Origin of the sequence: Neptunomonas antarctica, from assembly GCF_001305295.1 — a bacterium.
Taxonomy (GTDB): domain Bacteria; phylum Pseudomonadota; class Gammaproteobacteria; order Pseudomonadales; family Balneatricaceae; genus Neptunomonas; species Neptunomonas antarctica.
The window spans coordinates 692,060-749,730 of the sequence record NZ_LJSI01000053.1; the positions used below are offsets into that span (position 1 = coordinate 692,060).

49 protein-coding genes and 5 tRNA genes (2 of these 54 running past the window's edge) are annotated in these 57,671 nt (G+C 44.8%); 37 read left to right on the forward strand and 17 right to left on the reverse strand.

Going from position 1 to position 57,671, the window contains the following annotated elements:
* From Nant_RS17945 to Nant_RS17970, 6 genes are all read left to right on the forward strand, one after another.
* A protein-coding gene (locus Nant_RS17945) for a glutamine synthetase family protein (protein WP_054342999.1) crosses the window boundary here: on the forward strand, positions 1-509 show its final stretch. 829 nt of this gene lie to the left of the window's left edge; only the last 509 of its 1,338 coding nucleotides appear in the window; its start codon lies off the left edge, out of view; it ends in the stop codon at positions 507-509.
* Between the two features lie 238 nt (positions 510-747).
* Positions 748-1,839, forward strand: a complete 1,092-nt coding sequence (locus Nant_RS17950) for a polyamine ABC transporter substrate-binding protein (RefSeq protein ID WP_054343000.1) — start codon at positions 748-750, stop codon at positions 1,837-1,839.
* 162 nt (positions 1,840-2,001) lie between these two features.
* Positions 2,002-3,171, forward strand: a complete 1,170-nt coding sequence (locus Nant_RS17955) for an ABC transporter ATP-binding protein (protein WP_082400362.1) — start codon at positions 2,002-2,004, stop codon at positions 3,169-3,171.
* Complete coding sequence (locus Nant_RS17960; protein WP_054343001.1) at positions 3,168-4,127, forward strand: ABC transporter permease subunit; 960 nt, start codon at positions 3,168-3,170, stop codon at positions 4,125-4,127. Before Nant_RS17955 ends, Nant_RS17960 begins: the two co-directional genes overlap by 4 nt.
* Positions 4,124-4,939, forward strand: coding sequence for an ABC transporter permease subunit (locus tag Nant_RS17965; RefSeq protein ID WP_054343002.1), 816 nt, complete (start codon positions 4,124-4,126; stop codon positions 4,937-4,939). The genes Nant_RS17960 and Nant_RS17965 overlap by 4 nt, the downstream gene beginning before the upstream one ends.
* 111 nt (positions 4,940-5,050) lie before the next feature.
* The gene (locus Nant_RS17970) at positions 5,051-5,785 is read left to right on the forward strand and encodes a glutamine amidotransferase-related protein (RefSeq protein WP_338011163.1); all 735 of its coding nucleotides are present in this window, start codon (positions 5,051-5,053) and stop codon (positions 5,783-5,785) included.
* A gap of 264 nt (positions 5,786-6,049) precedes the next feature.
* Here the strand turns inward: Nant_RS17970 and Nant_RS17975 are convergent, their stop codons facing one another.
* Complete coding sequence (locus tag Nant_RS17975; RefSeq protein WP_054343004.1) at positions 6,050-6,253, reverse strand: hypothetical protein; 204 nt, start codon at positions 6,251-6,253, stop codon at positions 6,050-6,052.
* Positions 6,254-6,700: 447 nt separating this feature from the next.
* On the reverse strand, positions 6,701-8,824 hold the full coding sequence (ovoA, locus tag Nant_RS17980) for a 5-histidylcysteine sulfoxide synthase (RefSeq protein WP_082400405.1): 2,124 nt from the start codon (positions 8,822-8,824) through the stop codon (positions 6,701-6,703).
* Between the two features lie 1,075 nt (positions 8,825-9,899).
* Here ovoA and Nant_RS17990 point away from each other — a divergent pair.
* The gene (locus Nant_RS17990; RefSeq protein WP_054343006.1) at positions 9,900-10,880 is read left to right on the forward strand and encodes a hypothetical protein; all 981 of its coding nucleotides are present in this window, start codon (positions 9,900-9,902) and stop codon (positions 10,878-10,880) included.
* A gap of 82 nt (positions 10,881-10,962) precedes the next feature.
* Here the strand turns inward: Nant_RS17990 and Nant_RS17995 are convergent, their stop codons facing one another.
* Positions 10,963-12,084: an extracellular solute-binding protein gene (locus Nant_RS17995; protein ID WP_054343007.1), complete on the reverse strand. Its 1,122-nt coding sequence runs from the start codon at positions 12,082-12,084 to the stop codon at positions 10,963-10,965.
* Positions 12,085-12,194: 110 nt separating this feature from the next.
* The gene (locus Nant_RS18000) at positions 12,195-13,538 is read right to left on the reverse strand and encodes a glutamine synthetase family protein (protein WP_054343008.1); all 1,344 of its coding nucleotides are present in this window, start codon (positions 13,536-13,538) and stop codon (positions 12,195-12,197) included.
* A 329-nt stretch (positions 13,539-13,867) separates the two neighbouring features.
* Between Nant_RS18000 and Nant_RS18005 the strand changes: the two genes are divergently transcribed.
* The 4 genes from Nant_RS18005 to Nant_RS18020 all read left to right on the forward strand — a co-directional run bounded on the left by Nant_RS18005 (position 13,868) and on the right by Nant_RS18020 (position 19,167).
* Positions 13,868-15,187 (forward strand): NAD(P)/FAD-dependent oxidoreductase, encoded by a 1,320-nt coding sequence (locus tag Nant_RS18005; protein WP_054343009.1) that lies wholly within the window; start codon positions 13,868-13,870, stop codon positions 15,185-15,187.
* Positions 15,188-15,230: 43 nt separating this feature from the next.
* On the forward strand, positions 15,231-15,920 hold the full coding sequence (locus tag Nant_RS18010) for a TetR/AcrR family transcriptional regulator (protein ID WP_238377187.1): 690 nt from the start codon (positions 15,231-15,233) through the stop codon (positions 15,918-15,920).
* A 374-nt stretch (positions 15,921-16,294) separates the two neighbouring features.
* A complete protein-coding gene (gene aptA / locus Nant_RS18015) occupies positions 16,295-17,641 on the forward strand; it encodes an omega-aminotransferase AptA (RefSeq protein ID WP_054343010.1) in 1,347 nt (448 codons plus the stop codon).
* 35 nt (positions 17,642-17,676) lie between these two features.
* Positions 17,677-19,167: a CoA-acylating methylmalonate-semialdehyde dehydrogenase gene (locus Nant_RS18020; RefSeq protein WP_054343011.1), complete on the forward strand. Its 1,491-nt coding sequence runs from the start codon at positions 17,677-17,679 to the stop codon at positions 19,165-19,167.
* Positions 19,168-19,460: 293 nt separating this feature from the next.
* Here Nant_RS18020 and Nant_RS18025 read toward each other — a convergent pair whose 3' ends face one another.
* From Nant_RS18025 to Nant_RS18035, 3 genes are all read right to left on the reverse strand, one after another.
* A complete protein-coding gene (locus Nant_RS18025; RefSeq protein WP_054343012.1) occupies positions 19,461-20,630 on the reverse strand; it encodes a hypothetical protein in 1,170 nt (389 codons plus the stop codon).
* Positions 20,631-20,638: 8 nt separating this feature from the next.
* Positions 20,639-22,192: an MBOAT family O-acyltransferase gene (locus tag Nant_RS18030; RefSeq protein ID WP_054343013.1), complete on the reverse strand. Its 1,554-nt coding sequence runs from the start codon at positions 22,190-22,192 to the stop codon at positions 20,639-20,641.
* A 139-nt stretch (positions 22,193-22,331) separates the two neighbouring features.
* Complete coding sequence (locus tag Nant_RS18035; protein ID WP_054343014.1) at positions 22,332-23,252, reverse strand: LysR family transcriptional regulator; 921 nt, start codon at positions 23,250-23,252, stop codon at positions 22,332-22,334.
* A gap of 393 nt (positions 23,253-23,645) precedes the next feature.
* Here Nant_RS18035 and Nant_RS18040 point away from each other — a divergent pair, with 393 nt between their 5' ends.
* Positions 23,646-24,137 carry a Crp/Fnr family transcriptional regulator gene (locus Nant_RS18040; protein WP_054343015.1) on the forward strand — a complete coding sequence of 164 codons (492 nt, stop codon included), beginning with the start codon at positions 23,646-23,648 and terminating at the stop codon, positions 24,135-24,137.
* Positions 24,138-24,246: 109 nt separating this feature from the next.
* On the opposite strand, the gene Nant_RS18045 is transcribed toward Nant_RS18040, so the two are convergent.
* From Nant_RS18045 to Nant_RS18060, 4 genes are all read right to left on the reverse strand, one after another.
* The gene (locus Nant_RS18045; protein ID WP_054343016.1) at positions 24,247-25,203 is read right to left on the reverse strand and encodes a DMT family transporter; all 957 of its coding nucleotides are present in this window, start codon (positions 25,201-25,203) and stop codon (positions 24,247-24,249) included.
* A gap of 153 nt (positions 25,204-25,356) precedes the next feature.
* Positions 25,357-26,865, reverse strand: a complete 1,509-nt coding sequence (locus tag Nant_RS18050; RefSeq protein ID WP_054343017.1) for a Na+/H+ antiporter NhaC family protein — start codon at positions 26,863-26,865, stop codon at positions 25,357-25,359.
* A 57-nt stretch (positions 26,866-26,922) separates the two neighbouring features.
* Positions 26,923-28,206: an NAD(P)/FAD-dependent oxidoreductase gene (locus tag Nant_RS18055; RefSeq protein ID WP_054343018.1), complete on the reverse strand. Its 1,284-nt coding sequence runs from the start codon at positions 28,204-28,206 to the stop codon at positions 26,923-26,925.
* Positions 28,207-28,422: 216 nt separating this feature from the next.
* A complete protein-coding gene (locus tag Nant_RS18060; RefSeq protein WP_054343019.1) occupies positions 28,423-29,361 on the reverse strand; it encodes a LysR family transcriptional regulator in 939 nt (312 codons plus the stop codon).
* A 257-nt stretch (positions 29,362-29,618) separates the two neighbouring features.
* Between Nant_RS18060 and Nant_RS18065 the strand changes: the two genes are divergently transcribed.
* The 4 genes from Nant_RS18065 (at position 29,619) to Nant_RS18080 (ending at position 33,003) form a co-directional block, all read left to right on the forward strand.
* Positions 29,619-30,638, forward strand: coding sequence for a TRAP transporter substrate-binding protein (locus tag Nant_RS18065; RefSeq protein ID WP_054343020.1), 1,020 nt, complete (start codon positions 29,619-29,621; stop codon positions 30,636-30,638).
* 66 nt (positions 30,639-30,704) lie between these two features.
* Positions 30,705-31,247, forward strand: coding sequence for a TRAP transporter small permease subunit (locus Nant_RS18070; RefSeq protein ID WP_054343294.1), 543 nt, complete (start codon positions 30,705-30,707; stop codon positions 31,245-31,247).
* Positions 31,237-32,559: a TRAP transporter large permease gene (locus Nant_RS18075; protein WP_054343021.1), complete on the forward strand. Its 1,323-nt coding sequence runs from the start codon at positions 31,237-31,239 to the stop codon at positions 32,557-32,559. The genes Nant_RS18070 and Nant_RS18075 overlap by 11 nt, the downstream gene beginning before the upstream one ends.
* 12 nt (positions 32,560-32,571) lie before the next feature.
* A complete protein-coding gene (locus Nant_RS18080) occupies positions 32,572-33,003 on the forward strand; it encodes a universal stress protein (protein WP_054343022.1) in 432 nt (143 codons plus the stop codon).
* Between the two features lie 28 nt (positions 33,004-33,031).
* Here Nant_RS18080 and Nant_RS18085 read toward each other — a convergent pair whose 3' ends face one another.
* A complete protein-coding gene (locus Nant_RS18085) occupies positions 33,032-33,973 on the reverse strand; it encodes a LysR family transcriptional regulator (RefSeq protein WP_054343023.1) in 942 nt (313 codons plus the stop codon).
* Positions 33,974-34,275: 302 nt separating this feature from the next.
* Here Nant_RS18085 and Nant_RS18090 point away from each other — a divergent pair, with 302 nt between their 5' ends.
* From Nant_RS18090 to Nant_RS18165, 16 genes are all read left to right on the forward strand, one after another.
* Positions 34,276-35,739: an NAD-dependent succinate-semialdehyde dehydrogenase gene (locus Nant_RS18090; protein WP_054343024.1), complete on the forward strand. Its 1,464-nt coding sequence runs from the start codon at positions 34,276-34,278 to the stop codon at positions 35,737-35,739.
* A 115-nt stretch (positions 35,740-35,854) separates the two neighbouring features.
* A complete protein-coding gene (locus Nant_RS18095) occupies positions 35,855-37,207 on the forward strand; it encodes an aminotransferase (protein ID WP_054343025.1) in 1,353 nt (450 codons plus the stop codon).
* Positions 37,208-37,501: 294 nt separating this feature from the next.
* Positions 37,502-37,978, forward strand: a complete 477-nt coding sequence (locus Nant_RS18100) for a CinA family protein (RefSeq protein ID WP_054343026.1) — start codon at positions 37,502-37,504, stop codon at positions 37,976-37,978.
* A gap of 102 nt (positions 37,979-38,080) precedes the next feature.
* Positions 38,081-39,121, forward strand: coding sequence for a recombinase RecA (recA, locus tag Nant_RS18105; protein WP_054343027.1), 1,041 nt, complete (start codon positions 38,081-38,083; stop codon positions 39,119-39,121).
* A gap of 99 nt (positions 39,122-39,220) precedes the next feature.
* Entirely contained in the window at positions 39,221-39,679 is a 459-nt protein-coding gene (locus Nant_RS18110) for a regulatory protein RecX (RefSeq protein WP_054343028.1), read from the forward strand.
* A gap of 166 nt (positions 39,680-39,845) precedes the next feature.
* Entirely contained in the window at positions 39,846-42,437 is a 2,592-nt protein-coding gene (alaS, locus tag Nant_RS18115) for an alanine--tRNA ligase (RefSeq protein ID WP_054343295.1), read from the forward strand.
* A gap of 40 nt (positions 42,438-42,477) precedes the next feature.
* The gene (locus Nant_RS18120; RefSeq protein ID WP_054343029.1) at positions 42,478-43,713 is read left to right on the forward strand and encodes an aspartate kinase; all 1,236 of its coding nucleotides are present in this window, start codon (positions 42,478-42,480) and stop codon (positions 43,711-43,713) included.
* A gap of 123 nt (positions 43,714-43,836) precedes the next feature.
* The gene (gene csrA / locus Nant_RS18125; protein WP_054343030.1) at positions 43,837-44,046 is read left to right on the forward strand and encodes a carbon storage regulator CsrA; all 210 of its coding nucleotides are present in this window, start codon (positions 43,837-43,839) and stop codon (positions 44,044-44,046) included.
* A gap of 62 nt (positions 44,047-44,108) precedes the next feature.
* A tRNA-Ser gene (locus tag Nant_RS18130) sits at positions 44,109-44,198 on the forward strand.
* Positions 44,199-44,203: 5 nt separating this feature from the next.
* Positions 44,204-44,280, forward strand: a tRNA-Arg gene (locus Nant_RS18135).
* A gap of 149 nt (positions 44,281-44,429) precedes the next feature.
* Positions 44,430-44,506: transfer RNA gene (locus Nant_RS18140), tRNA-Arg, on the forward strand.
* Between the two features lie 47 nt (positions 44,507-44,553).
* Positions 44,554-44,630, forward strand: a tRNA-Arg gene (locus Nant_RS18145).
* A gap of 87 nt (positions 44,631-44,717) precedes the next feature.
* Positions 44,718-46,175 (forward strand): tRNA uracil 4-sulfurtransferase ThiI, encoded by a 1,458-nt coding sequence (gene thiI, locus Nant_RS18150; RefSeq protein ID WP_054343031.1) that lies wholly within the window; start codon positions 44,718-44,720, stop codon positions 46,173-46,175.
* 256 nt (positions 46,176-46,431) lie between these two features.
* Positions 46,432-46,671: an OadG family protein gene (locus tag Nant_RS18155; protein ID WP_054343032.1), complete on the forward strand. Its 240-nt coding sequence runs from the start codon at positions 46,432-46,434 to the stop codon at positions 46,669-46,671.
* 57 nt (positions 46,672-46,728) lie between these two features.
* Entirely contained in the window at positions 46,729-48,507 is a 1,779-nt protein-coding gene (oadA, locus tag Nant_RS18160) for a sodium-extruding oxaloacetate decarboxylase subunit alpha (RefSeq protein ID WP_054343033.1), read from the forward strand.
* Between the two features lie 13 nt (positions 48,508-48,520).
* Positions 48,521-49,822, forward strand: coding sequence for a sodium ion-translocating decarboxylase subunit beta (locus Nant_RS18165; RefSeq protein ID WP_054343034.1), 1,302 nt, complete (start codon positions 48,521-48,523; stop codon positions 49,820-49,822).
* Between the two features lie 103 nt (positions 49,823-49,925).
* Here the strand turns inward: Nant_RS18165 and Nant_RS18170 are convergent, their stop codons facing one another.
* On the reverse strand, positions 49,926-50,849 hold the full coding sequence (locus Nant_RS18170) for a histone deacetylase family protein (protein WP_054343035.1): 924 nt from the start codon (positions 50,847-50,849) through the stop codon (positions 49,926-49,928).
* 293 nt (positions 50,850-51,142) lie between these two features.
* On the opposite strand from Nant_RS18170, the gene Nant_RS18175 reads away from it, so the two are divergent.
* Complete coding sequence (locus tag Nant_RS18175) at positions 51,143-52,744, forward strand: response regulator (RefSeq protein ID WP_054343036.1); 1,602 nt, start codon at positions 51,143-51,145, stop codon at positions 52,742-52,744.
* A 164-nt stretch (positions 52,745-52,908) separates the two neighbouring features.
* Here the strand turns inward: Nant_RS18175 and Nant_RS18180 are convergent.
* The 4 genes from Nant_RS18180 to flgA form a co-directional block, all read right to left on the reverse strand.
* Positions 52,909-52,985 (reverse strand) — tRNA-Arg (locus tag Nant_RS18180).
* Positions 52,986-53,182: 197 nt separating this feature from the next.
* Positions 53,183-53,677: a flagella synthesis protein FlgN gene (locus Nant_RS18185; RefSeq protein WP_054343037.1), complete on the reverse strand. Its 495-nt coding sequence runs from the start codon at positions 53,675-53,677 to the stop codon at positions 53,183-53,185.
* Positions 53,678-53,683: 6 nt separating this feature from the next.
* Complete coding sequence (gene flgM / locus Nant_RS18190; protein WP_054343038.1) at positions 53,684-53,995, reverse strand: flagellar biosynthesis anti-sigma factor FlgM; 312 nt, start codon at positions 53,993-53,995, stop codon at positions 53,684-53,686.
* Between the two features lie 125 nt (positions 53,996-54,120).
* Positions 54,121-54,825, reverse strand: a complete 705-nt coding sequence (flgA, locus tag Nant_RS18195; protein ID WP_054343039.1) for a flagellar basal body P-ring formation chaperone FlgA — start codon at positions 54,823-54,825, stop codon at positions 54,121-54,123.
* A 73-nt stretch (positions 54,826-54,898) separates the two neighbouring features.
* Here flgA and Nant_RS18200 point away from each other — a divergent pair, with 73 nt between their 5' ends.
* From Nant_RS18200 to flgC, 4 genes are all read left to right on the forward strand, one after another.
* Entirely contained in the window at positions 54,899-55,840 is a 942-nt protein-coding gene (locus tag Nant_RS18200; RefSeq protein WP_054343040.1) for a chemotaxis protein CheV, read from the forward strand.
* Positions 55,841-55,855: 15 nt separating this feature from the next.
* Complete coding sequence (locus tag Nant_RS18205) at positions 55,856-56,704, forward strand: CheR family methyltransferase (RefSeq protein WP_054343041.1); 849 nt, start codon at positions 55,856-55,858, stop codon at positions 56,702-56,704.
* A gap of 158 nt (positions 56,705-56,862) precedes the next feature.
* The gene (flgB, locus tag Nant_RS18210) at positions 56,863-57,282 is read left to right on the forward strand and encodes a flagellar basal body rod protein FlgB (RefSeq protein ID WP_054343042.1); all 420 of its coding nucleotides are present in this window, start codon (positions 56,863-56,865) and stop codon (positions 57,280-57,282) included.
* A gap of 2 nt (positions 57,283-57,284) precedes the next feature.
* Positions 57,285-57,671, forward strand: partial view of a flagellar basal body rod protein FlgC gene (flgC, locus tag Nant_RS18215; protein WP_054343043.1) — the 5' portion only. 48 nt of this gene lie beyond the right edge of the window; only the first 387 of its 435 coding nucleotides appear in the window; its start codon is at positions 57,285-57,287; its stop codon lies off the right edge, out of view.

Consider the following 57,671-nt stretch of genomic DNA (forward strand, 5'->3'; position numbering starts at 1 on the left):
TTCTTAAACATGCGGTTGCCGGTTTGATGCATACCATGGCCGATAGTATGTTGACCTTTGCGCCTCACATGAACTCTTATCGCCGCTTCATGGTCGGTGCGCATGCACCAACCTATGCCAGCTGGGGTTATGAGAACCGTACCGTGGCGATTCGTATACCTGAAAGCCCACCCGTAGCGCGCCGTATTGAACATCGTGTAGCGGGTGCTGATGCTAACCCTTATTTAGTATTGGCCTCTGTTTTGGCCGGTGCTCTTTATGGTATCGAAAACAAGCTAATGCCACCGGCACCAATTGAAGGTGATGCTAACGCTGAAAGTAACGATAAATTGGTATTACCTAATAAGTGGGATGAGTCCACTGAGGTTTTCAATAAGAGCGAAGTCCTTAAAGAATACTTAGGTGAAGAATTTATTCGTGTTTATACCGCTGCTAAGCGACAAGAACAGAGAAAACTGCATGAGCAGATCTCTGATATCGAATATGAAGCTTATCTGGGCTTATTGTAATTAATAGCGCTATTATTTTGGGCTGTTATTTGGGGTTATAGTTTTGTGCTAAATACCCCCCGGGGGGTATTTAGCCGCCATGCTTTACTGGCGTAAATTGAAGGGAGTGCTTTTATAGTGGTGGCAACTCCTCCGATAGCTGGATTGTCTGAAAAATATTAATAGGTAGCGTTGTGATTGCTGAATAAAATCCAGCTAACATAAAAATACAGGCGATGCCTGAAATGGAGAATGTTCAATGAGTCCTAAAAAACTAGGTTTAGTAGCCGCTCTGGCACTTACGCTTTCTACTGCTGTTGTTGCTGAAGAGAAAGTTCTTAATATCTATAACTGGTCCGATTATATCAATCCTGAAGCGATTGCTCAGTTTGAGCAGGAAACCGGTATTAAAGTTAATTATGACGTTTATGACTCAAATGAAGTATTAGAAGCAAAATTGATGTCTGGTAGTACCGGATATGATCTGGTGGTACCCACGGGCTCTTTTTTAGAACGTCATGTTAAAGCGGGTATCTATGCGGAAATTGATCGTTCGAAATTAACAAATTATGGCAATATCGACAGCGTCTTAGCGGAAAAAATATCGCGTCATGATGCAGACAATAAGCATAATGTTCCTTATGCATGGGGAACTATTGGCTTAGGTTATAACGAAGCCATGGTTAAAAAGCGTTTAGGCGACATGCCGCTTGATACGCTGGATCTGATATTCAAGCCAGAAGTGGCTGCCAAATTGGCAGATTGTGGTATCGGCTTGCTGGATTCTCCGGCCGAAGTCATGTCTATTGCGCTAAACTATTTAGGGCTTGACCCTAACTCCGAGAAAAAATCTGATCTTAAGAAAGCCACGGAGCTGATTAAATCAGCACGTTCTAGTTATAAATACTTCCATTCAGGCCAATATATCTCCGATTTAGCGAACGGTGAAGTGTGCGTAGCGTTGGGTTACAACGGTGATATTTTACAGGCTCAGAGCCGTGCAGAAGAAGCAGGCCAGGGTAATGTGATCGGTTATTCCATCCCTAAAGAAGGTACATTGGTATGGTTTGATCTTTTAGCCATTCCAGCGGATGCGCCACATCCTGATGCCGCTCATCAGTTTATTGATTTTGTTCTGAAGGCAGAAACGGCTGCCGCTATCTCTAACTACGTTTACTACGCGGTAGCCAATACGGCTGCAGAACCGCTACTGCTGGATGAGGTGCGTAACAATCCTGGTATTTATCCTTCAAATGAAGTGAAGGCTAAACTGTTCACGCAAAATGCACATGCAGCTAAGTACGATCGTTTATTGACACGTGCCTGGAGTAACATCAAAACCGGCCGATAATCCCGGCTAAGCCACGCACCCATAATAAGGGGGTGAGTTAACTCTCCCCTTATTATTCAAAGCAAGAGTCTCTAAGTAAGCCTTTCGTTAGCTCTTAAAAAGAGTTGGCTGCCAGGTTTATTTAGAGATTCCCTGATAAAAATAAATACCTGAGGGATTGTTATGACGTCATCTCAATTTAGTGAGCTACACACGCCGACAATGACGCAAACCGCTAATATACCTTTGTGGAAACGAGAAGGCGCTGAACCTTTTCTGAAAATTGAAAACGTCACCAAAAAATTTGGTGATTTTACCGCTGTCGATAATATTTCGTTGGATATCTACAAAAACGAACTGTTTTGTCTTTTAGGGGGGTCAGGGTCCGGTAAAAGTACATTGCTACGTATTATGGCCGGTTTTGAATCGGCAACTAGCGGACGTATTATAATCGATGGTATGGATATGGCGGGTATTCAGCCATGGAACCGCCCGGTCAATATGATGTTCCAATCCTACGCGCTGTTTCCGCATTTGAATGTTGCCGATAACGTCGCCTTTGGTCTTCGTCGTGAAGGCGTAGCGCGCAGCGAAGTAAATAAACGCGTCGAAAAGATGCTGGATATGGTACAGCTGGGAGCGCTCGGTAAGCGTAAGCCGAATCAGCTATCCGGTGGGCAACGCCAACGTGTTGCGTTGGCTCGCTCGCTGATTAAACGACCTAAGCTACTGTTATTGGACGAGCCCTTAGGCGCACTTGATAAAAAGCTACGTGAAGAAACGCAGTTTGAGTTGATTAATATCCAGGAAGAGCTCGGTGTAACCTTCGTTGTTGTGACGCATGACCAGGAAGAAGCGATGACGCTGGCAACCCGAATAGGCGTAATGAACAACGGTGTGATTGTTCAGACCGCCGAACCACATGTTGTTTATGAGTATCCTAACAGCCGTTTTGTCGCTGAATTCGTTGGTTCAGTTAACTTGTTTGAAGGCATAATAGTAGAAGATCTTCCTGATAGTGTTCGCATACGCTCTACAGAAGCCGGTGCTGAACTGCATGTTAATCATGGTATTAGTTGCGCGCCAAATCAGGTTGTGCATATGGCTATACGGCCTGAAAAGATAAAAATCAGTCGTCAAAAGCCTGAACAGAATGTGAACTGTCTCCATGGGGTCATTGAAGATATTGCTTATATGGGCAGCCTTTCAGTGTTTAAAGTGCGTTTGGCCAGTGGCAAAGATGTGCGCATCACGCAGCCTAATTTTGTCAGAGATATGGGTGCTCGCTTTACCTGGCATGACTCGGTTTATCTGTCATGGGATATGGACAGTAGTGTGGTGCTAACATCATGAGCATTTCCTCAGGATCTGCATGGGTCAATAAATCAGCATCAGGCATGGCCCGATATAATTTATTCAGACGTGTGAATTGGGGGCGCTTAGGGGTTATCGCTGTACCTGGTTTGTGGCTGGGTATCTTCTTTTTTATCCCTTTTTTGGTGGTCTTCAAAATATCGCTGTCTGAATCAGCCATTGCGGTACCACCATACTCGGCTATGTTCGAGTGGAACCTGGAAGATGCGTATGCCACTTTTAAACTCAATTTTGGTAATTATTTATATCTGATAGAAGATGATTTTTACCTTGATGCTTATATCAGCTCAGTAAAAATAGCAGCCGTATCAACCTTCTTTACATTGCTTGTGGGTTTTCCTATTGCTTATTTGATAGCCCGCAGTAAGCCTTCTTTACGCGTCGTATTGCTGTCGTTAGTCATTTTGCCATTCTGGACCTCTTTCTTACTGCGTGTTTATGCATGGATGGGTTTTTTGAAAAAGAACGGTATTGTTAATGAGTTTTTGCTCTCTACCGGAATTATCGACCAACCTCTCATCATGCTACAGACAGATTTTGCCGTTTATATCGGGATTGTTTATACCTATCTTCCATTCATGATACTGCCCTTGTATACCGCGTTGGAAAAAATGGATTTAACCCTCTTAGAAGCGGCGGAAGACTTAGGCTCTCGTCCTTACCAGAGTTTTTTCCTGATTACGTTACCGTTAGCGATACCCGGTGTTATTGCGGGTTGTTTGCTGGTGTTTATTCCCGCGGTAGGAGAATTCGTGATACCGGCATTACTGGGGGGATCGGATACGCTGATGATTGGACGGGTGCTCTGGGATGAGTTCTTCCTGAATCGAGATTGGCCCATGGCCTCGGCCGTCGCCATTGTGATGCTGGTGGTATTGGTGTTGCCTATCATGTTGATCCGTAATGCTCAGGGTAAAGAGGAGGTGCACTCATGAAACGCAGATCAATATTTCTTAATACAACCGCGATGCTGGGTTTCATATTTCTCTATGCCCCCATTATCTCACTGATCGTTTATAGCTTTAATAAGTCGAAGCTAGTTACGGTGTGGGGAGGTTGGTCACTTAAATGGTATACCGAGCTGTTTAATAATGAGCAGATAATGGATGCCGCATTGGTGAGTTTTAACATTGCCCTCATCAGTGCTAGCCTGGCGGTAGTGTTAGGCACAATGGCGGGCTTTGTGCTGTCCCGGATGGGGCGCTTTCGTGGCAAGATGATCTTGTCTGGCTGGATAACGGCACCTTTGATCATGCCCGAAGTCATCACAGGGTTGTCACTATTGTTACTGTTTGTGGCGATGGAAAACATGTTTGGCTGGCCCGCCGGGCGTGGCACCGGAACCATCATTATTGCGCATACCACTTTTTGTATGGCGTATGTTGCAGTGATTGTGCAGTCGCGCTTAGCCTCTATGGACGAAACGTTAGAAGAGGCAGCAATGGATTTAGGCGCTAAGCCTTCCTCGTTGTTTTTCCTGATAACTCTTCCCTTGATTGCCCCCGCTTTGATTTCCGGTTGGTTACTATCATTTACCTTGTCATTGGATGATCTGGTTATAGCGAGCTTTGTTTCCGGGCCGGGTAATAGTACCTTACCGATGGTTATTTTCTCCAAAGTGCGTTTGGGAGTAACTCCTGAAGTGAATGCACTGGCAACTATTATGATCGCGATTGTAGCGGTGGGTGTATTGGCCGCTATGTATCAGATGCGTAGACAGACAAAGCTATCGAGTGGACAGGAATAGCGGCGCGGATAACTTGTTTCGGGTGAACGTTAGCTTTGATGAACATTAACGTCGATTGAATATTAATAATGAACAGTATTAAGTAATGGTATTAAAGTAGTGGCGGATAACATGATGAAATTAGGGATTCTTGCAACAGGGATTACCCCGGATGAACTGCTGGGCGAATTTGGCTCGTACGCGGATATGTTTGTACAGTTGTTCAGCAAAGCAGATTGCCTGTTTGAATATGAAGTGTTTGATGTGCGGGACGATGATTTTCCGGTCAATGCATCACAATGTGATGGTTGGATCATCACTGGTTCCAAGTTTAATGTTTACCAGAATTTGCCGTGGATGCAGAAACTCAAACAGCTGATTCTTGATATCCATGACGCCAATAAACCGATGGTAGGTATTTGTTTTGGGCACCAGATTATTGCAGAAGCCTTTAACGGAAAAGTAGATAAATATAAAGGTGGCTGGGGTGTCGGCTTGCAACGCTACGAGCTAACAGGAGAGTTCGACTTTCTTCCTGCAGATGTACACTCGTATGTTATTAACGCTATGCATCAGGATCAGGTGGTCGTTAAACCTGTTAATGCCCAGGTGTTTTCAACATCACCTTTTTGCCAGTACGCCGGCCTTATCTACGATAACTGTATTATCACTTTTCAGGCACATCCTGAATTTACCATTGAATTCAGCGACGTATTAGTTGATCTGCGCAAAGGTGATGCAATCCCTGCCGATGTATCTGAACAAGGGCTGGCAACACTGCGTCAGAGTGATGCTAAAACTGACTCTGTTGATGTCGCGAAGTGGATGGCGATGTTTTTGAATAGCAGGGCGGTCAGTAAGGGTTAGGCTTAAAGAAGGTGCTTTGAAAGTGCTGCTGTTTGAGGTTATAAAACCGCTCTATTGAGCGGTTTTTTTGTGGCAGTGAGATCACTACGACATATCAAACCATACATTAGAGTGAGGTTATGTTTATTAAGCTTTTAGCGGTTGCTTTAGAAACGAGAAAAGGATGCGAGAAAGACGGGAACATAGCTGGCAGTGAATTTAGGGCACAAAAAAAGCGGTAGCTTTTCAGCTCCGCTTTTTATAATCGTTCGGGATGAGCCGCTATTAGCTAAGACGCAGCAGGTTTGGCTTGCTTACTAATCGATTTACCATAGTAGTCAGACGGTTCATCCACAGGTTTTTGCGAACCAGACGGGCTTCACGCTTGTTTAACTGTGTGTATTCAGCACTTAAGCGTAAGAAATAAGCTTTCTCAGATTCATGATGAGCGGGTTGGTGATTTATTCTGAATTCATTGAGTGTGGTCATTAGAGTTCCATATAAGTCTGTATAAGACTGTAAAAAATTAACCACCAGCACTGCATGGCTGGAACGGTTTAATATGTAAGTAGAAGTGCATTCTAGTGCTTTTACTGCACTGCAACAAATGATGTTTTTTAATCATATAGATGAAAAAAGCTCATCATTGGTGCGAAAATAATTTACTAACGGCGTTTGTGCACCAATATAGAACAATTTGTGTTTGTAATTCGGAGGCTAGCAAGCAATTTCAGGAGGGTTCCCAGAGGCGACGAAAAAACTTAATTTACTGTCGGGGGGACTTGATCACTTGTATGTTGGTTGAATCCTACAACAGCAAAGGCTCTCTGATTTAGGGCTTTTCATTGTAATCATCTGCTAAATAAACTCCCCTTATGAAGGTTAGTCATAAGGGGATATCGATTATGCCTTTAACGGCAGATCATTAGAACCCGATCAGTCTTTCAGCTTCCAGAGGCTCATCTGTGCCACGCTGTGCTGGAATTTACGGGCAGTTTCGCGGATTACGAATGGCACGTCGAGTGCTTCGATAAACTCAAAGCGCTGGCTCAGTGTTTCTTTCAGGCCGTCAAGTGTGCTGAAGTTTTCACCGTTGACTTTAACCCCGCCCAGCCAGTTACTTTTGTCGGTGTAATCTTCCAGCCAGGTGTAGGGTGACGTGAGTACCAGATAGCTGCCACTGTTCATACGGCTATGTACCTCGTTGAGGAAGCGTTTAGGATCATGTAGACGGTCTATCAGGTTACCGCAGAAGATCAGGTCATACCCGCTGAATTGTGGTTTGAGGTTGTGGGCATCTCCCTGTGCGAAATGGATACGCTCTTTACCTTCTTTGGTGTAGCCAAGCTGCTCAAGACTGGTTTCCTTAAATGCTACCAGCTCACCCTCAGTCGGGATTGAAAAGCGGCTCTGGCCGGTTTCCTGCAGTTGATGGCCGTGCTGGATGAAGCGCGCGGAGAAATCGATAGCATCGACATGGCTGAAGGTTTTTGCCAGCTCAAATGAGGCGCGGCCGACAGAACAGCCCAGATCCAGCGCTTTATCGGTGTTGATAGCCGGAAGTTTAGCCAGCAGGGTTTCTATGCAGGCCACTGGATAGTTGGCGACACCAAAGTAGCTGTCGCCGTAATGGAATTCCAGATACTGGACTACTAAGTCGTCGGTTTCGTAAGTATTAACGGGTTCCACAGGGACCTCTTTAGTTGTTGCTTCTATGTAACGAAAACCGGCATGTTGGAAAAAATGACGCCGGAACGCATAGCGCGAGAATTTAAGCGCCTCGTTACCGGTCGAGATCCACGAGCCGCCTGTAAATATGTTGTGCTTGCCATCGAATGTCGGAGCTGAAAAATCATCATAGAGTGGGTGTACTTCAAAGCCGGGATAGCCGTCGATCGGGCTTTCGGTCCACTGCCAGACATTACCGGTTATATCGTAGAAACCGTTGGTTTCAAAGTGATCGACAGGGCAGGAGGAGGCAAAATACTCCAGATTCAGGTTGCCCGGCGCTTCGTCCCAGTAGGGTTGATCGGTGTCGATCATATTGCGTAGCTGCATCCACTCGGCTTCGGTCGGCAGGCGAATAAAGCGACCGGTTTGCTCGGCTTTCCAGTGACAGAATGCGTTTGCTTCGAGGTAGTTGACCTCTACCGGCCAGTTCAGCGGGAGTTCTATTTCATCGAGAAGATTACGCTGGAAGTACTTGCCATTACGTTTTACCCAGAAATGCGGAATACTTGCCTTCGTGTAGTTCAGCCAGCTCGCGCCTTCTTCGCTCCATAACCTCAGTTGCTGATAACCGCCGGCTTCAACGAACGCCAGGAATTCCTCATTTGAAACCAGATATTGAGAGGCATGAAAGCTATCCACTTCAACCGTTTTTGAGCCGTATTCATTATCCCAGCCGTAGGTATCTGCATTATCACCCCGACCAAGAGTAACGCAGCCGCCAGCCACCGGTAGCAGTGTATTCTTTGGTGCTGCAGCGCTGATACGGCATGGCTCCCACAAGGGGTGTGGTTTGAGGTAGTCAAGCGACAGCATCCGTATGATCACGGAAGAGGTTTCAAGGTGAATCCGCTCATGTTCGATTCCCATCAGGATCACCCATGCGGGCTGGTCCTGCGTGATCGGTAGTGTTAGCGGCATGCTACTGATCACTTCATCTACAATCCCGCGAACTTTATGGCGGTATGCGCGGGTGGTTTGCACGCTCGGCCAGTCGTAGTTTGCCTGGTTAAGATCATCCCACGACATCTCATCTACGCCAATGGCGAACATAGATTCCAGTGAGCGGTTGAGTCGTTCGTCGATATATTTGCCCAGCACCAATTTGTTAACGAAAAAAGTAGCGGTGTGACCGAAGTAGAATATCAGCGGATGACGCAGGGGTTCCGGGCGGATAAAATAAGCCTCGTCCGAGGTGATCGGTTCAAACAGGGCTTCATACAAACTATAAGTCTGGTGAAAATACTGACGAAGCTCCTCGCGTTTCGCGTCTACGGCGTCGCCGTTTAATAAAGGCGTTTTGGATACCCGCACAATCATGTTTTCTTTCATTTTATACTTGATCTCTTTGAAACTGCCAGGCATGCACATTGGCTTCTAAATCATCTTCATAATACTTTGCCTGCTTGGTTATTTCGGTACTGCAAATAGGGCAAGCATCGTCGTAATTCGAGGTCTCATTTTTGCATAGTTTACATACGTGTTTGCGCGGTAATTAGATCTCAGCTAATAATAAAATGTACGGCCAGACAGTCATATAGACACTAATAGCTGTTCGCTATTAAGCATGATTTTCGCTTGCTCATGCTATGACTACTTATACTAGGTATTATCAGGGACGAAGGTTATAGCGTAAATGCGTCTGGATATCGCAAAACAGGCCGATAGATGCGGAAAAGAGCTAAAAATAGACGAAATATAGACTGATTGTTAACTTGGTGCATGTTTGATGATTAATATCTTATACACGTAAACTCAATTTCAGCGTGAGCATCATATCTAAACGGAACTCTATCAGTAGTCGTTATTTTAGTTACTTCTAACAGTTTGTTTTTAGACTTGCAGTGTGCGTTTGCTTCTTTAATGAGTTCATATTTTGCGACGGACTGTGTCGTATTAAATCCTATGTTAGAGTTCGACATCATAAAATAATTGTCGCTGAGTTGAGTCACGCTAGGTGAATGTGTACAAGCTGTTAAAAATAAGAAGAATCCAGAAATACTTAGGGTTTTAATATGAATTTTAGTGGATCTTCTATTTTTAATTCTTGAAATTTTATCAAGTGTATTATTTTTCATCATGTTAATTGTCAACGCTATATCAGAAATACAGTGAATGAAAACTTTAGAATAATGACACATGTCTTTTAAATACCGAATAACTTAACAATCCTCCTTTAATAAGTAGGCATCAAGTTTAAAAAAACCAAAAAACAGCTTAATAAAATTTAATGTTTAATAACTATTTGATTTTTTATGGGTATTTTAAACATGGTTTATCTATTAAATGAGATTTTGTTGTCGCTAGGTCAGCCCTTGGATAAACCATGAATTCTGGCGATGAATATCTTGATGCTATTTGCTAAGATCAGCGATGATGTATTGCTTCGTTATCATGGATTGTTCGTATGACTCAGTGTCCTGCACGGCTAAAAATTTGTATCGTTATCATGGTTTTTTTGTTGGCGGGCTGTGCCCGCTTAACCTTTGATAAAAATGTGCCAGGCGAGGCGTTCGTTGCTTCAGGGTCTGGTGATCTTGCGCGTTATATGCCGATTATTGTCAGCGAGCGACCAACTCATTCTTATAATCGTATTGGCCAGCCAGAGGTTGCTGAAAAAGACGGCAAGGTTCGGCTTAGGATTAATCCTGATGTGGGGGTTGTTTATACTGACACGCGTTCCTTTGATACCGCTAACGGACAATATACAAATCTTATATACCGGATTCATTTTGAGAAAGTGCCTTTCAGCTTGCTGCCTTTTAATTTGACCGCTGGCCAGAATGTCGGGTTATTGTTGGTGGTTACATTCAATAATCAGCAGGAACCGGTGCTCATTAGTACGCTTCATACCTGTGGTTGTTATCTGGCGATAGTGCCGACGAACTATTTGCCAGAAAAGGCATACCCTGAACGCTGGAATATAGAGTCGCAAGCTGTATATGGCGCTACTTTACCGGGTTTGCTTTCATTTTCAGGTGTTGCTGATGAGACATTAGTAATTTACTTACACGATGGAACGCATCGTGTAATCCATCTGGAGATAGAGTCGCTTGCAAAGCTGGCTTCTCAATACGCGGTAAAGCCGGTGGTTTTGAAGCCGGTTAGTGCGCTGGATGAATTAATGTTACCTGAAAGCGGGCGGCAGGTTTCGATGTTTGAATCATCGGGTGCACGTCAAGGGTATGTGCGTGATGTGTCGAAACCGTTTGAGTTTTTGTTGGTGAGTTGGTGGGCTTTGGATAGGTATGTGGGTATTGATAAGCGTTATGGCACACCGGAGCAGTCTGTGCCGCGCTTTTATACCAGCATTAAACCGTGGGCCAGAGATGCCTCTGATATGCGTGATTTTCCAAGGTTTTTGAATTATTGGGGCTGGCGTTTATAACACTCGTAAAGCAGTTTTAAGGCTGCCTACGAGTGTATTAGTTGGTGATTTTAATGTGTACCAAAAGCTTCTTTGATTTAACTTAACGACCTGTTTTCAGGTCTGACCAGAAGCGGGTTAATAATCTCTCGATTTTTACTCCGCGGACATTTCCCGGATAAAAGCGTTTTTTAACTTCCGCTGAAGGGTAAATTCCGGGATTGTTGGAGATATCCTGATCCTGCAGAGCGGTAGCGGCCATGTTCGGGTTGGCATAGGCAACATAGTTGGTAATGTCAGCGATAACATCGGGCCGTAGCAGAAAGTTGATAAAGGTATGAGCATTCTTGACATTATCAGCACTGGCAGGAATAGCCAGCATATCAAACCAGATCTGTGTACCTTCTTTGGGAATGCTATAAACAATAGCTACGCCGTTATCCGCTTCTGCGGCACGATCCTGTGCCTGAATGATATCTCCGGACCAACCAATGGCCACACAGATATCGCCATTGGCGAGAGCGTTTATATACTGCGAAGAGTGAAATTGTCTAACATAAGGGCGTACGCTTTTGAGCAAGGTAGATGCGGCGCTTGTTGATGCGTAATCGGCTGTTTTTTTGCTGTTAGGATCTAACTTAAGATAGTTTAAGGCGAGTGGGTAGAGTTCGTCAGGAGAGTCCAGAAACATCACGCCGCACTTTTCCAGTTTTTTCATATTTTCTGGCTTGAATACTAAATCCCAACTATCAACAGGTGCATCTTCGCCGAGTGCTTTTTTGACCATCGCAGGGTTATAGCCTAGCCCGGTGGTGCCCCATAGATAAGGTATGCCGTAGTGATTGCCCGGGTCTACTTTCTCTAAATAGGTGAGGAGTTCGGGGTCGAGGTGCTTGCTGTTAGGTAGCTGCGCTTTATCGAGTGGTTGGAAAACACCTGCCAGTATCTGGCGTCCCATAAATGAAGAGGTAGGTACTACCAAATCATATCCTGAACTTCCCGCCAGCATTTTAGCTTCGAGTACCTCGTTACTATCGAAAACATCGGCTATCACTTTAATGCCGGTCTCTTTTTCGAAGCGTTCGATAGTGTCTTCGGCGATATAGTCTGACCAGTTAAAGAATTTTAATACTTCGTCCGCCTGCGCGGCGGGTGCTGTGACAGCTAAGCCAAAAATCAGGGCTGAAATAGTCTGTTTCAAACGCGAGGGTAAAGTGCTTTTCATGGTGTTTTCCTCTCATCGTTACTTGGTTTAGATTTTAATTATTGTGTTTATACGACGCCGCTCTCATTAGTCTTTTTCAGAGTAATGAGCATGGCGGCTGTTAGGATTGCTTACACATTCAATAGGAGAAATTCACGTTCCCAAGAGCTGATGACTTTGTGAAATGTCTCGAACTCGGCCCGTTTGACACCTATATAGGCATCAACAAAGCGAGAACCCATGATCTCTCTTATTTCAGGACAGCTTTCTAGCAAACGTAAACCTTCTTCTAGTGAGCGTGCCAGCTCAATGGTGTCGCCCTCTTCTGCGGCAGCATCGTAGGTGGGGTGAGTGGGTCGTAATTTTTCCTTGAGGCCCAGATATCCACAGGCCAGACTGGCCGCTATGGCAAGATAGGGATTGGAATCCGCCCCGGGGAAACGATTTTCGATACGCGTGGCTTCTGGCTCCGCTATGGGTACACGTAGCCCGGTGGTGCGATTGTCGATTCCCCATTTCATGTTGACGGGTGCGGACGTGTCCGGTGTGAAGCGGCGGTAAGAATTAACATTAGGGGCAAAAAAACTGATCGCATTGGGTGTGTATTTCTGCAGCCCGCCCAGATAGTTATAAAACGAATCGCTGTAATTACCGTCTTCTTTAATAAATATATTCTTACCGGTTTTTACATCAACCAAACTTTGATGGATATGCATAGAGCTGCCGGGTTCATGTTGCATCGGCTTGGCCATGAAGGTTGCATAGATACCGTGCTTCAGTGCGGTTTCACGCAGTGTTCGCTTGAAAATAAATACCTGATCGGCCAGTTCTAGTGGGTTGCCGTGGAGAAAGTTGATCTCCATTTGGGCTGCGCCGGACTCATGAATAAGTGTGTCGACATCCAGCCCCTGTGCTTCGCAATAGCTATAAAGCGTGTCAATGATAGGGTTGAACTCGTTAACAGCATCAATACTGTATGACTGTCGAGCAGTTTCGCGACGACCGGACCGGCCCGTCGCGGGTTTGAGTTCGTAATCAGGGTCGATGTTTTTCTGAATCAGATAGAACTCAACTTCTGGCGCAATAACCGGTTGCAGTCCCTCTTTTTCATAGAGGGCCAGTACTTTGCGAAGCACCGTTCGGGAAGATAGCGGGTGTAATCCGCCTTCGGTGTCATAACAGTCATTGATGACCTGCGCGGTAGGCTCGTCGGCCCAGGGAACAATTCGCAGTGTATTCGGGTCGGGGACCAGAATCATATCCCGGTCACTCGCAGCCACGATATCGTAATGGTTATCTGCCCAATCACCGGTGACAGTTTGTACCAACAGGGTCTCAGGTATACGCCCTCCTTTTTCAGCGAGAAACTTTTTCGTGGGATAAAATTTACCACGCGGATTACCTGTCATATCGGGCAGGGTTGATTCTACTTCTGTTATGAAGTTTTCTTTGAGAAACCTTTCTACGGCTTCCATAAATCACCTTTAATTGGTTGTGTCTTATTTTTTTTATCCTGTCTTGTGGCAGGGGGCCATATCAACAAGATGTTTATTATATCAGATGTGTCTAATGTTTTTATAAGCCGAATTATTATTCGGTTTTAAGAGTATTTTAATGATTCTTATAAATCAACAAAATATTAACTATTCATGAAAATTTAATAGGAAAATGGCGCTTGTCAGTCATCTATATTAGAAGTATTATTCGGTTTTATATGTATTTTTTATACATTTACGAATGATGATTAATGCATGAAAATAGTGAGAATGACGATTGCTGTAAGAATAAAAAAGGAGTCATTTCAATGAGTTTGGCTGGATATGAATCATCTTATTATACTGACTCGGCAAACAGAAAAGACGATTCGCCAGAATTGCTTAGCGGGTTCGGTCGTGAGTTTAGGGGAGAGCTTAAAGGAGAAGTCAGTACTGATGTCTGTATTATCGGTGCCGGTTATACCGGACTTTCGGCTGCGCTGCATCTGGCGGAAAAAGGTTATACGGTGACTCTGCTGGAAGCCGAGCGCGTAGGCTGGGGTGCCTCGGGACGTAACGGGGGTCAGGTCTGTCCGGGGCATAATATGGGGCATGAAGCGCTTAAGGCAAAAGTAGGTGATGTGGCGGCTAAGGCATTATGGGATATGTCGATTGAGTCAGTTTATTTAGTTAAACAGTTGATTAAACAACATGATATTCAATGTGATCTTAAGCAAGGGATATTACATGTGGCGGCGAAGCCCGCGCATGTCAGCGCGATACGCCGATCAGTTGAACATAAACAGCGGATTCTTGGGTATGACGCCATTCACTATCTGCCCAAAGACGAAGTGCAGGCGATGCTGGGCACTGATCATTTTTATGCCGGAGAGTATTGGACACAAGGTGCGCATCTTCATCCACTCAATTATGCGCTTGGGCTGGCGGATGCGGCGGTGCGTGCCGGTGTGATTATCCATGAAAACAGCCGTGTGACCGATTACCACGGGGGTGCTGATGCAACCGTTAATACTGCTCATGGTAGGGTTAAAGCACGTTATATTTTATTGGCCTGTAATGGTTATCTGGGTGATCTTGAACCACGGGTTGCCGCTAAGATCATGCCGATTAACAACTTTATATTAGCAACTGAACCCTTAAGTGATGAGTTATGTCGTAAGATTAATCGGGATGATGTGGCGGTTGCTGATTCAAAGTTTGTGATTAATTACTTTAAATTATCAGCGGATAATCGTTTGTTATGGGGTGGTGGTGAAAACTACACTACTCACTTTCCAAAGGATATTGGCAGTTTTGTGCGAAAGTACATGCTTGAGGTCTATCCTGAATTGGCGGATGTGAAGGTCGATTATGGCTGGGGTGGAACGCTGGCGATTACGCTTAACCGTATGCCCTATTTTGATCGTATTGAAGAAAATTTGTTTGTAGCGCAAGGATATTCGGGTCATGGCGTCGCGTTAGCAACGCTGGGAGGTAAACTGATGGCCGAAGCCGTGAGTGGAACTGCAGAGAAGTTTGATCTGTTTGCTAAAGTACCGACGCCAGACTTTCCCGGAGGTACATTGTTACGCTGGCCTGGGTTAGTGGCGGGTATGCTGTATTATTCATTACGTGATAAATTTTTCTGATGGTGTATTAGTGCTGCTTCATCATGATAATAAACGAGATGCTATGCCACATAATATCAAACATCTGAAGACCATGGACGATTCAGTTACTGTTCAAAAAAAAGGAAAAGTACAGGATTTATCGCCACGCAATGCGCCGGTGCAGGGTCGCTCTAAGCTGCGTTCAAAACAGATCATCGACGTTACCGGCGAATTACTGGAGCGGGTTGGGTTTGATGATCTGAATACGATTCTCATCGCTAAAGAAGTGGGCATTTCTATTGGGTCTTTATATCACTACTTTCCTAATAAACATGCGATTCTTTATGCCATGGCGCTACGCTGGCTGGAAGGCATAGAAACGGTGCTAAATGAGATTGACCAATGGCCCGTCGAATCACTAAGCGTTGATGAGTTGGTGGATCGGATGCTGGCTATTAACCTCAAAGTATATAAAAAGCAGAAGGCAATCTTAACGCTGGTCCAGGCGATGTTTTCTGTACCTGCGCTGAGGGAGTTGGATAATCAGCATGATGACCTGGTTATTTCCAGAATGGCTGTGCTCTTCAAACGTATGGGCATTCAACGCCACCTGAAAGAGCGTGAACGTCTTGCCAGGATCTATCTGGAAATGACTCACAGTATTTTTCTGGTCGTTGTTAACCAGAAAGGAGATCGGGCAAAACGCACCCTCGCCGATCTACGTATGATGGTCTGTACTCTGTTACATCATCATCTGGCATCCAAAGCTTGATATTCTGTCATTATCCCGGCTGTTACCTGATTATTTAAAACCGCCAAACGGCACTGTGATATCGTCGTTAGCTAGCAGCCTATCGGATTTATGCTGATCTTCCCGGTAACTCTCCTGCGTTGTTCTACCTCTCGCTGTGGCCGGTTAAGCCAAACACACGATGGGGCTGTTGGTTCTGCTTGCGGGTTAAGGTAGTCGCTGGTTAATAGTTAAGTGAATACTTAAGATAAGTTAAAAATATTTGTATTTAATAACTTAACAGTCTGGTCATAATGAATTCTACTGTATTCAATAAATCAGACAGAACCTATTGCAATAGAATCTATTTCGGCAAAGCTGATATCGACTTTATATAATCTATGAGGTGGCGAGTAATGAATAAGAAGAACGACGATCCGGCCCTTTGTGGTTTATCTCAGGAGCAGCTTGATGCTCACTGGATGCCATTTACCGGCAACCGAGACTTTAAGAAAGACCCACGTCTGATAGTGTCTGCTGAAGGTAACTATTACACCGATGCGCGTGGCCGTAAGATTTTTGATGGTCTGTCGGGCCTTTGGACCTGTGGTGCCGGACATAGCCGCCCTGAAATTATTGAGGCCGTTAGCCGTCAGGTTAAAGAGCTGGATTATTCGCCTGGGTTCCAATTCGGTCACCCGAAATCTTTCGAATTGGCTCATCGTATCACTCAGTTAATGCCTGCCGGACTCAATCGCGTCTTCTTTACCGGTTCCGGATCAGAATCTGTTGAAACAGCATTGAAGATTGCCCGTGCATTTTGGCGTAAAAAAGGCATGGCCAATAAAACACGTTTTATCGGCCGTGCTAAGGGTTATCACGGCGTGAACTGGGGTGGAATCAGCGTGGGTGGCATAGGTGCCAATCGTGCTATTTATGGCCAGGGTATTGATGCTGTTCACTTGCCACATACCATGATTCCAGAAAATCTTTTTACTCAAGGCATGCCTGAACAAGGTGCCCATCTGGCAGATGAACTGGAAAATTTGTTGGCGATACACGATGCATCCAATATTGCTGCCGTTATTGTTGAGCCGATGGCCGGTTCCGCCGGTGTGATTCCGCCACCCGTAGGTTATCTGAAACGCTTGCGTGAAATTTGTGATAAACACAATATTCTGCTGATTTTTGACGAAGTGATCACCGGCTTTGGGCGTATGGGCTCCAATACCGGCGCAGAAGAATTTGGTGTAACACCTGATATGATGACAGTGGCTAAACAGCTGACTAACGGTGTTATTCCGATGGGTGCTGTGGTTGCTAAGCAAGAAATCTATGATACGTTCATGGAAGCAGGTGGTGCAGACTATCTGGTGGAACTGCCGCATGGTTACACCTATTCTGCTCATCCTGTGGCGTGTGCTGCGGGTCTTGCCTCGTTGGATATTTTGGCGCAAGACAAGCTGGTTGAGAGAGTCAAAACTATGGCTCCTCAGTTTCAGGAGATGTTACATAGCCTGAAAGGTACTCAATACATCTCTGATATCCGTAATTACGGATTAGCGGGTGCGCTGACGATTGAATCTGCGCCGGGCGAGCCGGCATTGCGTCCTTATCAGATTGCGATGAAGTGTTGGGAAAAAGGCTTTTATGTACGTTACGGTGGCGACACTATTCAGCTGGGCTTACCGTTTACTGTTGAGCATTCAGAGATCGATAACGTGATTAATGCCGTAGGTGAATCGATTAACGAGCTAGCCTAAGGCTTTTCAAAATAATAATAGTGTGAGGATATACGATGATTACGGTAGGCCATTTAATTAACGGTGAGAACAGAGCCGACGCTGCAAGAACACAAGATGTCTTTAATCCGGCAACAGGTTTGGCAACTAAACAGGTTGCTCTGGCATCCAAAGAAACCGTAGAAGAAGCGATTGCTGCTGCACAAGCTGCTTTTCCAGCATGGCGTAATACGCCGGTGGGTAAGCGAGCGGCTGTGATGTTCCGTTTTAAAGCATTGCTGGAACAAAATTCCGACAAAATTTGCCAGATGATCGGCGAAGAACACGGAAAAATAAGCCACGATGCCGCAGGTGAATTACAGCGTGGTATTGAGAATGTTGAGTATGCTTGTGGTGTTGCCGAGCTATTAAAGGGTGAGCATAGCAAAAATGTTGGTCCTAACATTGATTCATGGAGTGAGTTTCAGCCATTAGGTGTGGTAACGGGTATTACACCGTTTAACTTTCCTGCGATGGTACCGCTATGGATGTACCCGATGGCGATTGCCTGCGGTAATACCTTTGTATTGAAGCCTTCTGAACGCGATCCAACGGCGACTCTGTTCATTGCTCAGTTGCTGCTAGAAGCGGGTTTGCCCGCCGGTGTTATGAACGTGGTTAACGGCGATAAAGAGGCCGTTGATGTATTGCTGACTGATGTGCGTGTTAAAGCGGTGAGTTTTGTTGGTTCAACCGCTATTGCTGAATACATCTACACCACGGCTAACGCTAATGGTAAACGGTGTCAGGCATTAGGTGGCGCTAAAAACCACGCGATTGTTATGCCCGATGCGGATATGGATAATGCTGTCAATCAGTTGCTAGGTGCTGCCTTTGGCTCTTCTGGTGAGCGGTGTATGGCGTTATCAGTAGCCGTCGCCGTAGGTGATGATGCCGCTGATGCGCTGGTGGCTAAAATGAGTGCAGCGATGCAGTCATTGAAAGTCGGTGTAGCCACCGAGAGCAGTAATGATTTTGGTCCTGTGATTACCCGCCAGCATCAGCAGAAAGTGGTCGGTTATATCGATAGTGCTGAAGCGGATGGTTGTAAGATTGTGGTTGATGGACGTCATCCTCAAATAGCCGGCTATGAAGAAGGCTTTTTTGTAGGCGCTACACTGATTGATGGCGTAACAGCGTCGATGGTGAGCTACAAGGAAGAGATCTTTGGCCCTGTATTACAGGTCGTCCGGGTTAATACCATGGATGAAGCGATGCAGCTGATCAATGATCATGAATACGGTAACGGTACCTGTATCTTTACACGTGACGGTGAAGCCGCGCGCTATTTCTCTGACAATATTCAGGTAGGCATGGTGGGTATTAACGTACCACTGCCTGTGCCTGTGTCGTACCACAGTTTTGGTGGTTGGAAGCGTTCACTGTTTGGTGATCTGCATGCTTATGGCCCTGATGCGGTACGTTTTTACACAAAACGTAAAACCATCACTCAGCGCTGGCCTTCAAGCGGTGTGCGTGAAGGCGTTTCGTTCGCTTTTCCTAGCTAAATGTTAAATGAGGAGTGACTGCTTATTATTAAGTGCCGGCTCCTCTGATCTACTGGTTTGCATGTCCTATCTTTTTGGCAGGTTTCTGATTCAGATTCCTGCCATTTTTTATGCCTTCTTTTAATAGTTCATGTTCAAATCATAGTTCTTGCAAAGAATAGTCTTGCAAAGAATAGTACGTCAAACTCGTTAGCTGCATTGGGTTTGAAAGCGAGTAGCCTTGTCCACATCGTCATAGCAGGAAGTAGTAGCCAGCATAGCCAATGAGGTAGACATTTTATTGTGTTCGGACGTTAATCTTTACTGGTATGCGTGCTCAGTTGTTCGTCTATCGTGAGTCGCTCCTTAGCAAGGCGCCGCGTAATATTTTTTGGTGTGAGTCTGAATTCAGTATTTTCAGATAAAATATGTTCGATAATAACTTCGCCTAGCTCTTCACGGTAGTGAGAGGGTTCCCAGTACCATTTCATGAATTTACCACGTCCTTCGGGTACCGTTTCAAGGGTGTAGCGGTTAAAACCGCTGAAGTCTAATAGATATCCATTAGCGAAAAAGTCCAGAGCTGATAGTTGAGTAACTAACTCTTGCTTCCATGCTAAATACAGTTCGAAATGGCCGGTTTGGTTGATAATCTCAAGATAGCGCTGATGATAGGGGCTGATAAACAGATCGAGTTTAATTCCTTTAGTCTTTAACGTATCGATCAGTATTTTTAAAGAATTCAGACTGCTGGATTGCCCCGCATCGTCTGTGAGGCTAAATGATTTACCACCAAGCCTTTTAAGTAGCCCTTGTCGTTTTTGCTCGAAGAGAGCACGCGTGCCCTCATTATTAACTATAGGTATAAAGCCCTGTGCTTGATTGAAGCCTTCAAGGGTTGTGTAGTTAGTCTGTTGGCGTTGGCTAATAAGGGTGTTAATACTTGCGAGTGTGGTGTCCAGCGAATAGAGAGTCGCTAAATGCGTTTTAACATTATTTTTAAAGTAATAAGGGTTGGGCTGTTGTAATAATGTTAATGGCATATTAGAGCTAGGAGAAGGCTTAGGTGGCCAGTTCACTCTGGAGGTTGAGCGTTGAAGAAAGTCTAGAAAATCGACACTTAATATCACTCGTTCTGGCGTGCTATTTTCCAGCAAGTTTATTAGATATTCGGCTTGTGTGCCAACCCCCGCACCTCTTATTGCAAGGTTATATACTGTTTTGTCTTTGAAAAAAGGGCTGTTAGGGTTAACGCCTAACTCCGGTCGGGAATTGCCTAATATCACTATATCTGGATTAACGTGCCGCCATTGGTAGGCTTTTGTCAGATAGATTTTTTCTCCTGCTTCTGTTTTATGGCAGTTTAAACCTTCTACACAGCGGTTATGCCAGACAGCAAATGGGTCTGTTGCCCAGTTTAATAAAGCGATAGCTAATAGCAATACAACAGTGACAGTAGAAAATTGTTTTAGATATGTGTTCATACTGTCCCTTAAAACTGAAAATAGAGGAAGTCACTGACTTGCCCAAGTGTCATCAGGCCAATGATGAATAGTAATGATGAATAACTCGCCCATATTAATGCCGGTTGCCATGCCAGTTTACGAATAAATTGTGGAGCAATCCAAAAACCAGTCCCAGTTGTTTCTTCGGTATTTGTTAGCGATGCTCTGTGATGGCGAAAGAGGTCTTGTACAGTAGGCAGACAAACGACAACAGGGATAAGTAATAGACAATAGATCCAAGCCGTTACTAAATGGCTTGCCCCACCGTGGTAGCCTGTAATACCCCATGATTGGAGCATAATACCAGTCTCACCTAAGCGAGCGAGTATGGCCATTGGTATCGATACACCGTTGAGTCCTAACATTCCTTGCAAAATACTTAATGCACCATCAAAACTTGTGGCACGGAAAAACCCCCATGCAACGATGACTGCCAGCATAGTGATAAGCCAGGCGACAGACGCATGTAGTTGCAACCAGGTATGGCGTTCGCTTACTAACCGCCATCCTTGATGAACAGCTAGATAACCTCCGTGGAGCGCGCCCCATATAACAAAATTCCAGCCTGCTCCATGCCACAATCCACCTAATAGCATAGTCGTTATAAGGAACAGGTAGCGGTAGCCTTGTCCTTTACGGTTTCCTCCGAGGGGAATGTATATGTAATCCCTGAGAAAGCGGGATAGTGTAATGTGCCAGCGCCGCCAAAATTCTGAAATAGAGCGGGCTTTATAAGGAGAGTAAAAGTTTAGAGGGAGGATGATACCAAACATGCGGGCTAAGCCCAGAGCCATGTCTGAATATCCCGAGAAATCAAAATAGATTTGAAAGGTATAAGCGAGTATGCCAGACCATGCGAGCAATAAATCAGGAGCAGAGCCCGCATCCGCTGCATTGAACATAGGGTTGGCATAGTCGGCCATACCATCTGCTATTACCGTTTTCTTAAAAAGCCCAATAGCAAAAATACTGATACCGATCGCTATATGAGTAGCACTGATCCGAAACGCATTATCACTTTGAAACTGTGGCAGCATCTCTTTGTGATGGACGATAGGGCCCGCTATTAATTGTGGGAAAAAAGTCACAAATAAAGCGTAATGAATAAAGCGGTATTCTTCGGTAACTTGTTTGTATGAGTCGACTAAGTAAGCAATTTGCTGAAATGTAAAAAAGGATATGGCTAATGGTAAAACAATATTCTCTATAGACCAGTCACTGTTGGTTAACCAGGCGAGATTGAAAACCAAAAAACCTGCATATTTGAAATACCCTAAAACAAAAAGGTTGCCTGCTACCCCGGCCGTTAGCAGCCATTTGCTTTTAAGATTATAGATATATCGCCCTAACTGATAATTACATACCATAGAGCTAAGGATAATAAGAAGATAGCTAGGGTCCCACCAACCATAAAAAAATAAGGAACTTAGTACTAACCAGAGTATGGCTGATTCGTTGCCGAAACGGTTGGCTATCCAAAAGAAGCCAAAGAGAACAATAGGAAAAAATACAAAGATGAACTCGGCGGAGTTAAATAGCATGGAATAAATCTCTCTTTTGAGTCCAATCGTGGAGCTTTATATCATAGTAAGCTTTTGAAAATAAGATATGGTCGAATCAAAAAACTCTTATTTTACAGATAAGTGAGTATTATTCTGCTGTATGCACCACTTTACCGATTCAAAGAGGCCGTGGTGCATCAGTGGCCAAACAATCGAGATAGGTTTGTTGTACCAGATTAGAGCGAGCTCCTTTGCGAGTGATTACCGAAAACAGCGTTGAGTAGTTGTTTTTTTCAGGAAGCAATGGCCGCATCCTCCCTGCCTGAATCCAATGTTCGGCCAGATGTACGGGTAAATAGCCGATATAACAACCGGTGAGAATCAGAAACGCAATGCCTTCTCTGTCGGTAGCAGTGGCGGTCGCGTTAAGTTGCTGGTGTAGCGCTTTAATTTCAGGTGTTTGCGCATAGGCAGGCACAACAGCATCCCATGTATTGAGGTCAGAATAGTCGATCTCTTGTGTGCTGAATAATGGATGGCCATTCGAGCAATAAAGTTGAGATTCTTCTTGGTACAAAGGCAGATAAGTAAGCCCGGCTAATGGTCGTAAGTCTGGCACTATACCTATATGTAAACGGCCGTCGAGCACGCCTATTTCAATCTCATTGGGAGGGCTCATATGGATGTTAACAGTAACGTCAGGGCCCTGTTTTTTAAGTGCAGACAGGGCATTAGTAATACGCATTTGTGGCATGGTTACTAAGTTGTCGGTGATACCGATATTAAGTTCACCTTTGAGATGAGTGTGCAGCGTGTTTACCTGTGTTCGGAAATCTTCAAGCGAGGAGAGTAGTTGCAGCGTGTAGTTATAAATGTGTTCTCCTTCTTCGCTGAGAGCGAAACCTGAACGACCGCGCTGGCATAGACGGAATCCGAGTCGGCTTTCCAAATCAGACATTGCGATGCTAATGGCCGCCCGGCTAATATTCAGCTCAACTTCTGCAGCGGAAAACCCACCGCACTCGACAACTATTTTATAGATTCGCAGCAAACGGAGATCGATATCACCGAGTTGGCCTTTAAACTTTTTTTTACTCACGGCTGTATCCTTAGTTAATGCGATGCCCTATTAAGCATATGTTGAGTGAACAATAAGTTTAGCTTTAGCTTATATAAGTTATTTTTATTAGGATTTTTTTTAACATAATAGAGGGGATTTGTCTGTTGGTACAGAACTGGGTTAATCATTCCTTGGTCTAATAGATTATCTAATGATTTATAATCTAAATAACGATATCTCTTTAAAACATCAGGATGGTTATTCTGGAAGGTTATGTCAGTAGATGGTCGTAAATGGGCTCTAGGTAGCAAGATAGAAAACTATGATAGGCAGAGCGAGATTATTAGATAATAGGTACAAGAATACTGTGCGTGTCTGGCTCTGTAATGCTAATGAGCTATAGTGTTATTAGTACGTTATTAGGTGGCCGTTATGCAATTACGCAACTACTCAAGTTCAGGCTTACAGGATGTTTTTTCATACGATGTCTGTCGGGAATTATCGATGTTCGGGGCGTTAACGCAGGAGTGCCTTGAGTTTCTTCTCAGTGAGGGTCACATATATGAGTGTGAACAGGGTGATGTATTATTTTCACCGGGTGAAGGGTCAGGTAATTTCTATATCGTATTGAGTGGTCGCGTTGGTTTTTCACGACAAAAAAGTGACAAAAGTATCTATATTCGCAGCTTTAACCCAGGAGAGCAGATTGGTTTTGTGGGAATGATTGGGCTGCATGAACGCAGAGGTTATGCTGTTATTGAAAAGCCGGGTTACCTGCTCGAAGTATCATCGGAGTTATTCCATCAAATCTGTGAAAAGTATCCCGCTGATTTTGTGATTTTTCTTATTAATATTACACGGGAAATGGGCCGTGAAATTAATCATTTGGATTCGTTGTGTGCTGACATTCATACCATCAAATAACTCACCTGTACAAAACATTCGCGCATTATTGTCTTAGCAATCTCTCTAGTAATATTGTCAGTAATTTCCTGTGCTTTGATCGCTATCTCAGATACTTCCGGGATAAAGCTTATTCAGGTGCCGCTGTTTTATCGAGTGGGCGCATCTGAGGAGGATGATTTCTGTCGCTCAGTTCAGCAATGAGCATTCCGGTTATGATCAATCCTGCACCTATCATTCCTTTTTCGCCCAGGGTTTCATCTAAAAATAGCCAGGCGGAGATGTGTGCAAACACCGGTTCTGCCGCAAAAATCAGTGCTACTTTATGAGGCTTAAGTAGCTTTTGGCTGGCTGATTGTGCCCAAACAGCGTATCCGGTGCCAAGAATCCCGGCAACAAGTACAGCGACGATAATGACCGGAGTCAGCAATTGTTGGTGCCAGCTAATAGGCTCCGCTTCCGGAAAGTAGAAGGCTGGATCCGGGCTGAGGAGGGCGGCACTTGTGCTGTAGACAGACACGGCAACCAATTGAACGATACTCAGCGGAATAACCGGCAGGCTATCGACCATGCGACCGGTTAGAATAATATGGATAGCGAAAGCAAACGCACAGATAAGTACCAGCGTATCACCCTTATTGAATGTCAGGTGTTCACCAATAGTGAGTAAATAGAGGCCGATAGTGGCCGTTATTACGCTTAACCACACCGATTTTTTTACCGCGTTGCGAAACAGCAGTAAACCGAGCAGTGGTACCAATGGCACACTGAGACCTGTGATAAAACCGGCATTAGAAACAGAGGTGAAACGCAGCGCTTCTGTTTGTGTATAAAATCCGATAAACAGGAGTAAACCTAATAACATACCAGCGCGTATAAGTGAGCTGTATGGCAGCGGTTTAGTGGTTTTTTGTGAAAACCACAACAAAGGAAGCAAGCATAGCGCCGCTAAAGCGAAGCGGATTGCGTTAAACGTATGCGAGGGAATTCTGGCAACAGCGAGATCAATCAGTACATATTCTATTCCCCAGAATAAGCTGACCAGTAAGAGCATGATCGTGGCAGTACGAGGAGATTTAATGATCATTGTAGTTGCCTTGAGTCATGATAATTGTGTCAGTAGAGAGGTCATAAAACAGCACTGAGGGTAAAGAGTTAATGCTTCTTTACTAAGATTCCCGTTAGGGAGTCATCAGTAAAGAAGCATTGTAGGTGCATAGGCAGATAGCTGAACAGGCGGTTAGGCCATAGCAAAGCCGAGTATCAGCAGGGAAATAAACGCCAGCGCGGCGGCGATCAGTGCGTAAGGAATTTGTGTTAACGCATGTTGCATGGGTGTGCAGCCGGAGCCCTGAGACGACAGTACGGTTGAGTCACTGAAGAAACAGGCATGGCTACCAAAGGCAGAGGCGGATAACAGCGCGCCCACCGTCAGCGGCATAGACATCTCGAAAGTGATAGCCATCGGGATAACGATCGGCAGAGAAACGACAAAGACTCCCCAGCTGGAACCCGTAGCGAATACAACCGCCGCCATTGAAGCGAATACTAATGCAGGTAACAGCTCTTTTGACAGGTAGGGCGTGAGAGAGTCTATGATGTATGGCGTCATGGCCAGTTGATCATTGATCTCTTTTACCATAAAGCCTGCACATACCACGGCAATGGGGTGAAGCATGACTTTAAAACCATCCAGCATAGCGTCAACCAGTTGAGAAAAGCTTAGCAAGCGCTGCCAGAAATACAGCACCATGGTAAACAGGGAGGCAACCAGTGCGCCCAGCAACAGGTCTATATCGTAGTAAAGGCTGGCGGCGACTAATACGGCCATGGGTAGCAGAAAGTTCATCAGGCCTACCGATGATGAAGTCTTCTTCATGTTGGATGTGTCGAAACCGTCGATCAGAATGCCCGGGGGTATCGTTTGGCCCGCCTGAGCACGTTTTTCGGCGTGCTTCATTGCGCCGAAATCACCCAAAACTCCGGCGGCTACCAGAAATACCACCACGAGTGCTAACCAGCCATACGCCATATAAGGAATAGAGTCGATATACAGTGACATGCCTTTACCTTCAGCGGCAGCGCCGTTTTCTTCTAATAGCGCTGCAAAGTAAACAGCCCAGGTTGATACCGGTACCAGAATGCAGACGGGAGCTGCGGTAGAGTCCACTAAAAAGGCCAGCTTTTCGCGGGAAATTTTGTAGTGATCAGTGAGGTTCTTCATCGAAGCTGACACGGCCAGAGAGTTGAGGTAATCATCGATAAATACCATGATGCCCAACACGCAGGTGGTTAACATTGTACCGCGTCGTGTTTTGATCCGGCGGGCGAGCATTTGGCCAAAACTGAGCACGCTGCCACCGCGCTCCAGCATATTAATCAAGCCGCCCATCATGCCGCAGACTAAGACAATCCAGGCAATGGTTTCATTCATAACGACGGATAGTGAAAGGTCGCCCAAACCGCTGACCACGTTAGAAGGGTCGAGTAATAACAAGCCGGCGATAATCCCGGCAAAAATAGACTCTAATGGCTTTTTGGTGATCACTGCAACAAACAGAATTAGTAGTGCAGGCAGCAAGCTGTAAAAACCATAGGATTCACCTTCAACATGCTGTGTTGAGAGGTAGGCAAAAAATGCCATAATGGCGACAAAGAAGAGTATCCATTTCTGGGGACTCTCGACCCTTTTTTCGCTATCAATAGTGGCGCTGTTTTCAGCGAGCGGCGGAGCAAAATCGGTACTCATAGAAACACCTTAGTCTATTTTTTATAATTTTTTAGCCGTTAGGTCGTTGGCCTCGGTTCAGATGCCAAACTTATCCCGTAGGGTGTAATACCAAGCGCCCATTGCTGTGTATGGAATACGTAAAGCACGTCCGCCCGGGAATGGGTACTGAGGTAAACCGGCAAAAATATCGTAACGTTCTGCCTGGCCTTGAATGGCATCAGACAATACTTTTCCGGCGAGGTGAGCAGAGGTGATGCCGTGGCCGCTATAGCCCTGCGCGTAATAAATATTACTGCCAATTCGACCAAACTGAGGCAGTCGCATCAGGGTAAGGAGGAAGTTGCCTGTCCAGGCGTAGTCAACTTTCACACCTTTTAGCTGAGGAAAAGTTTTTAGCATGTTGGGCACGATCAGAGACTCAATCTTATCCGGTTCGCGGGCGCCGTAAGTTACACCACCGCCATAGATCAGACGACCATCACCGGATAACCGATAGTAATCCAGCAGGTAGTTACAGTCTTCAACGCAATTATCCTGAGGTAACAATTCTTTTTGTTGTGCGTCACTCAGGGGTGCTGTCGTAATGACCTGCGTACCGCATGGCATGGCCTTTTGTTCAAGTTTAGGAATCAGGTCACCCAGATAAGCATTACCGGCAACCACAACAAAATCTGCAGTGACGCAGCCAGTACTGGTGTGTACTTTGACTTTCGATCCTTCTTCAACGCGGGTAACTTTTGAGTCTTCGTAGATTACACCGCCTAAGGATTCCAGTGCAGCCGCTTCGCCCAAGACTAAATTAAGGGAGTGAAAATGACCGCCACTCTTATCGAGTAAGCCGCCTTCATAGCGTTTCGAACCGATATGCTGTTGAATGCTATCAGCACTGAGCATCTCAAGTTGGGTGTGGCCATGCGCTTCCCACAGGGCTTTTTTGCTTTCCATTTCATGCAGTTGTTTAGTATTGCAGGCGGCAAAAATGCCACCTTCTTTAAGATCGCATTGGATATTATATTTGCTGATGAAATTGCGGATGATTCTGCCGCCTTCGAAGGCCATTTTTCCCATCTCGGTGCCAGTTTCTTTACCGTAATTTTTCTCGATAAAATCGATGTCTCGACTGTAACTGTGCACAATCTGACCACCGTTTCGGCCTGACGCACCAAACCCGATGCGGCTGCCTTCAAGTACAACAACCTTAAAGCCGCTCTCTGCAAGGTGAAGTGCGGTAGAAAGCCCTGTGTATCCTGCCCCGATAACGCAGATATCTGCACTGATTTGCTCGTTCAGTGCGGGGCGAATATTCTTATCGTTGGCCGAGGCGGCGTAATAAGACGTAGTGTGAGATGGTGCTGCCATATTGAACCTCTGTGTAACGCCTTATTCTTGATAAGGCGGCTATTGGCTACGAAGTTAAAGCAAAAGATTCGGAGCCTTTTATTTCGAATGAAATAGAGGGTTCCTAATCTCAGTTTAAGATGCTGTCTACGATACTTGGCAGGGAGTATTTGTGGATATACCTAGTAGGGTATATTTTTATTTAGAGAGGGGTTTAAAAAAATGATCTTGTAATGATCAGTAAGGCGCGATGGTTTCCGCACCAATAAAAACGCTGTTACTGGTTTTTATGAAGAGGTCTTTAGCTCGGTTCGGTTGGGCTGACTTTTTACTGATGACGGCAACACCCAGCGCGAAAAACTTGCTGTTGATGGCTATGGCTTTCAAGTCACCACAGGCTACATGAGGTTTGGCTACATACTCAGGAAGGAAGCAGATGTATTGACCGGATAAGACCATAGCAATCCGTGATTCGTAGTGATAAGACTTGCCTTTAAGGTGCATGCTGGATAGTTGCTGGTACATTTCTTCGTGTGGTTTAAGTCCTGCATGGACCATACGAGAGGAATTGATAAGTGCTTCGGTTATCAGTTCTTCAGGTAAGTCATAGAGTGGGTTGTCTCTACCACAGTACAGATAATTATTGTCGGTAAATAGATGTATGTAATTCAGTCCTACCAATTGACGATGGTAGGGGATAAATGCAATGTCTAGTTCTTCGTTGAGTACTTTTCTTTCCATATCACGGATGTGTTCAACATCGATTGACAATTCTACATCGGGTGCTTGTTGGTAAAATGCCTGAATTATTTGAGGTAAACGACAACGTGGATCAAGACTGAAGGTATCACTAAGAGCAATTTTAAGTTGCCCTGAAGGGCTGGTGCTGAGGCTGTTAATGGTGTTACGAAAGCTTTCTAACATCTCTAGTAGCTGGCCGGTCTGTTGATAGATCACAGCGCCTTCTTTGGTCAGTGAAAATCCTGACCTGCCGCGTTTACACAGGGTAAGGTTGAGCCGGGATTCCAGATTGGCTATATGACTACTAATAGTCGGGCGACTGATATTGAGTTGGGTGACTGCCGCACTAAAGCCGCCACAATCAACCACAGTCTTAAAAACTTTAAGCTGCTTAATTTCATGGTCGCCAATCTGACCCAGAGAAAAAGTTTTCATAGTGTTTACGGCTTCTCTGATGCAGTTCTTTTAAGGTAATAAGCATGTTGTTGGGATTCAAAACGATTTGACTAAAGTATTAGAAATCAATGAGTAACCCACATGCTATACAGACTAAGTGTATTTTATACGTAATGATAAATAAACCTTTACGTAGATCCACGGGAATTTAATTTTAGGGACTTATCTGTAGGATCTTAATACCTCCACGTGAAATTTTTTGAAAAACAACCAATAAAAATTACCGGATAATAATGATGAATAAAAAAACACTAGGTTTGAAGAAAAAGTTTTCTGTCGCTGCATTGGCGTTTACTCTGGGATTAGGCGCTGTTGCTGATGCCTCTGCCGCTGAGTTTAACTGGCGTTTTAGTAATTTATATACTCGTGGCACGGCTTTTGGTGCTGTGTATGAAGGCTTGGCTAAAGATATCGAAACGATGTCTGATGGACGCATTGCGGTACAGGTTCTTTACTCGGGTGAAGGCGTTTCCACCGAAGGCCTGCTGGGGGCGGTTAAAGCAGGACTTATCACCATGGGTGCGCCTTTTCAGCCAATGAATGCCGGTGAGCTTCCGGTAGGTGTGGTAGAAGTAGGTTTACCAGGCGGCACGGATGATCCTGTTAAATTGAAGGCATTGTTCCATGACCAAGGCTGGGGCGAGATCCTTGAAAAGGCTTATGGGGAGCAGGGCCTGGTGTGGCTTGAACCGTACATTCAGACACCGGTTTATATCATTACTAAAAATCCAATCAATTCAGTAGCCGATTTTAAAGGCTTGAAGATTCGTGCGCCGGGTGCTTATGGTAAATTCCTGCGCAACCTGGGAGCATCCCCTGTAGCCCTTTCGTGGAGCGAAATTTATACGAGCTTGGCTACCGGTGTTATTGACGGCTCTATCGGCAGTAACTTGATTGACCATCGTGATGGTAATCATGTTGAAGTTGCCAAGTATATGTACCCAATGCCTCTGGCTGGCGCTCAGGTGTTACCTATTATTGTGAATCGTAATGCCTGGAATAAGTTACCAGAGGATTTGCAGGCGGTAGTTCGAAAGGCTACAGAAAATCATGCTCAGGAGCAGTTGACCAAGTCTAAGCTTTGGGAAACTGAAGCGGTCACAGACATGGAAGCTAACGGATTGTTATGGAGCCCGGCAGCAAGCGATGCTGATAAAAAAGCATGGGCGGCGGCAGGTGCTACTTTATGGGATGAATACTCAGCGCAGGATGATTATAGTAAACAGTTGATCGATATTCTTAGAAAGAATCAATAAATTTGATTAAATATAAAAGGGGTGATGAGTTAGCTTATCACCTCTTTTTTTATGATAGGTGTTTTTATGGTTATCACTTTCTTAAGGACGGTATGCCGCAGTATTGATATGGCTGTGATGCTGACAGGCAAAGCTGCGGGCTACTTGATGCCTTTTTTGGCTTTTGTAGTCGCATACGAAGTGTTCTCTCGATATGTTCTTGGCAAGCCTACTATCTGGGCTTTTGATCTTTCATTGTTTTTATTTGGTTATATTGCCGCATTAGGAGGCGCCTATGCACAGCAAAAGCGGGCGCATATTAATGTTGATATTCTCTATGTAACCGTATCGCACAAAACGCGTTGTGTGTTCAATCTGTTGTCTTTTGCGCTGGGTATTTTCTTTTTACTGGTTATTTTCAAAATGAGTTTTGGTAAGTTTGAAGAGGCCATTGAGTTTGATTATCGCCGAAAAAGTGAATGGGCCCCCCCTATGTATCATTTTTGGGTGATGCTGATGGTTGCCTGTGGGCTGTTTATGGCGCAGTTAGGCCGCGATATGCTACTTGATCTGTATTACCTGTTTACCGGTAAGGCGCTAATTGAGCAGGAGAGTGATGATGGGAATTGAATTATTAACCGGCGTATTATTGGTATGTATTCTGACGTTTTTTGCATTAGGTGCACCGGTAGGTCTGGCGCTAGGTGGTATCGCCATGATTATCGGTTATCTGACCTGGGGTGAGGGAATTTACAACATTATCCCTTCCACGATTGAGGCAACCTATTTCAGCTTTATTCTCTTGGCTATTCCTCTCTATATTTATATGGGGCAATTGCTGACGAAGTCCGGCATCGGTGATGCCATGTTCAATGCCAGTCAGATGCTGATTGGTAAAGTAAGAGGCTCACTGGCCATCAGCGTGATCGCTGTCTGCTCAATGATTGGTGCTATGGTCGGTATTATAGGTGCCGGGATTATGACCTCCGGTAGTATTGCGCTTCGGCCAATGCTTGAGCGTGGTTACGACAAACGCCTGGCCTTAGGCGTGATTATGGCGGGTGGCGGTCTGGGTATTTTGATTCCGCCCAGTATTCCTATGATCATGTTTGCGGCAACAACGCATAATTCTGTCGGTCGGATGTTTCTGGGCGCGATGGTACCTGCATTATTGATGATCTGTCTGCTAGTCACCTACGTTATTGTCAGTTGCCGTCTTAATCCGGATAAAGCGCCTTTATTAGAAGAGCAGGAAGGTGTTGTTGCGTTGACTACGAAGCAGAAATTCATAACAGCACGTGACGGTTTTTTTGCGATTCTGCTTATCGTTGTGGTACTCGGTAGTATTATTACGGGTATTGCTACGCCTACCGAGTCGGGAGCGATCGGCGTCGTCGGTGCTATTGTTCTGGCCATTGTTTTTAAACGATTCAAAATGGAAATGTTTCAGTCGGCTGGATTGCAGACGGCGATTCTGGTCAGTGTTGCGATGTGGATCATTTTTGGTGCCTCGGTGTTCAGTAACTTTCATCTGTTGATGGGCGTTCAGAGCATGGTTGCCGACTTTGCTAACGGGCTTGATCTACCTCCGATCATGATTATCATCATGTTTCAGATCATTATGCTGTTTCTGGGTTTCATCATTGATGAGTTCATTATTGTCCTGATGTGCGCACCTCTGTTCACTCCGATTGCCGTCGCCTTAGGTTATGACCCGATCTGGTTTGGCGTGTTGATGATTATCAATATTCTGATTGCAGTACAGACGCCACCTTATGGATTTGCATTGTTTTATCTCAAAGGTATCGCGCCACCCGATGTAGGCATGGGGGATATTTATAAATCAGTGACGCCCTTTATTTTGCTTAATTTAGTAGTGCTGATTATTTGTATGGTCTTTCCCGAAATAGTGCTTTGGTTGCCCAATAAAGTAATGGGTTAAAAAGGAAAAATTATGTTTAAAAATATTTTGATTCCAGTAGACCTTGCCCACGAAGAGCAGTTGTCTCGGTTGATGGAGGCGGCGGTACTACTCATCGGCAGTAGCAAAGCAAAGATTGATCTGTTGTATGTAGATCAGAGCCTGGTGCACCAGGGAAGCTATCCTTACCTTGATGAAACCACCTACGCTGAGCATAAAAAAGCGGCTAAAGCGCGGCTTCAGCATCATATCGATACGTTGGCTCCGGCGCATGTCACATGCGCGAGTCATATTCGTAATGGGGCAGCACATGATCATATTGTCGAGGAAGCCAAAGCGCTGCATTCAGATGCTATTCTGATGATGGCTAAGCGGCCAGGCATTAGCAGTTACTTTATTGGGTCTACTGCAGAAAGGGTGGTGCGCCATGCTGATTGTTCCGTGTTCGTCATTCGTGATGAGTAATGGACATTAATGGGAGACTAATGATGGATCAGTTTGTCTGGCTATTATTAATGGACTGCAGCAGGCACTCATAGAAAATAGCGCTGATTGTCTCATTGCTGTGTTTCTTGCGTCTGATGGCTGTAAAGGTGTTCGAATAGCCGTAAGTGTCAATCAGCAATGGACTGATCTGATCAGTTAAGCCCCAGCTACTCACTAAGTGGCGGGGCAGTATGCCTAAATAGTGGCCGCTGAGAATTAAAGTTGCACGGGCTTCCTGATGGTGTGCTTTAGCTTGTTTATTCCAGAGTTTCATGTCTGGATAAATCTCTCTGCCGGGCATTAATCGGGGGGATTCAACAAATTTATATTGTTGCAGCTCTTCTCGGGAGATGTCCGCAGACTTTCTGTTGTAAAGAGGGTGATTTTTTGCACAGTAAAGCTGCATCTCTTCGTCGAAGAGCTTAAGGGTATCAAGCTCGGGATAAGCATGCGGCAAAACAGTAATGCCGATGTCGACTTGTTTATCCAGCACTGCGGTCGTGACTTCATCAGATGCCATTGTGCTAATTTGAACACGGACGTCAGGAGCTTGTTCTGAAAAGCTACTCACGGCGTCGACAATACAGGAGTTGTGAGCGCCTAGCATATGTTCGGCGAAACCCAGATGAAGATGCCCGAAGATACGATTATGTGAATGGTTAACACGCTGGCTAAATTGCTCCATAGCACCGAGTAAATCCAGGGTAGCATTGTAAACCACCAGGCCATGGTCAGTCAGGCTGAAACCGCCGCGACCACGATCACAAAGACGCATATCTAAACGGGTTTCGAGGTCGGAAATGTAGTTCGAGATAGTGGAGTTGGCTAGATTTAAACGAATTTCAGCCGCAGTAAAACCACCAGCATCGACTACGGCTTTGAACACCCTGAGCAGACGTAAGTCGATATCAGCGAGTTGACCTGAGATGGCTACTTTTTTACGACCCATTTTTTATTGTCCTATTGATGGTTCTTTTTTAGAGGTGCTTATCAGGAGAACTTTTTACCAGCACTTTTCAGGTGAACTTTTAGGTGCGTCATTACGACTCATGATTATGAAAAATTTTGTGAGTCATAGTGGTTCCAAAGTAAGTAATGCAAAGAAACGATGGAAAGAATGACATTTACATTTGTATATTCAAATGTAAATGTATGTAAATGATTATATAACCAAAAGAAAAACTGATCTATAAATACTCAACATAAATAGATAGCACGATTTTGAAGCTGCCTGTCGCCGGAGAAATAAGCATGACAATACAACTGAAAGACGCACGCCTGTTAAAAACTCAGGCTTATATTGATGGTCAATGGGTCGATGGCGATGCCGGTGATACCTTTGCGGTGACTAATCCTGCAACCGGAGAGCATTTGGCTGATGTAGCCAGTGTTGGTTGGGCGGAAACACGCCGTGCTATTAACGCTGCACAGCAAGCCATGATTAGCTGGAAAGCGTTGCCAGCAAAATCACGTTCAGAATTGTTAGAGCGTTGGTTTAACCTGGTAATCGAGAATCAGGAAGACCTCGCGGTACTGATGACAGCAGAGCAGGGCAAGCCATTATTTGAATCCCGTGGTGAAGTCGCTTACGGCGCTTCATTTATCAAGTGGTTTGCCGAAGAAGGTAAGCGCGTATACGGCGATATTATCCCCACGCCGAATGATCGACGCGGCGTTGTTGTTAAGCAGCCTGTCGGAGTTGTCGCGGCCATTACACCCTGGAATTTCCCCAATGCCATGATCGCCCGCAAGGTGGCACCCGCGCTTGCTGTAGGCTGTGCCATGGTATTGAAGCCTGCCGCTGAAACGCCTTTATCAGCGTTAGCTCTGGTCGAACTGGCCAATCGTGCGGGACTACCAGCGGGTTTGTTTAGTGTATTGCCGAGCAGTAATGCACGTGAGATTGGCGAAGAAATGACATCTAACCCAATCGTTAAAAAGGTCACCTTTACCGGATCAACGCCGGTGGGTAAATTGTTGATGAAACAGTGCGCCGATACCGTGAAACGTACCTCAATGGAACTGGGTGGCAATGCACCTGTTATTATTTTTGATGATGCTGATCTGGATGCGGCCGTAGCCGGTGTCTTAGTCGCCAAGTACCGTAATTCAGGCCAGACCTGCATCTGTGCTAACCGTATTCTGGTGCAAGAAGGTATCTATGATGCCTTCGTTGAAAAGTTTACGGCGGCAGTAAAAGGGTTCCGGGTGGGTAATGGTATGGATAATAACTCGACTCATGGTCCGGTTATTACTGAAAAAGCGGCGGCTGAAATTGATGCCAAAGTTAAAAGCGCTGTCGCTGAAGGTGCCACTGTTATTCTCGGTGGTAAACCCGGCGCGCAGGGTGCTTGTTTTTATGAGCCAACTATTCTTACCAATGTTACCGATAAAATGCGTGTTTTCCGTGAAGAGATCTTCGGACCTGTGGCACCTATCTTTAAATTCAGTACCGAAGAGCAAGCGATTGCGATGGCTAATGATACTGAGTTTGGATTAGCTGCCTACCTGTATACCGAAAATCTTGGCCGTATCTGGCGTGTGTCGGAAGGGATTGATTACGGCATGGTCGGTGTTAATGAAACCGCAATCAGTTCTGAAGTGATTCCATTTGGTGGTGTTAAAGAGTCTGGACAAGGTCGTGAAGGTTCTAAGTACGGTTTGGATGACTATCTGGAAACAAAATACATCTGCATGGGTGGTCTTAACCGCTAATAAGCGTTAATCGCTACCGCTATCAATTACCTTAATTCCAGCGTGCTTTTTTGAGTGTAAGAAAAAGTACGTTGGATGTTTTCCGATATTTCCGATGTTCTCGAGGAAAGAGAGTATGAGTAAAATTATTTATCCCACCACCAATTTTAAAGCGACTAATACCTTAACCATCGAGCGTGGTGAGGGTGCCTATGTTTACGACAGTAATGGTAATCAATACCTGGAAGCGTTAGCGGGCCTGTGGTGTACCTCGCTGGGATATAACAACCGTGAATTGGTTGAAACGGCCAGCGAACAGATGAGTAAGTTATCGTTTTCCCATATGTTTGGTGGCAAGACGCATCAGGTCGGTATAGATCTGGCGGAAAAACTGTCGGCGATGGTGCCGGTAGAGAACGCAAAAATATTTTTTGGTAACTCCGGCAGTGATGCTAATGATACGCATATTAAAATGCTGCGTTACTATTTTAATGCGATTGGTAAGCCTGAAAAATTCAAAATAATTTCCCGTGAACGTTCTTATCATGGCGTCACAATAGCGGCGGCATCACTAACCGGTTTACCGCCCAATCATACCCATTTTGATCTTCCGTTTGAGGCTTTGGGTGTGTTACGTACAGATGCGCCCCATTATTACCGTGGTGCTTTGCCGGGTGAAACGGAAACACAGTTTGTTGATCGTATTACCAACAACCTGGAACAGCTGATTCTGAAAGAAGGCGCTAATACTATTGCTGCCTTTATTGCTGAACCGATTACCGGTGCCAGCGGCGTGATTGTGCCGCCAGCGGGTTATTACGAAAAAGTGCAGGCGATACTGAATAAGCACGACATCCTGTTTTGGGCTGACGAAGTGATTACCGGCTTTGGTCGTACCGGCAACGATTTTGGTTGTACGACGATGAACATACAAAAACCCGATATGATGACGCTGGCCAAGCAGTTGTCTTCTGCCTATATGCCTATTAGTGCATCGGTGATTCGTGGCGATATGTATGAAGCCATGATCGAACAGAGCGCTAACGTTGGTGTATTCGGGCACGGTTACACCTACTCAGGTCATCCTGTTGCCTGTGCGGTGGCGTTGAAAACACTAGAGATTTATGAGCGTGATAATATCTTTGGTCATGCCGCCGAAGTGGGTGACTATATGCAGAAACGGCTGCGCGAATTTGCCGATCATCCGCTAGTCGGTGAGATCCGTGGTAAGGGTATGATTGGCGCTATTGAAATGGTGGCGAATAAGCAAACTGGTCAAGCATTTAATAATGGTGCTGTCGGTGCGTTTGCTCAGCAAGCTTGTCAGACTCACGGCATGATCACTCGTTCTGTTGCGGGTTCCTCTCTGGCGTTTTGCCCTCCGTTGATTGTTACTGAAGCGCAGATCGATGAGATGATAGAAAAATTTGGTAAAGCCTTGGGTGATACCCTTGGATTTGTTCAGCAAGAAGGTTTGTTCGTTAAGTAAACTTTCCACAAACCCATGCACTAATTAATGAAGTTTTTGGCTCTTGACCGTTGCGGTCTATTTTGGGGATATTTATATCCCCTTTTTTTCGCCTGAAAATTGATATTATTGAAACTCTTAAGATCATTAAATACTATATTTCAGATTGAAGTTGGACTCGGTGGCAAGTAATAATGCCCTATTGTAGGGTGAGCCTGTAAGCAGTTCTGAAGAAGTGATCTAAAAATAGTATGAGTGGGGTTATGAATAAAAGTACTCCCATGCACTGAAATGATATGAGAAAAGGTGTGGCTGATGCAGAGTCTAGCGAAAAAAGTGGGTGATGAGCTACAATCTCGTGGCTTAACATTGGCAACGGCAGAGTCGTGTACCGGCGGTGGGATTGCGCAGTTGGTGACGTCTCTGGCCGGAAGTTCTGCATGGTTTGATTGTGGTTTTGTTACCTATTCCAATTCAGCTAAGCATAAAATGCTGAATGTAAATTTGGCGGTTATAGAGCAACATGGCGCGGTCAGTGAGCCGGTTGTTATGCAGATGGCCGAAAATGCGGTGCTGCTTAGTGATGCTGATGTCGCGGTTGCAGTCAGTGGTATTGCAGGGCCAGGAGGCGGGACTCCTGAGAAGCCCGTTGGCACTATTTGGTTGGCGTGGGCAATAAAAGGTCATCCAACTGTCGCTTGCCGGAGTCTTTTGCAAGGGGAAAGAAATGAGATCAGACAGCAATGCGTGCAGCGAGCTCTGCAAGGTATATTGGAAAATCTGCCAAAATAAATAAGAGGCTTGCAATTAAATGAGGATGTCGTAATAATACTGTCCATACATACAGTACTATTATCATGCAATATAATTGTCATGCAGTATAAAGGGTTGAATATGGACGATAACAGAAAAAAAGCGCTTGATGCCGCTTTATCACAGATTGAACGTCAATTCGGTAAAGGCGCTGTCATGCGTATGGGGGATCAGCCGCGTGAAGCGATGCCTGCCGTTTCTACCGGATCTTTAGGTTTGGATATCGCTTTAGGTATTGGCGGTCTTCCTTATGGTCGTATCGTTGAGATCTATGGTCCTGAATCGTCCGGTAAAACAACCCTGACATTGCAGGTCATAGCTGAAGCACAAAAGCAGGGTAAAACCTGTGCTTTTGTTGATGCTGAGCATGCGCTGGATCCCAACTATGCTGAAAAACTGGGTGTCAATGTTGATGAGTTGTTAGTCTCACAGCCAGACACCGGTGAGCAAGCACTGGAAATTTGTGACATGTTGGTACGCTCTAATGCGGTCGATGTTATCGTCGTTGACTCCGTTGCTGCACTAACGCCTAAGGCAGAGATCGAAGGTGATATGGGTGATTCTCATATGGGTTTACAAGCCCGTTTGATGTCCCAGGCGCTGCGTAAAATGACAGGTAATGTTAAAAATTCAAATTGCCTGCTGATTTTCATCAACCAGATTCGTATGAAAATTGGTGTGATGTTTGGTTCGCCTGAAACAACCACCGGTGGTAACGCCCTTAAATTCTACGCGTCTGTACGCTTAGATATTCGCCGTATTGGTGCGGTTAAGCAAGGCGATGAAATTGTCGGTAATGAGACCCGTGTGAAAGTGGTGAAAAACAAAGTATCTCCACCCTTTAAGCAGGCTGAATTCCAGATCCTATATGGTCAGGGTATCTACCGTATGGGTGAGCTTGTTGACCTGGGCGTTCAAAATGGACTGGTCGATAAGGCGGGTGCCTGGTATGCCTACAATGGCGATAAAATCGGGCAGGGAAAAGCCAATGCCGCAAAATATCTCGAAGAACATCCTGAATCAGCTCTGGCAATAGATAATGCCTTGCGTGATAAGCTTCTGAGTGTACAAGTGCCGGTCAAAAAAGATGATAAGGCCAACGCAAAGCAATTGGATTTGTAACCGTCTCTTTCATAATAAAAGGCCGTCTTGACGGTCTTTTTTGGGTCTTGAATTTGATGAGCGGGGTTGGGCAATAAGTTTGAAAGACGGGTTAGTGAAATGGAAACCGAAGCTAAGATCAGAAGTGCTGTCATTGCGCTATTAGCACGCAGAGAATATAGCCGTTCAGAGATCGAGCAGAAGTATCGTGACAAATATGATGCTGTTTTATTAGAACGTGTATTGGACCATTGTCAGGAGGCTGGTTATCAAAGTGATCAGCGTTTTGTAGAGATGCTGGTGCGCAGTAAGGTGAATCAGGGGCATGGTTTATTGCGGATATTACAAGAAGGCAAGCGCAAAGGGGTGAGTGAAGCGCTGCTGAAACAAAGTATTCAGATGCAGGCACCGGATTGGTTTGCATTAGCTGCGGAACTATACCAAAGAAAATTTAGAGAAAAAACAGATAAGCAGGATCGAAAGCTCTATGAAAAACGTATGCGTTTTCTGTTAAGTCGTGGTTTTACGTATGAACAGGCAAAGCATGCATTTGAAACTGCCGATACTGAACTAGACTAATTTCTGCTTTATATCTCCTCCTCGCTTGACAAAAATGTTCGAACAAATTCTGGTCGCGATATATACTTGTGCGCCATTTTACGTGTAATTTTCGGCAAATTACCTGCTAAAAGGGTTTTTTGAGGTGTGTAACCAGTCAGCGGAATGATTCAGCAATATGAAATACATGACAAGTGCAGAGATTCGCCAGGCATTCCTGGATTATTTTAATCAACAGGGCCATGAAATTGTGGCGTCCAGCTCGCTCATCCCCGGGAACGACGCAACTTTGCTGTTCACTAATGCAGGTATGGTGCAGTTCAAAGATGTATTTCTGGGTGAGGATAAGCGTAGCTACAGTCGAGCAACCTCTTCTCAGCGTTGTGTGCGTGCTGGTGGTAAGCATAATGATCTTGAAAACGTAGGTTACACCGCTCGGCATCATACTTTTTTTGAAATGATGGGTAATTTTAGTTTCGGTGATTATTTTAAACCCGATGCTATTCGTTTTGCCTGGGTGTTTTTGACTGAAGTTATGGGGTTACCTAAAGATAAACTCTGGATCACCGTGCATCATTCGGATGCTGAAGCAGAGCGTATTTGGAAAGAAGATATTGGTGTTGACCCAGAGCGATTCTCTAAGCTGGATGAAGATAATTTTTGGTCAATGGGTGATACCGGTCCTTGTGGGCCTTGTACTGAAATATTTTTTGATCATGGTGAAGAGATCTTTGGTGGTCCTCCAGGCAGCCCTGATGAAGACGGTGATCGTTATATAGAGATCTGGAACGTTGTGTTTATGCAGTATAACCGTACTGCCGATGGTCAGATGACACCGTTGCCTCGTCCGTCAGTTGATACAGGGATGGGTTTGGAGCGTATTGCTGCTGTTATGCAGAATGTGCACAGTAACTATGAGATCGACCTGTTTCAAAGCCTGTTAAAAGCAGCCGCTATTGCTGTACAAACGCAAGATATGGATAGCAAATCTTTAAGGGTTATTGCTGACCATATTCGTTCGTGTTCATTTTTGATTGTTGATGGTGTTACGCCATCGAAAGAAGGCCGTGGTTATGTGTTGCGTCGTATCATTCGTCGCGCCATTCGTCATGGTAATAAGCTGGGCGCTAAGGGTCCGTTTTTTCATACTTTGGTCGCTGCTTTGGCAGCAGAGATGGGGGAAGCTTATCCTGAATTGATCAAAATGCAGGATCAGATCGAACGAGTATTATTAAAAGAAGAGCAACAGTTTGCTAAAACACTCGATCACGGTATGGGTCTTTTAACTGAAGTGATTAATTCATTAGAAGGTAGCATTATCCCGGGTGAAACCGTATTTAAGCTATATGACACGTACGGTTTTCCAGCCGATTTGACCGCCGATGTAGCGCGTGAATATGAATTGACGCTGGATATGGAAGGGTTTGAGCAGGCGATGCAACAGCAGCGTGAGCGTGCCCGGGCAGCGGGTGGGTTTGCAGTAGATTACAATGATAAGTTGGATTTGAGTGGCGTAACCGATTTTATTGGTTACGATAACTTAGAGGCTCATGCTGATGTTGTAGCATTGTTTAAAGAGGGTGAAGCTGTTCACCAATTAAGTGCCGGCCAGAAAGGTATTGTGGTGCTTGATCATACGCCGTTTTATGGCGAGTCTGGTGGTCAGGTAGGTGATCAGGGTCTGTTGAGCTGGGATCAGGGACAGTTCAGTGTTCAGGGTTGTACCAAGGAAGCTAAAAATCACTTGCATCATGGTGAGTTGGTGGAGGGTGTCTTGTCGATAGGTGATAAAGTGTTCGCTCATGTGAATGAGGACGCCCGTCAAACCATCGCGGTCAATCACTCAGCAACACATCTATTGCATGCCGCTCTACGTATTGTTTTAGGTGAGCATGTACAGCAGAAAGGCTCTTCAGTAGGCCCGGAGCGTTTGCGTTTTGACTTTACCCATTTTGAAGCCTTAACAGCGCAAGAGTTGACGCAGGTTGAGCTGCTTGTGAATCAGCAAATTCGTTCTAACTCTGCTGTAAAAACTGATGTTATGTCCATGGAAGATGCAAAGCAGAGCGGAGCTATGGCGCTATTTGGTGAAAAGTATGAGGATGAAGTCCGCGTGCTAACCATGGGTGATGGCTTCTCTGTCGAGCTGTGTGGCGGTACGCATGCTAAACGTACCGGTGATATAGGGTTGCTTAAAATTGTTTCAGAAAGCGGTATTGCTGCCGGTATCCGCCGCATAGAAGCAGTGACAGGGCAAGGTGCGCTTGAATATACAGTGGGTCATGAGAGTGCTCTGTCAGAAATTTCAGCGATAGTGAAGGGTTCTCGTGAAAGCGTGGTTGAAAAAGTACGCACTCTGTCTGAGCGAACTCGCTTACTTGAAAAAGAATTGGATCGATTGAATGTGCAGCTTGCATCGGCTAAAAGTGGCGATCTGGTAGCGAAAGCGATCGAAATTAATGGAATGAAGGTGCTGGTCGAAACGCTCCAGGGTGTTGATCCAAAAGCGCTGCGCGATACCGTAGAGCAGCTGAAAAATAAGCTGGGCTCTGCAGTCGTCGTGCTGGCGGTTGAAAGTGAAGGGAAAATCAGTTTGGCGGCAGGTGTTAGCAAAGATTTGGTCAGCAGGATCAAAGCGGGAGACCTGATACGCGAACTGGCAACTAAATTAGGTGGTAAAGGCGGCGGTCGTCCAGATTTCGCTCAAGGCGGTGGTGTAGATTGTGCTGCGTTACCTGCTGTGCTTGAAAGCGTTAAAACGTTGGTCGCAAATACATAGAATGAGCTGGCTATACGGTAGCTAGGGAGACTGATAGGCAATGGCTCTATTTGTACAGAAATATGGTGGGACTTCGGTTGGTTCGGTTGAGCGAATCGAAGCAGTTGCAGATAAGCTGCAGCGGTTTCGTGAGCAGGGGCATGATTTGGTGGTAGCTGTTTCAGCAATGAGCGGTGAAACAAATCGGTTGATTGCTTTGGCAAAAGGTATTCAGGCAGAGCCGAGCCCGCGTGAAATGGACGTGTTGCTTTCGACTGGTGAGCAGGTGACGATTGCGTTGCTTTGTATGGCATTAGAAAAGCGTGGTATTTCAGCGCGTTCTTATACCGGTAGTCAAGTCCGCATTCTGACAGACAGTGCGCACATGAAAGCACGCATTCAGAATATTGACGTAGAGCGTATTCGGGCTGATATCAGCGCTGGGTATGTGGTGGTAGTGGCGGGCTTCCAGGGCGCCGATGCAGAGGGTAATATCACTACATTGGGGCGTGGAGGCTCAGATACGACTGGAGTCGCTCTGGCAGCGGCGTTAAAGGCGGATGAGTGTCAGATTTATACTGATGTTGATGGTGTTTATACAACGGACCCTCGGGTGGTTGAGGACGCACGGCGTCTTGAAAAAATCACCTTTGAAGAAATGTTGGAAATGGCCAGTCTTGGTTCAAAAATATTACAAATTCGTGCAGTCGAATTTGCCGGTAAGTATAAGGTACCTTTACGGGTGCTCTCTAGTTTCGTAGAGGGTCCGGGCACTTTGATTACGATAGAGGAAGACGATACAGTGGAAAAGCCAGTTATTTCGGGAATTGCATTCAACCGTGACGAAGCGAAATTGACCGTATTGGGTGTGCCTGATATCCCGGGTGTCGCTTCAAAAATTCTTGGGCCTGTTAGTCGCGCTAATATTGAAGTCGATATGATCCTTCAGAACGTGGCTGCTGACCAGACAACAGATTTTACCTTTACTGTTCATAGAAATGACTATGCCCGAACTGAAGAGATACTTCGCCAGGTAGCTGTTGATCTTGATGCGCGTGAAGTTAATGGGAACAATAAGATCGCGAAAGTGTCTATCGTTGGGGTTGGGATGCGTTCGCATGCCGGTGTAGCCAGTAAAATGTTTGATACGTTGGCCAGCGAAAATATTAATATTCAGATGATTTCTACATCAGAAATTAAAGTTTCTGTCGTGATAGCTGAAAAATATTTGGAATTAGCCGTGCGAGCACTGCATTCAGCATTTGAATTGGATAGAGTAGATACTGTCAGTGAATGACGACGCTTAATAATTAGTCTATAATATGCGACTAATTATTAGCCGGGTCAGTTTTGATCTTTAGGTGGCCGCAGGCTGCCTAAAATGGCTAATGATATATAATGGACGATTGGGAGATCCGAAATGCTAATTTTAACTCGCCGTGTGGGTGAAACGTTAATGGTAGGGGATGAAGTTACCGTTACCGTGTTGGGTGTGAAAGGTAATCAGGTACGTATTGGCATTAATGCGCCAAAAGATGTAGCTGTTCACCGCGAAGAAATTTACGATCGCATTCAAAGTGAAAAAGAAGGTACGGGCAATGAAAAAGAGGGTGCGGACACGCAAGACTAAGATTTTTAAAAGTTTTTTCTTGCTTTTTTAATTCAGTGTTGTATAGTACGCCCCGTTGACAAGGTGAGGTGGCCGAGTGGCTGAAGGCGCGCCCCTGCTAAGGGCGTATAGGGGGAACTCTATCGAGGGTTCGAATCCCTCCCTCACCGCCAATTATGCGCCCATAGCTCAGCTGGATAGAGTACTTGGCTACGAACCAGGCGGTCGCACGTTCGAATCGTGCTGGGCGCACCAGTCAACTGTGTATCGATTGAAAAATCGATAACTTTAAAGATAAAAATCTTTAAAGAAAAAGTTTAAAAGATAGACTGTATTTAGAGATGATTTTTATCTAAAGATACCGAGAGTTAAAGATATAAAATTTATACCTAGTAAGTGTAAGCGCGCCCATAGCTCAGCTGGATAGAGTACTTGGCTACGAACCAGGCGGTCGCACGTTCGAATCGTGCTGGGCGCACCACTTAATTATTATGATTTTTATATTTATGTTAAACATTGAATGTAAGCGCGCCCGTAGCTCAGCTGGATAGAGTACTTGGCTACGAACCAGGCGGTCGCACGTTCGAATCGTGCCGGGCGCACCACTTATTTATTCCTGCTTCCCTCCTCGTTATAGTTGCTCCTTCTACATCTTAATTTAATCTGTCAATTTAATATGAAAGTTCACTGATATGAAATTCATCGTCAAGCTGTTTCCCGAAATTACCATCAAAAGTCGTCCAGTACGGCGTCGCTTTATTCAAAGACTGCAAAACAATTTACAAATACAGCTGAAACGCATATCCAGCAAAATTACTGTCAGTAGTTTTTGGGATAAGCTCGAAGTTGTCTTGCCCGAAGGGTTATTAGATCTGCGCGAAGAGGTGTGTGGCACGATGCAGCGCACACCGGGTGTGCAATTTTTCTTGCAGGTTGTTGAGTATCCGCTAGGTGACTTTCAGGATGTGTTTGAAAGAACCTTGCCGCTTTACGTCGACCGTATCAAAGATAAGACTTTTAAGGTGCGTGTAAAGCGCCACGGGACGCATGACTTCACTTCAGTAGATATTCAACGCTACGTAGGCGCTTGTTTGCTGGCGCATACTCAATCAGCCGGTGTTGATGTACATAATCCTGATGTTTACGTTGATATGGAAATTCGTGAAGATCGGCTCTACGTTGTTGAAAAAATACATCAGGGATTAGGAGGCTACCCTCTGGGTACGCAGGAAGCCGTGTTATCTTTAATCTCCGGTGGTTTTGATTCGGTTGTCGCTTCTTATATGACCATGCGACGTGGATCAAAGACGCATTTCCTTTTCTTTAATCTGGGTGGGAAAGCTCACGAAATCGGAGTGAAGCAAGTCGCGTTGCATCTTTGGCAGCAATACGGGTCTTGTGCGCGCGTTAAGTTTGTTTCTGTTCCTTTTGATGAAGTGGTTGGCGATATTCTGCAAAACGTACATCACTCGCATATGGGTGTCGTACTCAAAAGGCAAATGATGCGTGCCGCTGAGCAAGTCGCTGATTTTATGAAAATCGATGCTATCGTGACAGGGGAAAGTATCGCTCAGGTATCCAGCCAAACCATTCCAAACTTAACTATTATTGATCAGGCCACGACTAAGTTGGTTATCCGTCCTCTGATAACGATGGACAAGCAGGATATTGTTGACAGAACTAAGGCGCTAGGCTGCTTTGATATCGTGAAAATGATTCCTGAATACTGTGGTGTTATTTCTGACAGGCCGACTTCTCAGGCAAAAATAAAAAGAGTGCTTGAAGAAGAAGCGTGTTTGGATATGAGTGTGCTGACTAAAGCAGTATATAATGCTCAAACCATGGCTATTGATCAAATTATAGAAAATCTTGATATACGCAGCGACATTGAAGCGTTGAGTAAGGTCTCAGAAAATCAAGTCATTGTCGATGTGCGCGCACCTACTGAGCAGGAGCGTAAGCCGCTTAATATGCCTGGCTGTGAGATATTGCTGGTTCCTTTTTATGAATTAGAGGCTGCTGCTGCTGCGTGGGGCTCTAATACAGAATACTTATTGTATTGTGATAAGGGTGTTATGAGTCGGCTGCACGCTGAGAACTTGCAGGATAAAGGCTTTGAGAATGTAAAAATTTACCGTCCGTTAGTCTAATTTACTTGAGACTTAGTATGTTGTTATGAAGTATCTAACTGATTTTGTTAGGTAATAGTATTATCGACAATCATGCTGCATGTGCGCAAAAGTTGATCTGAATTGGTACGGTAAAGTTGCTACGCATTGCCTTTTGAGGTTTAATTGCCCCTGTTACAAAATTCTATTTTTCAGTATTGCCTTTAAATCGAAGGTGTTATTCGCTGTAAAAAGTTTTTGTGCGTAATTTTCTATCACATATTAGGAGCAGCCACAGATGGATAATCTGTTATCAGAAGGCCTGACATTAATGGTCTTTGGTATGGGCTTTGTATTTATGTTCCTGACATTGTTGGTCGTTGTTACGACTTGCATGTCAAAGCTGGTTGTGAAATATGGGCCGGCACCGCAACTTAAAGCCGCACCGTCAAGAGCGGCTGTGCCTGTTGCAGCACAAGTTAACAGTGATGAGCTTGTTGCTGTAATAACGGCAGCCGTACATAAATATCGTTCATAAAAAACGATAAACAACTATAAAATTCGTGCACTATTATCGACAGAAGGCCTTTTACCCATGTCCGATGCTAAGAAACCACTTGGTATTACTGATGTAGTTTTACGTGATGCTCATCAGTCTCTCTTCGCTACGCGTATGCGTATTGATGATATGTTACCCATCGCTGAAAAACTGGATCAAATTGGATACTGGTCCCTTGAAAGCTGGGGCGGTGCCACGTTTGACTCCTGTATTCGTTTTATTGGTGAAGATCCATGGGATCGTATTCGCGAATTAAAAGCGGCTATGCCCAATACGCCCCAGCAAATGCTACTGCGGGGACAGAATTTACTGGGTTACCGTCATTATGCTGATGATGTTGTCAATAAATTTATAGAACGTGCGGCTAAAAATGGCGTGGATGTGTTCCGTATTTTCGATGCGATGAATGATCCTCGTAACCTGGAAACTGCGATTAAAGCAGTTAAAGAGACAGGCCGGCACGCACAGGGGACTATTTCATATACAACCAGCCCTGTGCATACCACAGATATGTGGGTTGAATACGCAAAAACGCTTGAAGATATGGGCGCAGATTCAATTGCAATTAAGGACATGGCAGGAGTTCTGACACCTTACGCAGCGTTTGATCTGGTGTCACGTCTTAAGGCACAGACCGATCTTGAAGTTCAATTGCATGCGCATGCAACGTCAGGATTGTCAGATATGACTATCTTAAAGGCTGTTGAAGCAGGTATTGACCGTGTTGATACGGCTATTTCTTCTATGTCTATGACTTATGGTCACAGTGCTACTGAGTCTGTTGTCGCAGCACTGCAAGGTACTGACCGCGATACGGGGCTTGATCTCGAAAAGCTTGAAGAGATCGCAGCTTACTTCCGTGAAGTGCGTAAGAAATATGCTAAATTCGAAGGTTCCTTGCGTGGAACCGATTCTCGGATACTGATAGCTCAGGTGCCGGGTGGTATGTTAACCAACATGGAAGGTCAGCTAAAAGAACAGGGCGCATTAGATAAGTTTGATGAAGTCCTGGCTGAAATCCCACGTATTCGTAAAGATTTAGGTTATATACCGCTAGTCACACCGACGTCTCAAATAGTGGGAACCCAGGCGGTTATTAACGTACTGATGGGTGAGCGTTATAAAACCATATCAAAAGAAGTCCAGGGTATTCTGAAAGGTGAATATGGCGCAGCGCCTGCTCCATATGATGCAGAATTACAGGCACGTGTATTGGATGGCGCTGAAGCGCTGACATGCCGTCCAGCAGATATGCTGGAATCTGAGGTAGAAAAGCTAACAACAGAGCTACGTTCTTTGGCTGCTGAAAAAGGCGTTCATTTAGCCAAGGCAGACAACGAAATAGACGATGTATTGACATACGCGTTGTTCCCTCAGATTGGTTTGAAATTTCTGGAAAATCGCGGTAACCCTGATGCGTTTGAACCTGCCCCTACAATAGAGGATGCTAAAGCTATGGCTGCACCTAAAAATACCGGACCTCAAGTTTATACAATTACGGTCAATGGTCAGAATTATGTTGTTCAAGTGGCTGAAGGTGGAGATATTTCATCGGTCACGCCGGCAGTTGCTGCGACTGCCGCGGCTCCTGCACCAACAACCGGTGAGGCTGTTCCAGCGCCACTGGCAGGTAATATCTGGAAAGTGCAGGTCTCCGTTGGTCAGGCGCTTCAAGAAGGTGACGTGTTGGTTATCCTCGAAGCAATGAAAATGGAAACCGAAGTGCGTGCAGCGAGAGCGGGCACGGTTGTTTCTGTCGAAGTTAAAGACGGCGATGCGGTTCAGGTGGGTGATACGCTGATTACACTGGCGTAAGGGGTCTACCAAAATGGATAAGCTTCTCGATTTATGGTTCGCATCAGGCATCTACAATGTTTCTGGTGGACAAGTGGTAATGATCGCAGTCGGTCTGATGCTGCTTTACCTGGCGATCCGCAAAAATTTTGAACCATTATTGCTCGTTCCAATAGGCTTTGGTGGTATTCTTGCGAACATACCTGAAGCAGGATTAGCATTTTCGGCCGTTGAAAATGCGGTGCATTTTGCTTCACCTGAGCTGTTGCTTAGTTTTGCTTCTGTATTAGGCATATCTGGTATTGATCCGCATGATATCTTGCAGGCGTATCATACGGCTAATGCGAGTACACATGCCGCAGCAACCTTGCTGGCTAATGATAATAATTTCAATAATGGGATGCTGTATAATTTTTATAGCGTTGCGATTGCGTCGGGTGCCGCCCCTTTGATTATATTCATGGGTGTCGGGGCGATGACAGATTTCGGTCCATTATTGGCTAATCCTAAAACATTGTTTTTGGGTGCTGCCGCTCAGTTTGGTATTTTTGCTACGGTATTGGGTGCGGTTGGTCTGACAAGTCTGGGTATTATGGACTTCAGTATTCAGGATGCTGCGGCTATCGGAATCATCGGCGGTGCTGATGGCCCAACGGCTATCTATGTTGCTAGTTTGCTATCTCCGCAGTTGCTGGGTGCTATAGCGGTTGCTGCATACTCGTATATGGCCTTGGTTCCGCTAATTCAGCCGCCGATTATGCGTGCTTTGACGACAGAAGCTGAGCGTAAAATTAAGATGGTCCAGCTGCGTCATATCTCTAAATTAGAGAAAATTCTATTCCCTCTGTTGTTGCTAATTCTTGTTGCCATGTTGCTACCAGATGCTGCGCCACTGTTGGGTATGTTCTGTTTCGGAAATCTAATGCGAGAGTGTGGTGTTGTTGATCGTTTGAGTGATACTTCTCAGAATGCCTTGATCAATATAGTTACCATCTTCCTTGGGCTTTCTGTGGGTTCTAAATTATCTGCAGATAAATTCTTGGATATGCAAACATTAGGTATTCTGGTGTTAGGTATCATTGCTTTTGGTATCGGTACCGCGATGGGTATTCTGATGGCTAAGTTGATGAATAAATTGGCAGGTGGTAACTCTATTAATCCATTAATTGGATCTGCAGGTGTTTCCGCTGTACCTATGGCTGCTCGTGTGTCGAATAAGCTAGGTCTTGAGGCTAATTCTCAAAACTTCTTATTGATGCACGCTATGGGCCCAAATGTCGCTGGTGTTATCGGTTCTGCTGTTGCTGCAGGTGTGATGATCAAGTTTGTTGGTTAATCGCTAAAGTAAATAAAAAGGCCGCTCATTCAGCGGCCTTTTTATATCTATTGTCCCGCCTTAAATTGTTCTGTGCTGATCCGCCGGCAAGTAAATTTTATATCTAATATCCCGCTAATATTTCTACATGCGCCTCAACACTGAAGGCCAGTGCTACTGGGTTGTAGCCACCTTCAAGAACAGAAACTATTCGACCCTTTGAATATACTCTCGCGACATCCATCAGTAACTTCGTCACCCATCGATAATCATCTTCATTAAGGTTGATATCTGCCATAGGGTCTTCATGATGCGCATCAAAACCCGCAGAAATATAAATCATATCTGGTTTATGTTTCTGTAAAGCCGGCAGCCAGTATGTTTCTACCATCTTTCTGAAAAAGGCGCTGTCGCTATGGGCAGGCATTGGGCAATTGACGATATTTGGGCGCTGAATATCGCAATACCTTTCCGGGTAGTACGGGTGCTGAAAAGTTGAGCATACTAATACTTCTGGTTTGTCTTTAAATATATCTACCGTTCCGTTGCAGTGATGTACGTCAAAATCAACAATAGCGACTCGGCTTACGTCTGGGTGCTGTAGCGCTTGCATTGCGCCAATAGCGACATTATTAAAAAAACAAAAACCCATGGGCGTATTATGTTCTGCGTGATGGCCCGGAGGTCTGACTGCGCAAAATGCATTATCTGTTTTGCCTGAGAGAACGCGGTTGGTTGCAAGAATAGTTGAGCCAGCCGCTAAGCTGGCTGCATGTAATGAATCAGGACACAATGCAGTATCCTCGTCAGTATAAACAATCCCTTCTGACGGTAGTTTCATTTCAAGGCGCTTTTGGTGCAAAGGCGCATGCGCTAATGCAATCTGTTCAGCCGTTACGTGTACTGACTGGAGTGTGTCTAATTGTTGTATTAAGCCTGTTCGTTCAAGTACTTTACGTATAGCAAGTAAGCGTATAGGACTTTCTGGATGTTCAGGCCCCATGTTATGAAGACCGCAGTCATCATGGCTGATAAAGGTAGTTGTCATAATCCTTTCTACTCTCATTCTTTCTATGCAAGTGTACTGGAAAATATCACTTCAGGCTGCTTAGCAGAAGGTCTAAGTATGCTGTAAAGGATCAATTTCTTGATTTAAATCATTGGGCCTGAGTATCCATAAGGATATTATATTTTCACAGCATAGAACTGTATTAAGCACTGCGTGTTCACCTTCGCCGGTGTTTTTTTTTATCTACGGGTTAGTCTCCTTCCCCCAGCCTCCAATGGCTTTTATACTATTGTAATAAAACCTATTCTTGTTTCAAAAGGAACACCGGTTTCGTGCATTCGCCGATAATAGATTATTCCGTAAAACGTGTGCTGTTGATAGAAAGCAGCGGTAATATGCGCTCGACTATTGTTTATATGTTGAGACAGTTGGGTATTGCCAATATTCAGGCAATAACCATTAATGATCAGGTAATGGAGCTGATAAAAGAGAGTGCCTTCGATATTGTATTGCTGGGCCATAATAGTAGTGATGCATTAGCAGGTATGCAGTTACTCGAAGAGTCGCGTTATCGTGGTTATATAAAACCGGGTACCTGTTGGATTTTCATGACAGGTGACGCCTCGCAAGAAGTTATCCTGCATGCTATCGACTGTCAGCCTGATGCGCTCCTTACAAAGCCCTTCACAATGGAAGAACTTAAATCCAGGCTTGACCTGATGATGTATCGTAAAGAGGCATTACGAGAGGTTGATGCAGCGGTCACTCGTGGGCAGTTGGATTTGGCTGTTAAGCTGTGCGACCGTGTTGAGTTATCCGGCAGTAATTATGATTATGTGCAACTTATTAAAGGAAGGTTGCTGCTGCGCATGAACCGATTTAAAGAAGCAGAAAAATTTTTTAAATATAGATTTATGCATCTGAGTGAAAAAGAAAGTGGGCTCTGTCTGGCTGAGGCTTATATCGGACAGGAGAGATATGTAGATGCAAAAAATCTTCTATCAACATTGATGAATAAATTCCCGCTCCTGTTGCCGGTCTATGACTTGTTAGCAAAAGTACTTGAGCATGAAGGCGAAATGCTTCCAGCTCAGGATGTTTTGAAAAATGCAACGCAGAAATCTCCGTTAAGTTTGTTGAGAAACATGGAGTTAGGTCGGGTAGCGGTTTATACAAAGACACTCGAGTTGGCTAGCACAGCTTATCGAAAATCAATATCTCTGGGGAGGCATAGTTGTTACCGTTCACCTGAGCCTTTTCTGCGCTTGGCCAATATTAGGCGTTTAGAAATGCTTGATGCGCCAGAACGCGAGCAGATTAACTTACGCAATCAGTTCGATGAATTACTTAATACGGCTAGCTATCAATATCCGAAAGATCATACCTTGAGGGTTAAATCGGCATTACTTAAAAGTCAGATGAGTAGTGATCTTGGTAAGGAAGAGGACGCTAATCGGTATATGAGTGAGGCGTCAAAGTATGCAGAAAAGCTTCATCCCTCATTTGATCTGCGACGTGAATTACTAGATGTAACGGGGGATCGTTTGCCTATACTGGAGAAGCAGCCCGAGCCCGCTGTTGTAAAAGGAGTTACTCATGATCCCGATATGAGTATTAGGGTTAACCGACTCGGCGTTAAGCACTATCTTGCCGATAAGATTCCTCAGGCGATTCGTTATTTTGGTTTAGCGATTGAGAATGATCCAAAAAACAGTAGAGCTTTGTTGAATCTTGCTCAGCTATTTCTCGAGTCTGCAAAGCAGCAAGTTGCCCGTCGTGATGAGCGCTTGAAAATGGTAGCCCGGTATTTACGTTTAGCAGAAAGGATGACATTAACTCAAATAGAGATGCAGAAATTAACGTTACTTAAAAAATGCAGTGCAGTTGCATTGGAGAAATTACCTGATGGCAGCCTTGGCTCGTTACTTAAATAGCGTATAAGGTCTCAGCATTCTACGAGAAGTCGGGTCAAAGGGTTGTCGTACCAGAGTAGATTCAGTAGAAAAATCTAATGTATAGAGCATGTGCGGGTGTAAACTCTGGATGCTTGGAATATTGGATAGTACGAAATTTAAAGGAAATTGGCAGGAAGGTGTAATGGTGTCCCAGGCAGGAATTGAACCTGCGACCTGCCCCTTAGGAGGGGGCTGCTCTATCCAGCTGAGCTACTGAGACAAATATAAGTACCAGGTGATGAAAAAACCTGTATTTAAGAGCCGGTATATTAAGGGTTTTTCGGTACTCTGAAAAGTAATCATCTGTTTTTTTCGGGATTTGTTCGCTAAATAGCAGAAAGATATATTGTTGTGTGGATGATGCTGTTTTGATTTTAGATGTTTGTATAGAGTGTTGTGGCGTATTGCCCTTCAGGTTTAGGCTTTTCCGAGGTGGGATTGTCCGGTGTAGTTGCCTTTTGCGCCTTTGGCTGTATAAAGGCTGTTAGTAGGTTTCTGGCCGCGTAGTATGGTGAGTAGCTTATTTACATTTTGACTATTACGCATTAAAACCTGCTCATTTCGCAGATTGGCGTCCATAGTTGTTTTTAGTGTTGTTTCCAGCGTACTCCAGTGGTTCCTAAATTGCGTAACGAGTGTTTGGTCAGATGTTTGTGCTAACAAAGATTCAAGACCCTCTTTCGATACAGAAAAACCAGCCGTCACCAGATGCTCTGCGCGGGCTTGATTATTTTGATCGAATTGGATGAGTACTTCTTTTTTTTGATCGTTTAGTTTTTGAATAACATCAATGTTACGTGATTTTAATGCGTCTAATTCTTCATCCAAAAGTTTCTTCAAGCTGCTTAAAATAGCAATGCCCTCATAAGCGAGGGCATTAATGGCGCTGACAGTGGAAGAGAAATCAGTCATCTTTGATTATTCCAGACTCGATTCAAAACTAATAATCTTATCGGCAACACTCTGAGCATCGACCTGGTAAGTGCCATTATCAATCGCGGCTTTCAGGCTGGCGACGCGATCACTATCAACGTCAGGTGTGTTGGCAATTTTAGCGTCTGCTGCCTGCATCACTTTAACGGTATCACTTAGTTCAACCGTATCTTTTTGCACCGGACGCGTAGGAGTGCTCGTCGTAGGTTCAGCACTCCCATTTGTTTTCTGGGTGCTGACCTTGTCACGGCCATTCAGCGCTTGTTGCGAGAACGAACTGTTAAGATCAATAGCCATTGTTTCTACCCTCAAAATCTACGTATACAATGTTTAGCGGCAGTGATTGGTGTAACTTTAGGGGTAAATGGAAAAATATTTATATATCAGAATGTTTCAATTATAAACAAGCGTCCAAATAATAGCTACGGCGATACCGATACCACTCCTCTGCTTTGAACGTAGGCGTGGATCTCTCTTTGTGATTTATTATTGAGCACCTTAATTTGTTCACCTTGTTTGCCGCTCTGGAGTGCGGTCCCCTGTGTTCTCACTGAAAGCGAGCCAATAACAATCTCGATGATGACTATATCGCCACGTTGAATCAGTTCAGGGATCAGTAGCATATTTGCTGTGAGTAAGGTGCCTGCAGGGATGCTCCTGCGGGCGGTAAGATTAATCAGCCGTTCTGGTTTGGTGAAGTACCCTTGGTTTAGCGAGCTGGTATTCTGTCGGGTAAAATACACGTCGGCAGCACGAAGGCGAGAGCCTTTTAGTATCGGGCGTTTAACGACGGCGACTAATGCAAATATATCGACTCTTGCACTGACATAAACCATCCATTTTTCGGGCTCATTGCAGTTGACTCGTAGTGATAAACGTCCACCTGAAGGCAGTTTATCAGGTAGCGGAATTGTAAATTTTTCACATTTTTTTGAATTTATCTGATCATTAATGTCGTTTACGACTATATTAATATCAGATCCAGGTGTTTTCGCGGTAAAGTGACTGTAAAGGCGTGTTTCTACAATGGATTGCAGAGATTCTGCTGCACATTGTGTTGAGAAAAGATAAGTACTTAATAAAATGAATAGAGTGCCGATAACCGGTATTATTCGAAAAAAACTCACGGTAGCTCCTGGATTTGAACAGGATTGTTGTCGTGGTATCGCTGTTTCAGAGACAATGGATTTGGTGTAGATCATGTCAGGTATTTTAGATACTGTAAACCTGCGTACCCAGATGGTAGGGCAGAATCGCTTAGAGCTTTTATTGTTTGCGCTTGAAACCGATCAAGTATATGGGATCAACGTTTTTAAGGTGCGCGAAGTGCTGCAATGCCCTTTGCTTACGGAGGTGCCCCGGCAGACAACGTCGGTTAAAGGTATGGCGCATATCAGAGGGGAGACGATTCCCGTATTGGATTTGTCTGAAGCGGTTGGACGTTCAGGTATTCCAAAGAATGAGCATGCGCAATGCTTCCTTATTGTTGCAGAGTACAACACACGTACGCTTGCGTTCTTAGTTCGCAAAGTAGATCGCATTCTGAATACCCATTGGGATCAGATAATGGCGCCTCCTGCAGAAATTGGTGTAGAAAACTATCTGACAGCTGTCTTTGAATATGAAAACAAGCTGATAGAAATTCTTGATGTTGAGCAGATTCTTGCTGATCTATATCCAATGCATACTAACGTCAGTGAAGAAATTGCAACAAAGGAGATGAGGCTCAAAGCGAAACAGCATCACGTGCTTTGTGTTGATGACTCCAGTGTGGCACGTAATCAGATGCAGCGTAGTTTAGAGGATCTCGGGGTCAAAGTGACAACGTGTAATAACGGTAAAATTGCCTGGGACCTGCTCAATAACCTGTCAGAAAAAGGAAATGATGTCACGCAGCTATTTCTGATGGTTATTTCTGATATTGAAATGCCAGAGATGGATGGATACACGCTCGCAGCGATGATCAGAGAGGATGATCGCATGGATAAAATGCATATCATTTTGCATTCTTCATTGAGTGGTGGATTTAATGTGTCGATGGTGAAAAAAGTTGGTGCGGATGGGTTTTTGGCTAAATTTAACCCTGATGACTTGGCCAGCGTGGTTATTGATCGGATTAAAAAAATTGAGCATCTGTCATAGAATGGAATCATTGCTATGAATGAGCGAACAGGAACGTTCAGAATATCACCGGATGAATTTAAATCATTCAGTCTATTTCTGGAAAAAAACTGTGGGATATTGCTGGCAGATCATAAGCAATACCTTGTGCAGAGCCGGTTAGGTAAAATTATGCAAGAGTGCTCTCTTGATAATCTTTCCTGCCTTATAACACAGCTTGAGCGTGCGGGAGGGAATCAGCTTAAAGATAAAGTTATTGATGCCATGACCACTAATGAAACATTGTGGTTCCGTGATACGCATCCATACGACATTCTGAAGAATAAGCTCCTGCCCGAAATTAAAGAAAAGAATCAGCGCAAGAAAGTACGTATTTGGTCGGCGGCATGCTCTACAGGGCAAGAGCCTTATTCAATGAGTATGATCATTGATGAATATAAACGTGCCAATCTAGGATCTTTTTCTGTCGGAGAAGAAATAGTTGCGACGGATATTTCGGCAAGTGTGTTACAGCAAGCACGCGGAGGAGAGTATGAGATGTTGGCCTTGGGGCGCGGACTCGAAAAGGAACGTTTGAGAAAGCATTTTAAAGCGAACGCGAATGGCTCTTGGACGATTAACCCTGATATTAAAGCCAGAGTGCGCTTTCAAAGTCTTAATTTGTTAGGTCAGTACTCAGGATTGGGTCAGTTTGATATTATTTTTTGTCGCAATGTTATGATTTATTTCTCATCCGAGCTCAAAACACAAATATTACGAAAAATGCATAAGCAATTGAATCCTGGTGGTTATTTGTTGTTAGGTGCCTCTGAATCACTTTCAGGCTTATCTGATTGTTACAAAATGATCCATTGCCGCCCTGGCATCATCTATCAGGCAATCTAGTCTCTGACCGGCAAGAAAGCGGCACTCAGTTGCCGCTTTTTTTATGTCTGCTTTTAAGATAAATCTCTCTATACCCACTGCTTCGCTGAATTTGAATATCTGGCACATACCTTGCTAACTCTATACTAGATAGAATACTAAGTTGTATGAGGTGAAGCATGGCGATTAGTTTTGATAAAGCATTAGGAATACATGATGACGCAATCGCGTTGCGCTCTAAGCGTGCCGAAGTGATTGCCAATAATATTGCTAACGCCGATACGCCAGGCTTTCAGGCACGTGATATCGACTTTAAGAGTGTGTTAGAGGGTGTTCAGAGTGGGCAGTCGTCATCGCAGAATCAAGCGCCACTAAAAATGGTGAGCACTAATGCCGCCCATAAAGATAGCGTTATTAATCCTGACTATGCCGCCGAATTAATGTTTCGCACACCCACGCAGCCAGCCGTAGACGGCAACACAGTTGATGTTCAGCAAGAGATGGCCAGATACACAGAAAATGCATTGGGGTATCAAGCATCTTTTGATTTCCTGAATCGTAAATTTAAAGGTTTAACTGACGCGATAAAAGGTAACTAATCATGTCATTGGCAAATATATTTAACATAGCCGGTTCAGCCATGAGTGCCCAGACCATTCGTCTGAACACCACCGCCAGCAACATGGCAAATGCTGACAGCGTAAGTTCCAGTGTTGATCAAACCTACCGTGCGCGTAAGCCGGTATTTGAGTTACAAGCCCCTACGCAGGAACAAATGACAGATATCGGAACAGGCTTGTTACCGGGTCAGGGCGTGAATGTTACAGGCATTGTTGAAAGCCAGGCGCCGTTACGTACCGAATATAATCCAAGCCATCCTCTAGCCGATGAAAAAGGCTACGTACATTACCCGAACGTTAATGTGGTTGAAGAGATGGCAGACATGATTTCAGCATCACGATCATTTCAGATCAATGCGGAAATTATG

Coding starts and splice junctions, on each gene's coding strand:
- Nant_RS17950 (WP_054343000.1), top strand. CDS start 748: ATGAGTCCTAAAAAACTAGGTTTAGTAGCCGCTCTGGCACTTACGCTT.
- Nant_RS17955 (WP_082400362.1), top strand. CDS start 2,002: ATGACGTCATCTCAATTTAGTGAGCTACACACGCCGACAATGACGCAA.
- Nant_RS17960 (WP_054343001.1), top strand. CDS start 3,168: ATGAGCATTTCCTCAGGATCTGCATGGGTCAATAAATCAGCATCAGGC.
- Nant_RS17965 (WP_054343002.1), top strand. CDS start 4,124: ATGAAACGCAGATCAATATTTCTTAATACAACCGCGATGCTGGGTTTC.
- Nant_RS17970 (WP_338011163.1), top strand. CDS start 5,051: ATGATGAAATTAGGGATTCTTGCAACAGGGATTACCCCGGATGAACTG.
- Nant_RS17975 (WP_054343004.1), bottom strand. CDS start 6,253: ATGACCACACTCAATGAATTCAGAATAAATCACCAACCCGCTCATCAT.
- ovoA (WP_082400405.1), bottom strand. CDS start 8,824: ATGAAAGAAAACATGATTGTGCGGGTATCCAAAACGCCTTTATTAAAC.
- Nant_RS17990 (WP_054343006.1), top strand. CDS start 9,900: ATGACTCAGTGTCCTGCACGGCTAAAAATTTGTATCGTTATCATGGTT.
- Nant_RS17995 (WP_054343007.1), bottom strand. CDS start 12,084: ATGAAAAGCACTTTACCCTCGCGTTTGAAACAGACTATTTCAGCCCTG.
- Nant_RS18000 (WP_054343008.1), bottom strand. CDS start 13,538: ATGGAAGCCGTAGAAAGGTTTCTCAAAGAAAACTTCATAACAGAAGTA.
- Nant_RS18005 (WP_054343009.1), top strand. CDS start 13,868: ATGAGTTTGGCTGGATATGAATCATCTTATTATACTGACTCGGCAAAC.
- Nant_RS18010 (WP_238377187.1), top strand. CDS start 15,231: ATGCCACATAATATCAAACATCTGAAGACCATGGACGATTCAGTTACT.
- aptA (WP_054343010.1), top strand. CDS start 16,295: ATGAATAAGAAGAACGACGATCCGGCCCTTTGTGGTTTATCTCAGGAG.
- Nant_RS18020 (WP_054343011.1), top strand. CDS start 17,677: ATGATTACGGTAGGCCATTTAATTAACGGTGAGAACAGAGCCGACGCT.
- Nant_RS18025 (WP_054343012.1), bottom strand. CDS start 20,630: ATGAACACATATCTAAAACAATTTTCTACTGTCACTGTTGTATTGCTA.
- Nant_RS18030 (WP_054343013.1), bottom strand. CDS start 22,192: ATGCTATTTAACTCCGCCGAGTTCATCTTTGTATTTTTTCCTATTGTT.
- Nant_RS18040 (WP_054343015.1), top strand. CDS start 23,646: ATGCAATTACGCAACTACTCAAGTTCAGGCTTACAGGATGTTTTTTCA.
- Nant_RS18045 (WP_054343016.1), bottom strand. CDS start 25,203: ATGATCATTAAATCTCCTCGTACTGCCACGATCATGCTCTTACTGGTC.
- Nant_RS18050 (WP_054343017.1), bottom strand. CDS start 26,865: ATGAGTACCGATTTTGCTCCGCCGCTCGCTGAAAACAGCGCCACTATT.
- Nant_RS18055 (WP_054343018.1), bottom strand. CDS start 28,206: ATGGCAGCACCATCTCACACTACGTCTTATTACGCCGCCTCGGCCAAC.
- Nant_RS18060 (WP_054343019.1), bottom strand. CDS start 29,361: ATGAAAACTTTTTCTCTGGGTCAGATTGGCGACCATGAAATTAAGCAG.
- Nant_RS18065 (WP_054343020.1), top strand. CDS start 29,619: ATGAATAAAAAAACACTAGGTTTGAAGAAAAAGTTTTCTGTCGCTGCA.
- Nant_RS18070 (WP_054343294.1), top strand. CDS start 30,705: ATGGTTATCACTTTCTTAAGGACGGTATGCCGCAGTATTGATATGGCT.
- Nant_RS18075 (WP_054343021.1), top strand. CDS start 31,237: ATGGGAATTGAATTATTAACCGGCGTATTATTGGTATGTATTCTGACG.
- Nant_RS18080 (WP_054343022.1), top strand. CDS start 32,572: ATGTTTAAAAATATTTTGATTCCAGTAGACCTTGCCCACGAAGAGCAG.
- Nant_RS18085 (WP_054343023.1), bottom strand. CDS start 33,973: ATGGGTCGTAAAAAAGTAGCCATCTCAGGTCAACTCGCTGATATCGAC.
- Nant_RS18090 (WP_054343024.1), top strand. CDS start 34,276: ATGACAATACAACTGAAAGACGCACGCCTGTTAAAAACTCAGGCTTAT.
- Nant_RS18095 (WP_054343025.1), top strand. CDS start 35,855: ATGAGTAAAATTATTTATCCCACCACCAATTTTAAAGCGACTAATACC.
- Nant_RS18100 (WP_054343026.1), top strand. CDS start 37,502: ATGCAGAGTCTAGCGAAAAAAGTGGGTGATGAGCTACAATCTCGTGGC.
- recA (WP_054343027.1), top strand. CDS start 38,081: ATGGACGATAACAGAAAAAAAGCGCTTGATGCCGCTTTATCACAGATT.
- Nant_RS18110 (WP_054343028.1), top strand. CDS start 39,221: ATGGAAACCGAAGCTAAGATCAGAAGTGCTGTCATTGCGCTATTAGCA.
- alaS (WP_054343295.1), top strand. CDS start 39,846: ATGACAAGTGCAGAGATTCGCCAGGCATTCCTGGATTATTTTAATCAA.
- Nant_RS18120 (WP_054343029.1), top strand. CDS start 42,478: ATGGCTCTATTTGTACAGAAATATGGTGGGACTTCGGTTGGTTCGGTT.
- csrA (WP_054343030.1), top strand. CDS start 43,837: ATGCTAATTTTAACTCGCCGTGTGGGTGAAACGTTAATGGTAGGGGAT.
- thiI (WP_054343031.1), top strand. CDS start 44,718: ATGAAATTCATCGTCAAGCTGTTTCCCGAAATTACCATCAAAAGTCGT.
- Nant_RS18155 (WP_054343032.1), top strand. CDS start 46,432: ATGGATAATCTGTTATCAGAAGGCCTGACATTAATGGTCTTTGGTATG.
- oadA (WP_054343033.1), top strand. CDS start 46,729: ATGTCCGATGCTAAGAAACCACTTGGTATTACTGATGTAGTTTTACGT.
- Nant_RS18165 (WP_054343034.1), top strand. CDS start 48,521: ATGGATAAGCTTCTCGATTTATGGTTCGCATCAGGCATCTACAATGTT.
- Nant_RS18170 (WP_054343035.1), bottom strand. CDS start 50,849: ATGACAACTACCTTTATCAGCCATGATGACTGCGGTCTTCATAACATG.
- Nant_RS18185 (WP_054343037.1), bottom strand. CDS start 53,677: ATGACTGATTTCTCTTCCACTGTCAGCGCCATTAATGCCCTCGCTTAT.
- flgM (WP_054343038.1), bottom strand. CDS start 53,995: ATGGCTATTGATCTTAACAGTTCGTTCTCGCAACAAGCGCTGAATGGC.
- Nant_RS18200 (WP_054343040.1), top strand. CDS start 54,899: ATGTCAGGTATTTTAGATACTGTAAACCTGCGTACCCAGATGGTAGGG.
- Nant_RS18205 (WP_054343041.1), top strand. CDS start 55,856: ATGAATGAGCGAACAGGAACGTTCAGAATATCACCGGATGAATTTAAA.
- flgB (WP_054343042.1), top strand. CDS start 56,863: ATGGCGATTAGTTTTGATAAAGCATTAGGAATACATGATGACGCAATC.